This window comes from Pseudomonas syringae, from assembly GCF_021606685.1.
In the GTDB taxonomy this organism is placed as follows: domain Bacteria; phylum Pseudomonadota; class Gammaproteobacteria; order Pseudomonadales; family Pseudomonadaceae; genus Aquipseudomonas; species Aquipseudomonas syringae_R.
This window is the reverse complement of sequence record NZ_WKCB01000018.1, coordinates 1-57,671: the sequence shown is the minus strand read 5'-3', so window position 1 is coordinate 57,671 and position 57,671 is coordinate 1. Positions and strand designations below refer to the sequence as shown.

Here is a 57,671-nt window from a genome sequence, read left to right as displayed (position 1 = left end):
CGACACGTCGATCACCGAGCGCACGCCGTGCTGGTGCAGCAGCTGTTCAAAAAAGCCGCGCTCCCCCGCCTTTCTTTTTTCCCAATCGATCAACTCGTCCCAACGCTCGACAAAATCCGCCGAGTATTGCGCGGCATAACTGGCGACTTCGTCGCGCTTGCGCCCTGACATCTGATTCATCACACACCTACCAGGTTGAATTTTTCAAGGCCAAGTACCTGCTCGCCAATTCGCGGGCAAAATCGGCGGACTGCTCAAGGGACATGGTGTTTTTCGAATACCCCAACATCGCCTGCATCACCGCCATGCATTGCGGGTTGTAGGTGACCGACCCATCGCAATGGATTTCGTCGATGCCGTCCTGGCTTTGGCAAATAGTGTTGATGCGCACGGCCTCGTCCTGTGGGCAGGCCTCGCTGAACTGCACCTCGATCCGCCCATCCTGCAACAGCACCGGATACCCGCCCGGCAGCCCAAGGGGGCCGGGGGCATGCACCAGCACGGGTGTTGGAGAAAACAGCCCTTCGATGACGGTGACCGCCGAACAGGCCGTGAGAAACTGCCCATCGACCCCACCCAGGCGACGGAACTCGGACTGCACGGTAGAAAAAATCACCTCGGCGGGCAGGCGGTTTGCCCGCGGCCGGTCGCGCACCTCATACAACAAACGGTAACTCGCGCGCGGCGGCAAGCCGCCGCGTGGCACGTAGTGGCTGAAATAATGCTGGGAATACAGCTGCACCTGCACATCGGCGGGCGAGCACTCCAGCAGCCGCGCAATGGACAGCCGCGTGGCCGGGACCAGGTTGGCGACATTGCCGACACCGATATCCGGCGCCAGGCCGACCCGGGCCAGGATCGGGTTGACCGCATCCGGGAAGGCCGCATTGACGGTTTTGAGCGTGATACCGGACGCTTTTACCGCCTGCATCAAGCAGTGCATCAGCGTCAGGTGCATCGGCAACCAAGGGCCGAACTGCGCCTGGTCGAGTCGTTCGAAGGTCAGCTTGGGCAACCCGGTAATGACCCGCCATGACTGCAGTGACGCGCAGTTCACCAGCAGGTCCGGCGTCTCCTCGCGAAGCACCTGCGTCACCCGCTCGATATCCATCAGGTCGGCGAACACCGGCTTGATTGCAATGCATTGCCCCAACTGCGCACACGACAGCTCTACGAGGTTGCACAGTCGAATCGTTGCTTCCTGATTGCGGCCGAGCACCACGAACTCGAAGGCATTTTTTGGCCCGAGAATCTTGAGAATCTGCAGGCACAAGTTGCCGGCCCCCACCAGCAGCAGTTTTTTCTTGCGCGTTGAATGGCTCATCGTGGGTAGGCTCCGTTATCGACCGGGATCACCTTGCCGGTCATGTGCCGCATGCTCTCGCCGACCAGCAGCAGAATCACATCGGCGACGCCGCTGGGCAGGATCGGGTCCTTGAGGATTTCCTGGCGCGCGTACTCGGCGCGCCGGTATTCGGGGATGGTGTCGTAGATCGCGGTGTCGTGAATCAGCGCCGGCGACACGGCGTTTACCCGCACAAACGGCGCGAAGTTCCACGCGTTGGCCTTGGTCAGGCCGATGACGGCGGCCTTGGTGGCGCCGTAGAGGGCGTCGCAGCTGCCCACCTCCCCCGCCACCGACGCAATATTGACGATGCTGCGCGGCGCTTCATGGCGCATCTCGCGCTCGGCGAAATCCTTGGAGAGGTACACCAATGCCTTGAGGTTGACGTTGAGGATTTCGTCTATCTGTTCATCGGAATAGGCATAAACGCTTTTGCCGTGGTAAATACCCGCATTGTTAACCAAACCATAAATAGTTGAATGGCGCTCATACAACGTGGGAATAAAGCGTTTGATCACCGCCGTATCAGAAAAGTCAGCAAGGTGGGTTTCCAACACATCGGCGCTATAACGACGTTGCAGCGTATTTAAACCATCGGCGTCTTTATCGGCGGCAATAACGAAGTAACCTTGCGCAATTGCGTTTTCCACCGTCGCCCGACCAATGCCATTGGCCGCGCCGGTCACTATCAACTTTTTCATCCCAGCATCCTTATTGGCAAAATTCGTTCATGCGCGCATAAAACGTACGATGGTATTCGTACAACTCCCTTAACTTGGGGTGCTGATCGAGTACGTGCATATCCACCGGTTGTTTCTGCGGCCCAACAATACGTTCACTGTTCTCGGCATCAACATGCCAACTTCGCCAGGTTTTCCACTGCGGCGGACACTCGCGCTTCCAGGTCAGCGCGTGGGGTAGAAACTCGATACCCAAGTAATCACAGAGTTTACGAATGACACGTTCCGGTTCGGCGGCCAGGTCATCGGCGTTAATGACATAGGGCACGGTCCCGGTGAGTTTGGTCACCACACAAAAGATCTCATATAAGGCTTTATGCCCGATGGCCTGCATCGGCATATCCGGGTGCACTCGATGATGGGAAATAATGCTGCTGGCGGGTTCGCGAATAAGAAAGATATTGTCCTGCTGCGCAAGAAACGCCAGGTCCACTTTCAACTCATCCAGGCAGTGGTAACACATGTCTTTATGAAAAACATTCGCGCGTTCTTTGGCCGCGAGCAGGTGGGCTTTTATATCCGTATAGGTGGTTGGAAAACTGTGGTCCCACTCATCCGAAGGGATCGCCGAATCTGCAGAAAACGCCATATGGGCAAAGGGTTCGTGGAAGACCTCGAAATCCCCGCGCTCGATAAACACACGCTCCAACACGGTGGAACGCGAACGTGGGTGCGCCCACAACCCAACCATCCGGTTCATGCGACCACCCCGAATTCAGCCGCCAGGATCGCGTTGAGTGAGCGCTTGAAGGCCTTGGGCGCCGGGCAGAGTCGCACGCAGTAGTCCGCCAGGCGCCGGTGCGCGCTGTTGGCTTCGTTGCAGGCGTTGATGAAAGCCTCGTGATTGCCAAAGTCGTATGCTTCGATGCTGTCGATAAAGTAGGCGTCGCAGAAGTATGGGATGCGGATCAGCTTGGCGAAGGTCGAGGGCGGCGGCTGCAGTGGCTCGCTGGCCGGCAACACCGGCTTGCCGTGGCTTTCGCGCTCGATCAGAAACTCCACCACCTCCGGCGTCAGCGTGTAGCAAGTGGTGCTCAGGCCCGTCTTTTCGAGGTGCCAGCAGTGCTTGCTGCCACGCGCGTCGACGTCGATTTTGATACTGGACAGCAGGCACTTGACCGGCACGTTCGAGGCCGCAACCAGTGCTTTTATCTGTTCGTAAATCAGCAGCTCGGCCCAGCGCAGTTCCTCGGGGTCAAGCGCCAGGCCGCGCTCCGCCGCCTGCAAAGCAAACTCGGGCTGGCAGGCGAAACGCCCGATCATGAAGGTGATCACGTATTTGCAATGGCGGGTGTCGATACCGTTGCCACGCGCGGTGGCCATGCCCCGCTCTATCGCCTGGATACCGGCCTGGAATTGCGAGACGGTAAAGCAGAACGTGATATTCACCGATGCGCCCTGGGCCACCAGGCCTTCAACCGTTTCCATGCCCTCCAGGCTGCCCGGCACCTTGACCATGACGTTGGGCGCCAGCTGTCGCAGCTCCACCCCCCGTGCGGTCATGCGTTCGGTGCAGCGCACATCACCCGGGTCGACCTGGGCGCAGATCCACCCTTGGGCCTGGGCCGATTGCACCCACAGCGGCCTCAGCGCAGCCGCCCCTTGAGCGATGACCTCGTTGTACAACTGCTTGCGCAACTCGGCGGGCGACAGGCTCGCCAGGTTGAAACGCGACGCCCAGTACTCACGCTTTTCGAGGATCACCGCCGTCACCAGCCGCGGGTTGGTGGTCACGCTGCAAAAACCCCGGGCCTGCGAGAAGCTATCCGGCATCAGGTGTTCTATAGAGGCCGCCGCCGCCGGGTATTTCTCCAGCAAGTGGTTTTTGAAAGGCGCATAGACCGCGGTCGATGAGTCCCACCACACTTCTGAACAAGGGTCGTTAAGTTTGAGCCTTTCTCTATAACCGAGTGTGTTCACGGCGCCTCCTCCCTGAGTAAGTTCGCTAATTAATAAGGTTCAATAACTGACGCATATCGCTAAAAGGCAACGCGCCAGCGTCGGCCAACAAGCGATGCCGCTGCGGCGGACCAAAACCCAATACCCTGATATTGGCGGCCACCGCCGCCTGCACACCCGTGACACTGTCTTCAATAACCACGGCATCACGAACGTCAATGCCGTAAGTATCGCAGGCGGTTAAAAACACCAACGGGTCGGGTTTCCAACGGCCAAGTTCGTAACAACTGAACAGTCGCCCTTCAAAGTAGGAAAACAACCCTGCCAGACGTAAACAATGTTCTATCTTATTGCGCGGCGCGCTGGAGGCCACGCAATAAGGAATGTTCAGCGATTGCAGAACTTCAAGTATTCCGTCGGTAGCTTTCAATTCTCGCGTCAGCGCGGCGAGCGCGTGTTGACGAAAGTGCACCTCGAACTGGCTGTCCAGTTCAATGTTTAACAGCTGTTGCGCTTCGGCTAAACACTCCGCGATCTTTCGTCCACGAAAGTGTTCGATGTACTGTGCCTGATCAAGTTTAAAACCGCCCTGGCTGTGCGCGCGGGCATTGAGTAAATCAATAAGTACCGACAGGGTGATCTCTTCACTTTGGACAAGTACGCCATCGCAATCGAAGATCACTAACTTGGGTGGGCCACGATAGGCCACCGCTTTTGCCTGATCCGGTAGTTCCCTTATAACCGCCGAAAAGCACATAGACATCTCTTATCGAGGCCCCGCGATGACTTCCGAACTACCAACGGAGCGGGTTGAGGTGTGCCTATAAGACACGCGACAAAATAACCTGTCAAACGCTTTTGAGCGGTTTTTTAGTATCTTATGGTTATTTCTTATTATTCTTTTATTCCATTTATCACCATGGTTGTAGTCGCTAAAATCACACCGGTGAACTTCCGCCGCACGGCGTCAGTCAGCTGACTGAACTCACGAATTTAAGGCCGGGTGAGCAATGCGAATTTCGTTGGAACAACAAGTGGCCCTGGTGACGGGCGCCAGTTCCGGAATCGGAGCGGGTGCAGCCAAAGCCCTGGCGCAGGCCGGTGCGGCTGTGGTGCTCAATTACAACCGCCAGGGCGCACCGGCCCAGGCGTTGGCGGAGCAGATCAACGCCAGTGGCGGCCGTGCGATTGCCATCGGCGCCGACGTGTCGAAAGAGGCAGACGTCGAACGTCTGTTTGCGCAGACCCTCGACGCCTTCGGCCACCTCGACATTCTGGTGGCCAACTCCGGCCTGCAGAAGGACGCCGCGCTGGTCGACATGACCCTCGACGACTGGAACGCCGTGATCGGCGTCAACCTCACTGGTCAGTTCCTGTGCGCTCGCGAGGCGGTGCGCATTTTTACGCGCCAGGGCATCCGAGACGGCGTGTCCCGGGCTGCCGGCAAAATCATCCACATGAGTTCCGTGCATCAGTTGATCCCCTGGGCCGGGCACGTGAACTACGCGGCGTCCAAGGGCGGCGTGGAGATGCTGATGCGTAGCCTCGCCCAGGAGGTCAGCGAGCAGCGCATTCGTATCAACGGCATTGCGCCGGGGGCGATTCGTACCGCGATCAATCGCGCCGCCACCCAAGGGGCAGCGCAAGAGGAACTGCTGAAGTTGATCCCCTACGGCCGCATCGGCGATGTGGAAGACGTGGCCAACGCCGTGGTGTGGCTGGCCAGTGATGCCTCCGATTACGTAGTGGGCAGCACCTTGTTTATTGACGGCGGCATGAGCCTTTACCCGGAGTTTCGTGACAATGGTTGATTTGAATAACGAACAACAAAGCGCCATCGACGCCCACGGCATCATCGGCGATATGCGCAGTGCGGCACTGGTAAACGATAAAGGCAGCATCGATTTTTTCTGCTGGCCCGAGTTCGACAGCCCTTCAATCTTCTGCTCGCTGCTCGACACCCCGGGCGCCGGTATTTTCCAACTCACCCCGGACCTACCCAACGCGCGCCGCGAGCAGATCTACCTGCCCGACACCAATGTGCTGCAAACCCGCTGGCTGAGCGACGAAGCCGTGGTGGAGATCACCGACCTGCTGGTGATCAGCGAAGAGCCCGATGACCTGCCGCTGTTGATTCGCCGAGTCCGGGTGGTCAGCGGCACGGCCAACATTCAGCTGCGCTGCGCCGTGCGCCATGACTATGCACGCACGCCCACCGTCGCGGCCCTCGACAATGGCACGGTGTGCTTCACCGCCGAGGGTCAGCCCGGCATACGTTTGTCCGGCAGCCACCCGTTGCAGATCCACGAGCATGCCGCGACCGCCAGTTTCACCCTGACCCAGGAAGAAGGCGCCGAGTTCGTGCTCGGCGGCCAGGAGGATGAGCGGGTAGACAGCAGCTGCACCGACCTCGCGCTGGCCCATACCCTGAAGTTCTGGCGCGGCTGGATCGCACAGTCGAACTACCGCGGGCGCTGGCGCGAGATGGTCAACCGCTCGGCCCTGGCGCTCAAACTGCTGACCTCGCGCAAACACGGCGCAATCATCGCCGCGGCGACCTTCGGCCTGCCGGAAACCCCAGGAGGCGAGCGCAACTGGGACTACCGCTACACCTGGATCCGCGACGCTTCGTTTACCGTCTACGCGTTCATGCGTCTGGGCTTTATCGAAGAAGCTAACGCCTATATGCGCTGGCTCAAAGGCCGGGTCAGCGACTGCTGCGGCCAGGCGACCAAAATCAACATCCTGTACGGCGTCGATGGGCGTCAGGAACTGCCGGAAACCGAGCTCGACCACCTCAGCGGCCATGGCGGTGCCAAGCCTGTGCGCGTGGGCAATGAGGCCTTCGACCAGATCCAGCTGGACATCTATGGCGAGCTGATGGATGCGGTCTACCTGGTGAATAAATACGGCGAAGCCATCTCCCACGAAGGCTGGAAACACACGGTGGAAGTGGCTGACCAGGTCTGCGAGATCTGGAACCAGAAGGACGTAGGCATCTGGGAAATGCGCGGCGAACAGCATCACTTCCTGCATTCGCGGCTGATGTGCTGGGTGGCCCTGGACCGCGCGATCCGCCTCGCCTCCAAGCGTTCGTTGCCGGCGCCCTTTGCGCGCTGGGACCAGACGCGCCAGGCGATCTACGCCGACATCTGGAGCAACTTCTGGAACGAAGAACGCGGGCATTTTGTGCAGCATATCGGCAGCACCGCCCTCGACGGTTCCATGCTGCTGATGCCGTTGGTGCGCTTCGTCGCGGCGACCGACCCGCGCTGGCTCTCGACCCTGGAAGCCATCCAGAAAAGCCTGGTGCGCGACGGCATGGTCTACCGCTACCGCAACGACGACAGCCAGATCGACGGCCTGCAAGGCACCGAAGGCGCGTTCGCTGCGTGCTCCTTTTGGTACGTCGAATGCCTGGCCCGTGCCGGCCAAGTGGAGAAAGCCCACCTGGAATTCGAACAACTGCTGCGCTACGCCAACCCCTTGGGCCTGTACGCCGAAGAGTTCGACAGCCAGGCCCGCCACCTGGGCAACACGCCTCAGGCCCTGAGCCATTTGGCGCTGATCAGCGCAGCGACATTCCTGGACCGCAAGCTCAGCGGGGAGAAGACTACCTGGCAGCCGTGACCTTGAGCTAGACAAGTCAGCGCGTTGTCGTCAAAGACGGGGCGCTGCGTCACACCGTTCGGCTAGAGTTCCACCACCACTGGCCATCCGACAGGCGCCCACCATGACCGCACTGCTCTACGTACGCACCTCCATGCTCGACGTGGCCTATGAGGCCCACGGCCCCACCGACGGTACGCCGGTGATCCTGCTGCATGGCTTTCCCTATGACCCGCGCGCTTACGACGCCATCGCCCCGGTGCTGGCCGCGCGCGGTTGCCGAGTACTGCTGCCGTACTTGCGCGGGTATGGCCCTACGCGGTTTATCAATGAGCAGGTCATGCGCTCGGGCCAACAGGCGGCGCTGGCCAAGGATTTGCTGGACTTCATGGATGCCCTGTCGATCCCGCAGGCCACGCTGGCGGGGTACGACTGGGGCGGACGCGCCGCGTGCATCGTCGCGGCGCTGTGGCCGCAGCGGGTGCGCGGGCTGGTGACCGGGGATGGCTACAACATCCAGGACATCGCCAAATCCCTCAAGCCGCGCGCGCCGGAAACCGAGCATCGGCTGTGGTACCAGTTCTACTTCCACACCCAGCGTGGCGTGGACGGGCTCACAGCCAACCGCCGTGAGCTGTGCGAATTGCTCTGGTCACTGTGGTCACCAAGCTGGGCCGAGGGACCGAGCCTGTATGGGCAGACCGCGCCGTCGTTCGATAACCCGGACTTTGTCGAAGTGGTGATTCACTCCTATCGTCACCGCTTCATGTACGCCCTCGGCGAACCGGCGCTGGAAGCCATCGAGCAGGCCTTGGCGCAGCAACCGCCGATTTCGGTGCCGAGCATTTCGCTATGTGGCGCCGATGATGGCGTGGGCCCGCCACCGCAAGAGGATGACGATGTGGAACACTTCAGCGGCGTTTACCGGCGCCAGGTGTTGCCCGGCGTGGGCCACAATATTCCCCAGGAAGCGCCGCAGGTGACGACGACAGCGATCATCGAACTGCTCGAGCGGCCCTGACGCCAGTCACCTCGGTCGCATCAGGTGCCATCAGCAGGATCGTCAACCGGCTGCGCAGGTCGTGGCAGACGACGGCCACCCGCCCCGTTCAGGCCGGTTGGCAGAACCGCTCGCGGTAGGCCTGGGGGGTGACTTCCAAGGCACGCAGAAAACTGCGGCGCAGTGTCTCTTCAGAGCCAAAGCCGCATTGCACGGCGATGCGCTTGATCGAGGCACTGCTGTCGGCCAGTTGCCGGCGCGCGGTTTCAACACGGATCAGTTCGACCGCGCGTGCCGGGGTCTGGCCGGTTTCGGCGCGGTAGTGGCGCACGAAACTGCGTTCGCTCATACCGGCCTGGGCGGCCAGGGTTGCAATGTTGAGGTCCAGGGTGAGGTGCTCTGCGACCCAGGCGTGCAGTTCGGCAAAGCGGCTGCCGCCCTTTTGCAGGGCCAGGGTCACGCTGAATTGCGATTGGCCGCCGGGGCGCTTGAGGAACACCACCAGGTGCCGCGCCACTTCCAGGGCCACGGCGCGACCCAGGTCTTCTTCGACCAGGGCCAGGCACAGGTCGATACCGGCGGTGACACCGGCGGACGTCCACACCGCGCCTTGCTGGATAAAGATCGGGTTGGACTCCACGGTCAGCGCCGGAAATTTGCGCGCCAGTTCGTCGCAGCGGGTCCAGTGAGTAGCCACGCGACAACCATCGAGCAGGCCGCTGGCCGCCAATAAAAAGGCGCCGGTGCACACCGAGGTCATGCGCCGGGTGTGCCGGGCCTTTTCGCGCACCCAGTCCACCAACCCCAGGTCGTCGGCAGCGCCGTACACGCCCCAGCCACCGGCGATCACCAGGGTGTCGCACGGCGTGTCGGCAGCCGGCAACGGTTGCGCCACCAGCGCCAGCCCGGCGGAGGTCATCACCGGCGCCGTCTGGTCGGCGATCACATTGACAGCGTAGGGCAGCGGCTCACCGCGTTGGCGCGCCAGGTCATTGGCCGAGGCAAAGACCTGCAACGGGCCGGTCACGTCGAGCACCTGGGCATTGTCGAAAGCGAGTACGTGGATGATTCTCGGCATGATTGGCGTGATTCGTGGGTTCAATGGCGTATTCGCCAAAGCCTAGGCCTCTAGAGTGAAGTCGTCCACCCCTTTATCGGAGCTTCATTCATGACCTTGCAGATCGGCTTTCTGTTGTTCCCCGGCATTCAGCAACTGGACCTCACCGGCCCCTATGACGTGCTGGGCTCGCTGCCGGATGTGAAGCTGCACCTGGTGTGGAAAGACCTCGCGCCGGTCACCTCCAGCACGGGCCTGGTGTTCACCCCGACCATGACCTACGCCGACTGCCCGCCCCTGGATGTGGTCTGCGTGCCCGGCGGCGGTGGCGTCGGGGCGTTGATGGAAGACGTGCACACCCTCGACTTCCTCAAGGCCCAGGCGCAGACCGCGCGCTACGTGACCTCGGTGTGCACCGGCTCGCTGGTACTCGGTGCGGCGGGCTTGCTGCGCGGCCGCAAGGCCACCACCCACTGGGCCTACCACGACATGCTCGCCCCGCTCGGCGCCATCCCGGTGCAGGAACGCGTGGTGCGCGACGGCAACCTGCTGACCGGTGGCGGGATCACGGCGGGCATCGACTTCGCACTGACCCTGGCAGCCGAGTTGTACAGCGAAGCGGCGGCGCAGTTGGTGCAGTTGCAGATCGAATACGCGCCGGCCCCGCCGTTCGACTCGGGCCGCCCGGACACCGCGCCCAACGCAGTACTGGAGGAAGCCCGCAAGCGCACCGTCGAGTCGCGCAAAACCCGCGCTGAAATTGTCGCGCGCGCGGCTGCACGCCTGGGCTGATGCCGACGCCACGCTGTCGAAGTGCAGCGTGGCAGTCAACCGCAACAATTTGTTCGATAAAACTTACTACAGCACCGTCGAAACAGCCTCAAGAGGCAACTTTCAGGCCGCGCCGGGAAATTTTACGGTGCATTTGAAAGGCAACTTCTGATCCGGCGAAACCCTTGCTGGCAGGGCACTTAGTGCGCCCTGCCACACCCTGTTTGTCCCCCTTTCCCGCGCCCTTTCGAAAAAGGTTTTTCCTTTAAGCAGGAAAAATTTGGTATTTGTTCCTACACTCAAAAAACACACCCATTTACCCAGTGTCTGGACAAGGAAAGTCAATAAAATGTCAAAAAATAGTCCGATTAACCTGTCTAGCATGCCACTTCCGCACCATCGTCAATTCATTGACTAACACATAAAGGAAACACTCCTTTAGTCACTACCCCGCAAATTCCCTTCAACTGTATAGCCGGGTTTGAAGTCTGCAGTTGGATTGATAGTTGCGTATTACCCAGAGTAGTCGTGGTTCGACACCTGTTCTAAAGCGGCCTGCTGCTTTATTGAACAGCCCTTCGAACAACAGCGTCTGGAGTGCAATGAGGGATGTTTTATGCGAGAAAAGTCGTCCGTCGACAGCCTGTTTTTAACGCGCGCCGGTTTTGTTGAGTTCTTTGTTGTTTTCGTCAAGTTTATCCATGGCCTGAGCGCCATTCTGCCGCCACTGGTCCTGGTGATTTTCATCGACCCGATGGACCCTGAGCTGCGTGCCCATTTTCTAGGGCTGCTGGTGTTTTTTGCGGTCCTGACCATCATTCTGTTCCAGGCCCTGGGTATCTATTCCGAGGAGCTGTTCAGCAACCGCCTGCGCCTGAAAACCAAGATCAAGGCCTGGTCGGCGGCGTTTTGCATCCTGCTGTTCATGTACCAGATCCTGCAGTTTTTCCCGCAATTGACCCCACGCAACCTGGTGACCTGGTACTTCGCCAGCCTGCTGCTGTTCTGCCTTGAGCGCCTGATGATGCTGCGCCTGTACCGCAAGCTGATGCGCGCCGGCAAATACCTGCAGCGCACGGTGATCCTGGGCTTTACCGACACCGCCATGCACGTCGCCGACCACTTGCAACGCAATGGCGACATCCGCTCCGGCCTGATCGGTTTTATCGACGACCGCACCGAGCGTATCCCCAAGGAACTGAGCAACCTGCCCTTGCTGGGCAACACCCGCGACCTGGAGAAACTGATCCGCGCCGAGCAAGTCAACCAGGTGATGATCTGCCTGCCCTGGGCCGCCGAGCAGCGCATCCACGGCCTGGTAAACCGCCTGCGGCAGATGTCGGTGAACGTGATGCTTGTGCCCGACATGGCCGCCCTGCGCTACGGCCACAGCAAGATCACCGACGTGGGCGGCATCCTGATGTTCAACACCTCGCAACTGCCACTGCGCGGCTGGTCGCCGGTGATCAAGCGCTGCGAAGACTTGCTGCTCGCCAGCCTGGCGCTGGTGTGCCTGTCACCGGTGATGCTGATCACGGCGATTGCGATCAAGCTCGACTCCAAGGGCCCGATCCTGTTTCGTCAGAACCGCTTCGGCTACAACGACAACGAGATCCGCGTGTTCAAGTTCCGCTCGATGTACACCGACCAGAGCGACTTCACCGCCGAACGCCAGACCACCCGGGAGGACCCGCGCATCACCCGCGTGGGCCGCATCATCCGCAAGACCAGCATCGACGAGCTGCCACAGCTGTTCAACGTGCTGTTGGGCAACATGTCCATGGTCGGCCCGCGCCCGCATGCCACCGCGACCAAGGCCGCCGGCGTGCCGTTCGAAATGGCGGTGAGCGAGTACAGCTCACGCCACCGGGTGAAACCGGGCATCACCGGCTGGGCGCAAATCAATGGTTACCGGGGTGAAACCGACACCCTGTTCAAGATCCAGAAACGTGTCGAATACGACCTGGAATACATCTCCAAGTGGTCGGTGTGGTTTGACTTGTACATCGTCTTCATGACGGTCCCAGCCGTCCTTTCCACCAAGGAAGTCTATTGATGAATACCCTCAACGGATTGATTCCCTGCATCATTTCCGGTGGTTCGGGCACTCGGCTGTGGCCGGTGTCGCGGCAGAATATGCCCAAGCCGTTCATGCGCATGCGCGACGGCCAGAGCCTGCTGCAAAAGACCTTCCAGCGCGCCGCCAAGTTGCCCGGGGTGGAAAGCGTGTTGACGGTGACCAACCGTGACCTGTTGTTTCGCACCCTGGATGACTACCGCCTGGTCAACAAGGCCCACCTGCCCCTGGACCTGCTGCTGGAACCGTTCGGGCGCAACACCGCGGCGGCGATTGCCGTGGCGGCGCTGCACGTGCAGGAGCATTTCGGCGACGCCGCGCAACTGCTGGTGATGCCTGCCGACCATTTGATCCTCAATGAAGTGGCATTCGCCGAGGCCGTGACCCAGGCCCGCGACCTGGCCGAAGCCGGCTACCTGGTGACGTTCGGCATCCAGCCCGACCACCCGGAAACCGGCTTTGGCTATATCGAACAAGGCGAGCCGCTGAGCCACGGCAACCGGGTCAAACGCTTCGTCGAGAAACCCGACCTGGCGACTGCCCAAGCCTACCTAGACGGCGGCAAACACCTGTGGAACGCCGGCATGTTCTGCTTCAAGGCCAGCACCCTGGTGGAGGAACTCGGCGCCCACGCCCCCGACGTGCTGAGCGCCGCCCGCGCCGCGCTGGAGCACAGCCAGAGCCTGCAGAACAAAACCTCGCGCCAGCGAGAACTGGATTCGGAGGCATTCGGCAGTGCGCCGGACATTTCCATCGACGTGGCGCTGATGGAAAAGTCCAAACAAGTCGCCGTGGTGCCCTGCGACATCGGCTGGAGCGACATCGGTTCCTGGGAAGCCCTGCGCCAGCTCACGCCCAGCGATGCGCACGGCAACCAGGTCAACGGCGAAGCCATTCTGCATGACGTGCACAACTGCTACATCGACTCGCCCAAACGCGTGTTGGGCGCCGTGGGCGTGCGCGACCTGATCATCGTCGACACCCCTGACGCACTGCTGATCGCCGACGCCCACCGCAGCCAGGATGTGCGCTACATCGTTGCCGAACTCAAGCGCCAGAACCACCCGGCGTACAGCCTGCACCGCACCGTCACCCGGCCGTGGGGCACCTACACCGTGCTGGAGGAAAGCAGCCGTTTCAAAATCAAGCGCATCGTGGTCAAGCCCCAGGCATCGCTGTCGTTGCAGATGCACCACCACCGCAGCGAACACTGGGTGGTGGTCAGCGGCGCCGCGCAGATCACCAACGGCGAGCGCGAATTCCTGATCAACGCCAACGAGTCCACCTACATCCCGGCCGGGCACAAACACCGCCTGACCAACCCCGGCATCATCGACCTGGTGATGATCGAGGTGCAGAGCGGCGAGTACCTGGGCGAGGACGACATCGTGCGCTTTGACGATATCTACGGGCGCGCCCCGGCCGACGTGAAGAGGTGACATGCGTACGTCCCTGATCATCCCCACCCGTAACGCATCCAGCCACCTGGCACGCCTGCTGCCGGCGCTGAAGATGCAAACCCTGCAACCGGACGAGATGCTGGTGGTGGACAGCGCCTCCAGCGACGACACCGTGGCGCGCTTTCGTGAGTTCGGTGCGCGCGTCGAAGTGATCGACGCGCGTGACTTCAACCACGGCGGCACGCGGCGCTGGGCCAGCGAACAGGTGGGGGGCGACGCGCTCATCGTCATGACCCAGGACGCCATCCCCGCCACCCCCGACACCTTCGCCAACCTGCTCGATGAATTGCAGCAGGACCCGCTCAACGGCGTGGCCTACGGTCGCCAGCTGCCGCACCCGGATGCCGGTGTGCTGGGCGCGCAATCGCGGCACTTCAACTACCCGCCACACAGCCGCAGCAAGAGCCTGGCCGATGCGCCGGAACTGGGGATCAAGACGTGCTTCAGCTCCGATTCGTTTTCGGTGTACCGGCGCAGCGCGTTGCAGGCGGTGGGAGGCTTCCCGGCCGACGTGATCGGCAGCGAAGACGCCTACGTGGCCGCGCGCATGCTGCTGGACGGCTACAAGGTGCGCTACGCCGCCACGGCGCAGGTGCATCACTCCCACGATTACGCGCTTATGGATGAGTTTCACCGCTACTTCGACATCGGCGTGTTCTACGGTCGCGAGCCGTGGATCAAGCAGGCGTTTGGCGACGCAGGGGGCGAAGGCAAGCGCTATGTGCTGGCCGAACTCGCGGCCCTGCGCAAGGCCGGTGCCTTGCACCGGGTGCCCGAAGTGCTGGTGCGCAGTGCCTTCAAATTGCTCGGCTACCGGCTGGGCCATCTTGAGCGTCGTTTGCCGCTGTCCCTCAAGCGGCGCATCAGCATGTTTCCCGGTTATTGGAGGTGAGCAGCATGACCCACAGGAAATCCCACTTAATGAAAAAAACCGTGCTCGCTCTGGCCATGCTGGCCCTGGCCGCCTGCAATACCCCGGCACGCATCGTGTCACCGGACAGCCAGGCCGTCGAAGACGGCAAGCGCGCCCTCGAGCAGCTCGCCCAGTTGCCGCCGGCGGTGGAACGCATCCGCGTCGGCGACCAGTTGCGTATCGTGCGCGATGCGGGCGAGATGCCGACGCTGTCGGCGTTCAACGTCAGCACCATCTACGAGCTGACGCTGTACACGGTGCAAACCGACGGCAAGATCAACTACCCGTTCCTCGGCCCAATCCAGGTTGCCGGGCGCCAGCCCTCGGACCTGGCCACGGAGCTGACCGGCAAGCTCGCGCAGACGTACCGCGAGCCGCGCGTGACGGTGAACATCAACCAGGCACCGGCAAATTCGGTGATCGTCGGCGGCGCGGTGAACAACCCGACGGCGGTGCAGATCGCCACGGCCAACACCCTGGAACAGGCGATTCTCGGTGCCGGCGGGGTCAACCCGGCGGGCGATGCGAGCATGGTCGCGCTGCTGCGCGAAGACGCCCAGGGCGCCTATCACGCTTACTTCCTGGACTTCAGCCAACTCCTCAAGACCGGCGCCAACGGCCGCAAACCCGTGCGCCTGCAACGCGGCGATGTGGTGTTCGTGCCCAAATCCAACGTCGGCGAGCGCATCCAGGGAGTGGACACCTACATGAACCAACTGATCCCGTTTACCAAGTCCATTGGGGTTGGCTACAACTACACCCGAACCAGCGGCGGCAATAACTGAAGGAGCGACATCCATGATCGAGATCCGTTCTTTTCGTGATCTTCTGCGCTTGTTTTTCATCTTCCGGCATGAATTCAAACTGGCGGCCATTGCCGCGCTGGTGATCATTCTGCTGGGCGCCTTTCTGCTGCCGGCCAAGTACGAATCCACCGCGCGCCTGCTGGTGAAGCCGGGCCGCGACTCGACCCTGCCTATCGAGATCAGCAACCGCCAGGCGCTGGTGATGCCCAGCACCCAGCGCGACCCGATTGTCGACGAAGAGCGCTTGCTGACCGGTCGCCCGATCGTGCGGGCGGTGGCCGAGCATTACCTGGAGGTGATCAACAACGCGCCGCCGCCCGAAGGCTTCTTCAAACGCGTCAAGCACGCCGTCAAAAGCGGCGTGGGCGCGGTATTCGACGGCCTGCGCGTGGTACTGGAAACCGTTGGCGTGGTGGAAAAAACCACCCCGGTGGAGCGCCTGGCCGCGGCCCTGGAGAAGAGTTTTGAGGTGAGCCACGCCGCCGGCTCCACGGTCATGGACATCAGCTTTACCTGGGGCGACCCGGAAATTGCCCAGGCGGTGGTCAAAAATTGGGTCGAGACGTACATCAACGAACGCACCCAGGCCTTGGGGCGCAAGAGCCTGTATGCCTTCTATGAAGGCCAGGCGGCAAACAGCGCCACCGAGATCAAGAGCTACAAGGAACAGATCCTCACGCACTTGAACCAGATCGGCGCGGCGAGCATCACCGACCGCCTGGAAGATTTGTCCGAGCGCATCAACGTGCTGCGTGGCGAGGTGTTCAACACCACGCGGCTGATCGCCTCGTCCGACAGCGCGATCCAGAGCACCCGTAACCAACTCAAGGGCCAGCCCAAGGAAGTGACCACGGTGCGCCAGATCGCGCTGAACCCGCAGCAGCAGGATTTACGTCGCCTGCTCAACCAGAAGCTGCTGGAAAAAGCCGACATGATGCGCACCTACACCGACAACGCGCCGCCGGTCAAAGCCCTGGATGCGTCGATCCGCGCGATGCAGGGCATGGTCGCCAGCGAGGCCAACACCGTGCAGGCCTCGGAGAACCGTGCGCCGAACACCCTGGAAATCCACTTGCAGCGCGTGCTGCTGGATGAGACGAGCAATAACCTGGCGCTGCGCACCCAACTGGTTCAGCAGCAGAAGCAACTGGTGAACCTGGAGGACCAACGCAAGGAATCCCTGGAGATCGAACCGGAACTGGCGCGCCTTTCCCGCGAGTTGAACACCACCGAGCGCAACTACGCGCTGTACGTGGACAACCTGGAAAAATCGCGCATCGACCGTGAGCTGGATAACAGCCAGATCAGTAACATTGCGGTGATCGAAGAAGCCACCCTGAACCCGGGCCGCATCTTCCCCAAAACCCTGGTGATGCTGGTGTTGGCGATCCCGTTTGCGATCGTCGTCGGCCTGCTGGTGATCTACCTGTGCTACCTGCTCGACCAGCGTATCCACGACGGCGGCCTGGTGGAACGCAAGTTCGGCCTGCCGCTGTGGACCACCCTGCCGGAGCTGGACACCACCACCGCGCAAAGCACCAACGCTTTCCACGCGAGCATCTACCGGCTGTACAGCCTGTTGCAGCCGGCGCGAATCGCCGAACAGGGCCTGGTGCTGGGGCTGACTTCGGCGCGGCATGGCGAAGGCGTCACCTTTGTGGTGGAACAGCTGCGCCAGTTGTTGCGCGAAAACGGCATCAACGTGCGGGTCGGCGGGCTTGAAGCGGCAGCACCGGGCGAAGTGGTCCTGCTGGACGCCTCGGCCCTGCTGGATAACCGCGATGCGTTTATCACCCTGCGCCGCGCCGACCTGATCGGGCTGGTGGTGGAGGCGCGCAAAAGTACCGTGCCGGTGGTGGAGCATGCGCTGTCGATCCTCAACACCGCGTTCGGCAAGGTGGACGGCATCATCATCAACCGTCGCAAGTTCGAAGTGCCAGGCAAAGTGCTGCACACCATCGGTAAATACCGGGGGGCGTTCTGATGCGTATCGCCCTGCTCGCGCCTTTGCCGCCGGAAAAAAACGGCATCGCCGACTACGCGAACCATTTCCGTACGGCGCTGGAGCAACTGGGCGTGACAGTGGTAACGCCGTTGGCCGGTGTGGCGGGCAACAGCGAGGCAATCAAGCAGGCAATCGCCGGCTTCAACTGGCAGGCCGTGGACGTGGTCCACGCCGAGCTGGGCGGTGGGCGCCTGGGCGAGTTCCTGGCCCTGCGCGAACTGCGCAAGGCCTACTCGCACCTGCCGCTGACCGCCACCGTGCACGACCCCGAACGCATGGTGTGGCGACGTGAGCACCTGCCGTTCCCGCTGAACCTGCTGGAGCGTTTGCCCAGCCCCATGCCCCAAGCGGCGGTGGTGCTGGCCGACCCGCTGACCTTGCGGGAAGAGCGCCAAGTCGCGGCGGGTTTGACGCGCATGGTCACCCTCACCCGCCTCGGCGCCGATTGCCTGAGCCAGCGCATGCAGGTGCCGGCGGGCAAGGTCGCGGTGATCAACCACGCCAACCTGGCGATTCCGCAGGCCGACTTGCCGTCGCTGGAGACGCTGCGCCTGCTGTACTTCGGGTTTATCTACCGGGGCAAAGGCATCGAAGACCTGGTGCAGGCCCTGGCGCAGGTGTTCAAGCAAGCCCCGGAGTTGCGCGGCCGTGTCCGCCTGACCCTGGCCGGCGGCACCGCTGCGGAAATGGCCTTCGGTGCCGGCGGCAATTACCTGGAACAGTTGAACAGCCAGATCGCCGAACTCGGCCTGAGCGACGCCATCGACTGGCGCTTGAACCTGCCAGCCGACGAGATTGCCCAGACCATCCAGGCCCACCATGTGATGGTGCTGCCTTACCGTGAATCGAAAAAACTCGGCCTGCTCGGGCGCCAGCGTGGCACCAGTGGGGCGTTGTCCTGGGCCGCGGCGTGCGGGCGCGGGGCGATTACGTCGGATGCGCGCGCGTTTGCCGAAGAGGTTGCCAGCGGCAACGGCGCCATCTACCCCCAAGGCGATGTGGCCGCGCTCAGCGAACAACTGCTGCGCCTGGCGCGCAACCCTGTGCTAGCCCGGGACTGGGCCGAACGCGCCGGGGAAATCGGGCGCGAACGCCTGTGGCCGTTGACCGCGCAGAAATTCGCCGAGCTGTTCGGCGAGGCCATCGCAGGAGCCCGCCATGGCGCGTAAACGCACCTACCTGGCGACGCTCGCAGTGATTGCGATCGTGGGTCTTGGCGCCTTTATCTGGGGGCGCCAGGCCGACGCCGAGAACCACGTGCTCAAGGGCAGCAAGGTGGTGGTCTGGAAAGACTTCCTGGGGGTGAACGCGCAGTTCCTGTGGTTCAGCCCCCAGCGTTATCAACTGCAGATCGACCGCCTCAAGGCACTGGGCCTGGAGTGGGTACGCCTGGACCTGCATTGGGATCAACTGGAACCGGCGGAACACCAGTATCAGGTCGCAACGCTTGACCAGTTGGTCGGCAAGCTGCAAGACAATCAACTCAAGTCGGTGTTCTACCTGGTGGGTTCGGCGCCCTTCGCCACCACCGCGCCGGTGGGTGCGCCCTACCAGGACCAGTACCCACCCAAGGACCCGAACGTGTTTGCCAACCGCATGGCGCTGCTGGCCCAGCGTTACCCCAGTGTCGACGCCTGGCAGGTCTGGAACGAACCGAACCTGCTGGGCTTCTGGCGCCCGGTGGCAGACCCGGCCGGTTTTGCCGCGCTGCTCAGCGCCAGCGCCGGGGCCTTGCGTGCTGTGGCCCCGAGCAAACCAGTGGTCGCCGCCGGCATGGCGTTCTTCAGTGAAATGCCCAACGGCCAGACAATGTTCGACGCCCTCGGCGCGCTTGGCGTGGCCAGCCTGAACACGGTGATTGCCTATCACCCCTACACCCAACTGCCCGAAGGCAACGACCCGGCCAACCTGGACTTTATCGCCAAGACCAACGCCCTCAACCAGGCCCTGCGCAACGGCGGCGTGAACACCCTGTGGAGCACCGAATGGGGCTGGTCGACCTACCCCGGCCCCAAGGACGCCCAGGACCTCATCACCGAGCAAACCCAGGCCGATTACATTGTGCGGCGCGTGGCGCTGATGAGTGCGATGGATTTCGACCGGATCTTCCTGTTTACCCTGAGCGACCTGGACCAGCGCGCCAGCGTGCGTGACCAGTTCTATGGCCTGCTCGACATCGACGCCAACCCCAAGCCGGCCTACACCGCGCTGAAAAACTTCCTCGACGTCAGCGGGCCCCAACTGACCCCCGGCGACCCACCCGTCGCCGACCAGTTGCCCGATGGTTTGTTCAGCATCGGCTGGACCCGTGCCGATGGGCGCAAAGTCTGGTTTTTCTGGGCGGCCGAGGGCGGCAACGCACACCTGCCCGGCGTGGCCAGTGCCACCGTGTACGACCCGCTGCGCGGCACGCAAACCCCGGTAAGCGGTACCAACGGCCTGACCGTGACGGTCAAGCCGAACCTGCAAATTCTGTTATGGGACTGAGGCCTGCCATGCGCATTCTATGGATCCTGCCGTACTCGCCCTGGCCCGCCACCAGCGGCGGCAAGACGCGCCAGTTCCACCTGTTGCGCAGCCTGGCGGCGCGCGGGCACCGGATCACCCTACTGCTGCATGACAAGCACCCGGTGTCGCTCGCCGACCGCCAGGTGCTGGAGGCGGTTGTCGAGCAGTTGATCATCCTGCCGCGCCGCCCGCTGCGCAGCGTCACCACCCTGCTGGCCGGGCTGTTTGCGCCTTACCCGCTGCTGGCCAGTGTGAATGGCCTGTCGGGGCAGTTGCAGGACACGTTCAACTGGTTGCTGGGCGAGTACTGGGACGTGGTGCAGATCGAGCACAGCTACAGCTTCCAGCCCTACGAAGAGGCGCTGGCGCGCAAAGCCCAACCGTTCGTGCTGACCGAACACAATGTGGAATCGGCCCTCGGCGCCGCCACCTACGACCGTTTGCCGAACTGGTCATTGCCGTTTATCCGCTACGACCAATGGCGCTATGCGCGCTGGGAACAACGGGTGATGCGCAAGGCCAAGCAGGTGGTGGCGGTGACCGACAGCGACGCCAAGGTGTTGGCAAAAATTGCCGGCAAACCGGTGCACGTGGTGGTCAATGGGGTGGACTGCGACCACTTCGCCGCGGCCCGCCCCGACCCGTCGACCCGCCGCGTGCTGTTTCTGGGCAACTATGAATATGCGCCGAACGTGGATGCCATCGAGTGGGCCCTGGATGAAATCCTGCCCAAGGTCTGGGCGCGCTGCCCGGATGCGCGCATGAGCGTGTGCGGCTTCGGCATGCCGACCAGTTGGCGCGAACGCTGGCCGGACCCGCGTATCGAATGGCAAGGCTTTGTGCCCAACCTGTTGGACCTGCAGTCGAGCTGCTCGGTGTTTCTGGCGCCGTTGCGCCATGGCGGTGGTTCCAAGCTCAAGGTACTTGAAGCCCTGGCCGCCGGCCTGCCGTTGGCGAGTACCGAGCAAGGCGTCTCGGGGCTGGACCTGGTGGAAGGCCTGGACTACCTCGGCGGCCAGACCGCCGCCGAGCTGGCGGACGCGGTGATACGCCTGTTGCAGTTCCCCGACGCTGCCGCCCCCATGGGGGACGCGGGCCGCGCCTACGTGCGCCGCGCCCATGACTGGAGCGTCGCCGCCGGCCAGCTGGAGCAGGTGTACGCCAGCCTGGTGCCGCTCAACCAAAAGGAGCCCGCATGCGTATAGGCCTGGATTACCGCACCGTCGGCACCTCGCCGCAATCAGGCATCAGCCGCCAGGTGTATGCCCTGGAAAGCGCCCTGCAGACGTTGCCAGGCATCGAGCTTGAGCGCTTTACCGTGGCGCCCCTGGGTGATGAAACGCGCTTGCAGGCCCATTGCCCGGACTGGGGCTGTGCCAAGACGGCCATGCACCAGCCGCAGAACCGGCTGCGCTTCGAGGCCGGTTTTTTGCCACGGGCACTGCGTGAACAGCACATCGATCTGTACATCAGCACCTTCAATATGGGCCTGCCGTTGCCGCCCAAGCCCAAGGGCTTGCGCACGGTGGTGCTGCTGCATGACCTGTTCCAGATCACGTTGGACAACTACCACGCCAACCGCCTCAAAGCGCTGATCTACAAGACCAGCGATCGCTTGTCGATTGCCTACGCGGTGCACAGTGCCGACCGCGTGTGGACGCCGTCGCAGTACAGCGCCGATGAAACTGCGCGACTGTTTCCCAACGCCGCGGGCAAGGTTCGCGTGCTGCCCAACCAGGTCGACAGCTTTATCGAGCTGGCGGCAGACCTCTCCACACGCCAACTGCCGCCGCGTTACTGGCTGCTGGTGGGCACCCGCGAGCTGCGCAAGAACGTACCGTTTCTGGTGGACGCCTGGCAGCAGGCGCGCCGCCAATCGCCCCACGTGCCTGAACTGGTGCTGGTGGGCAGCCTGGACCATCTGCCGCCTGCTCAGCGCATCCTGCCGGGGATTCGCGCGCTGAGCGGTGTCTCGGATGCCGAGTTGCACGCGCTGTACCGTCACGCCGCGCGCCTGTGGCAGCCGTCCTACGCTGAAGGCTTCGGGTTGCCGGTGATTGAAGCGCTGAGCGTCGGTACACCGGTCGCCGTGGCCAGCGGCACCTCGCTGGATGAAATCACCCCGCCGTCGGCGCCACGCTTTTCGCCCACCGACGGCCCGGCGCTGGTGCAGTTGATGCTTAACCTGAGCGAGCGGCCCGATGAAGAATCCCCCGAGCAACGGCGCCAGTGGGCCGAACGTTTCAACCACCACGCCTATCGCCGGCGCCTCGCCGAACTGATCGAGGAACTCACGTGAGAGTGAACCTGGCAAGCCTCGTCCCGATCCTTCTTGGCCTGCTGTTTGGTGCGCTGGCCCTGCTGCTGTCACCGGCCAAGGCGTTCCTCGCCGTGGTTGGCCTGGCGGGTGCCGTGACCATCCTGCGTTTTCCGTTCTGGGGCCTGTTGCTGTTTGCCTTTGTGGCGACGTTCATGCCGTTTTCCACGGTCAACCTGGGCATCCGCAGTACGGTCAGTGAGGCAATCCTGGCGCTGACCTGGGGCGCGATTTTGTGGCGCAGCTTGCTGGCAAGCCTGCCTGACGCACCGCGCCTGGCGCAACGCCCCACCGACCAGATGCTGCTGTGGCTGATGCTGTTCAGCGTGTTCCCGTTCATTGTCGGCCAAGTGACCATTCACGCCGACACCAGCGGCGTGGCCAACTGGCTGCGCTGGCTGCTCAACCTCTCAGGGGTGTTCATCGCCGCGCGACTACTGGTCGACCAAAAGCACCGCGAAAGCCTGGTGATCGCCCTGCTGCTGGGCACCCTGGCAATGCTGGTGCTGTCGATCGGGGTGTTTGTGCGCACACGCTCCGGGGCCGGTATTGCGCCGATCCTGGGGATGTTCAACTACGCCAACTTCGACATGTTGAAATTCGGCCTGGAGGCCATGTCGTCGCGCATGGGCTCGCCCTGGACCCACCCGAATGCCATCGGCGGGATCATGGCACTGCTGCTGCCCCTGGCGTTCTGCTTCGGCATGACCGAGCAGGGCTGGAAGCGCGCCTTGGGCCTGGGCGTGGCCTGCCTGGGTGCGGCTGCACTGCTGCTGGCCAGCAGCCGCGGGGCGATGGTCAGCCTCGCACTGGTGCTGATGTGGATGGCCACGCGTCGCGTGCCCTACACCGGCCGCCTGTTGATGATCGGCGCCGCGCTGACGGTGGCCCTGGTGATCGCCTACCCACCGCTGCAGGAGCGCCTGGCGACGATTTTCTCCTCGAACAACGCCAGTACCGAGGTGCGGTTTGACGAATACCGCATGTTCCCCCAGGCCGTGGCGGCCTACCCGCTCGGCATCGGCTTCAAGGTCGACCCGCCGGTGCCGGGCACGCAATTGCTGGGGATCTCCAACCTGTGGCTGAACTACATCTACAAGATCGGCCTGGTCGGCATGCTGTTTTTTGTTGCGGTGACCGTGCGCTGGTGGCGCGAAGCCCGGCCGGAAAAAGGCCCGATCCGCCTGACCAAGGACAACGCTCTTTGGCTGGGCACCACCGGCGGGATTCTGTCGGCGCTGGTCAGTGGCCTGTTTGACCACTACTTCAGCTTTGCGGTGGTGATGGTGGCGCTGTTCTGGCTGATGGTCGGCATCAATGTGCTGGAGGCGCGCCGGTTGTTTCCGGCGCGCCTGCCGCAGGTAAAGCACGTGGCGTCTCACAAACCGCTGCTTGATGGCGCGAAACCCTGATGCTGGGCTCCGCCGCCTGGCTGACCCTGGCGACCCTGCTGGGCCTGTGCCTGGGGTTTGCCCGCGAATGGTTACTGGTGGCGGCCTGGGGCGCCGGGGAACGCAGTGATGCGTTCCTGATCGCGCTGTTTTTGCCTGAGGCGCTGCGCATGTCGCTCGCCGGCGGGGTCCTGAGCGCCGCCGCGCTGCCGCTGTACCTGGCCCGCAAGGACGGTGCGCGCCTGGACTGGCTGGCGGTGTTGTTTCCGGCATTGATGCTGATTGCGCTGGTCACCAGCCTGGTGCTGACGCTGTTGGCGCCCTGGCTGGTGCAACTGCTTGGCCCGGGGTTGGCGGACAGCGCCACGGCCCTGGCCGCCAGCAATTTGCAGATCGTCGCCTGGTGCGTGCCGGGCTTGATCCTGCATGCGCTGTTCAGTATTCCGTTGCAGGCCAGCGAGCGTTTTGTGCTGGCCGGGTTGGGCTCGCTGCTGTTCAACCTGCCGCCGGTGACCTACCTCGCCCTCGCTGGCACCGCGACCCAGCCTCACTCGCTGGCCCTGGCGTGCCTGACCGGTAGCCTGCTGATGCCGTTGGCGCTGTTGCCGTCGATCTGGCGCCAAGGCTGGCGGCCTTGGCGCTGGCAGCTGTCGTTGGCGCCGCTGCGCGAGTTGGGCCAGCGCATCGGCCCGTTGCTACTGAGCAATGGTGCCAGCCAGGGCTTGGCATTGATCGAGCGCCTGGTGGCGTCGCTGCTCGGTGAGGGTGCGGTGACCTGGGTGAACCTGGCGCGCAAGCTGATGAACCTGCCGCTGATTGCACTGATGAGCCTCAACCAGGTGCTGCTGGGCATGATGAGCCGGCGCCAGGGCGATGAGCGCCTGGCCTTGCTCAAGCGAGGCCTGGAAACCGCCAGCCTGCTGACCCTGCCCGCCGGGGTCGGCCTGGTGGCTGCGGCGCCGAGCCTGGTAGCGCTGTTGTTGCCCGCGCAGTCGGCGGATTCGCCTTTGCCGCTGTTGCTCGCGTGGTTCGCCGTGCCGTTGGTGTTCGGCGCCTGGAACGCCTTGCTCGCGCGTTACGCCTACGCCGCCGGTGACACGCGCCAACCGTTGCGCTGCGAATTGCTTGGCAGCCTGGTCAATGTGCTGCTGCTGGGCGCCCTGCCCTTTGTGTTCGGCCTGGCCGGCATCCCCCTGGCCGCACTGGCCGGGGTGATCTGCACCGCGCTGCTGTTGATGCAGCGCCAGGCGCTGCTCGGTGCGCTGCCCTGGGCCAGGCACTGGTTGCTCAGCGCCGGGGTGATGGGCGTGGCCGCGCTGCTGCTGTTTCGCATTGACGGCGTGTGGCTGCAACTGGGGCTGAGCACCCTGGCCGGCGCCGTGGTGTTGCTCGGGATGGGGCTGTGGCTCAAGCCGTGGCGCAAGGCATGAATGATCGGTCGGGGATACGCGGATGAAGCATCGTTGGATTCAAATGGATATCGCCAAGGGCATCGGCATCCTGGTGATCGTGTATGCCCATAGCTGGTTTGTCGCCACGTCCCCGGACCTGATGTACCCGATTCTGGCGTCGTTCATATTGCCGCTGTTTTTCTTCCTGTCCGGGGTGTTCTTCAAGCCCGAGCAGCCGTTCGTGGAAATGGCGGTGCGCAAGGCCGATGGCCTGCTCAAGCCGTTTTTTTTCACCATGCTGCTGTATGTGACTGTGCGTGCCGTGCTGCGCGGCCAACCGCTGCTGCCGGACATCGGTGGCGTGCTGTATGCCTCGGTGGACACCATCCCGTGGCAGGCGCTGTGGTTTCTGCCGCACTTCTGGGTGGCGATCCTGTTCAGTTGGGGGGGGCTGCGGTTGATCCAGCGCCTGCCGCTGCCGGTGAGCTGCCTGGTGATGGTGATACCGCTGCTGCTCGGCATCTGGATACTGCCGCTCTTCTGGCAATTGCCGGTCACCCTGGGAGGGCAAACCTGGGTGCTGCCGGGCTTGCCGTTCAGCCTCGATATCACCTTGATCAGCAGCACCTGTTTTATCTACGGCTACCTGCTGCGCGACTGGCTGCGCACTCATGCGGGCTCATGGCTGACCCTGCTGGTTTCAGTGGTGCTGTTCGCCGCGGTGTTTCTGTACCGGGGCGACACCATGGACCTCGCCCAGCGCCGGTACGACCACTGGTTGTGGACCAGCCTGCTGGCGGTGATCGGCGTGTACGCGTGCTGGGCCCTGGCAAAGGTGCTGATGGTATCGGCGCTGGTGACCCGGGCGATGACCTACATCGGGCAGTCGACGCTGATTCTGTTGATCTTTCACGGCGAGATCCAGCACAAGACCTTCGACCTGCTGGAGCACCTGGGCCTGCACGCATTTGCCGCGGCGTGCATTGGTTTTGTGGTGGCGGTGGTGGTGCCGTTGTTGATTGGTGAAGTGATCAAGCGGGTGGCGTTTTTGCGGTTTTTCTATTTTCCGTTTCCGGTGCGCAAGGCGCCTGAAGCGCGGCGCTCAACTAATGTGGATTAATGTGGGAGGGGGGTTGTACTCGATGGCGGTTTGTCGGGGTACATATCCGTTGCTGCGGTAACGGCGGCTATTGGTTCCGCTCTTACAGCGGGTCACTTTTGGAAAAGAGCCCCAAAAGTAACCAAAAGGGCTCTTGCCCCAACACTCGGCACCTCGCCTAGGCTCGGTGTGCCCTCACTCCGGCTTGAATCCGTGGGCCGCCGCGATGGGCCATCCTTGGCCCAGCGCGGCTAACCCGGCGTCCTGCCGGGTTACCCACGGATTCAAGCCTGCGTTCGGCCAGCGTGTTTAACGGGGCGCCTAAGATCAAGATCACGATCAACAGCGCAGATCAAAAGACCGCTGACTTCGTCAGCGAAAAGGATGTAAGGGCCAGATCAAAAACAAAGCAGAGCAGAACAAAGCAACAACGCTTTTGATCTAACCACTCAGGTCGGCTACTAGGCCGCCGTGCTCTGCTTTTGATCTGCTTTTGATTTTGATCTGAAATCGCCCCGTCAACCACGATGGCCGGAATTCGACAGGGATTTGGGGGGTAAACCGGCAGGGATGCCGGTTTAGCCGCCCCGCGCCATGGATGGCGCGTGGCGGCGGCCCCCCAAATCACTGTCGGATTGCGGGCATGCCGAGCCTAGGCGAGGCACCGAGTGGTGGGGCGAAGACCTTTTGGTTACTTTTGGGTCTTTCCAAAAGTGACCCGCTGTAAGAGCGGAACCATAAGCCGCCGTTACCGCAGCAACGGATCTGCCCCCAATCCCCCCACTCCCCGACTATTGCCATTTGGGCAACAGTCATTATCTTGTTACACTCTGTACCCCACCGCTCACCCGCGTTAATTTGACGCACCCCTGAGCGCCACGGCAAAGACAGCCCCCGCGCCCCCAATTTTCCCTCGACTTATTTCCAGGGCTCTACACTGGGAATCTGTCTTAAAGCCGCTGACTTCAGCGGCTTTTTTTTGCCGCAAAAAAAGGCCAGGCACACCCACGACATTGGCCGTTTACGATTGACCAAAGGAGCTTTACCGGTGAAGAACTCGCTGACGCTGACCCCGTTATTCCTCGCGATTGCAGCAACGATTGCCCCCCTTGCCCACGCGGCAGACACCACCCCCGCCGACGGCTTCGTCGAAGGCGCTCATCTCAATATCAACACCCGCAACTACTACATGAACCGCGACCGCCGCGACATCCCCACCGATGACAGCAAGGAGTGGGGCCAAGGCTTTCTCGGCACGTTCGAATCCGGCTACACCCAAGGCACCGTCGGTTTCGGCCTGGACGCTCACGCCATGCTCGGCCTCAAGCTCGACGGCGGTGGCGGCACCGACGGCTCCAGCATCCTTCCGTACGGCAGCGGCAACGGCAAGGCACCCGGCTCGTTCTCCACAGCGGGCGGCACCTTGAAAATGCGCGCCTTCGACACCGAACTCAAGGCTGGCGACCTGTTCCTCAATAACCCGGTGATCGCCGGTGGCATGACCCGCATGCTGCCGCAGACCTTCCGTGGCGTGAGCCTGACCAACCACAGCTTCGACGGCTGGATGTTCGAGGGCGGCCAGGCCAGCTTCACCAAGCTCTACAACCAGAGCGGCCATCGGCGCATCGGCACCAGCTACGGCGCATTGCCAACCCACACAGACAGCCAGCACATGAACTGGGCCGGTGTGTCGTTCAGCGGCATTGATGGCGTGACCAGCAACCTCTACGCCTCTGAACTCAAGGACGTGTGGCACCAGTACTACTACGACCTGGACTACACCTATGTCGTAAACGAGATGATCAGCCTCAACCCAGGCCTGCACTACTACCACACCCAGGACACCGGCCAGTCGTTGCTCGGCGATATCGACAACAACACCTACAGCCTGCATTTCACCGTGGACATCGGCCATCACAGCGTCACCGCCGCGTACCAGCGGGTCAACGGCAACACGCCGTTCGACTACATCGCCCAGGGCGACAGCGTGTACCTGGACAACTCCCAGCAGTACTCGGACTTCAACGGCCCCAACGAGCGTTCGTGGAAGCTCAAATACGCCTACGACTTTGGCGGCCTGGGCGTGCCCGGCCTAAGCTCGGCGGTGTCCTACATCAGCGGCAAGACCGACCTGACCAAGGTCGACCCGCAAAGCCGTGGCTACAGCGCCTGGTACAGCGCCGACGGCAAGGACGCCAAGCACTGGGAACGCGATATCGACCTGAAATACGTCGTACAAGGCGGTAAAGCCAAAGACCTGGCCGTGCGCCTGCAGTGGGCAACCAACCGTGGCAGCAACGGTTACTCGGCCGTAGACCGGGATGTGGATGAATACCGTGTAATCGTCGACTACCCGATCAACGTGTTCTGACAGACGTATCTTTCTTTTGAACCGGTGATTTAATTTTCATCGCGTAGAACTAAACTGCCAGCATCTTCCCTGCTGAAGTCTGCGCGATGAATCAACACCGTGTTCGTACCCCACCTGCACACCCGGAGCGGCTGCTGATTCTCGGCAGCGGCCTGACCGTCGTCCTGATTGTGATCATCGTCGCAGCGCTGTTGATCCGCGAACACAGCAGCACCCTGCAGGCAGCCAAACGCTCGACCACCAATATTGCCCAGTTGATCAATGCCGACGTACTGCGCAACGTCGAGCTGTACGACCTGGCCCTCAAAGGGCTGATCGCCGCCACACAACGCGAAGACCTGTCCCAGGTAGCCGCGAATATCCAGCATCAGGTGCAGTTCAACCTGTCCACGGCCGCGCCTTTCAAGGGCGAAGTGCTGTTGTTGGATGCCGAGGGCAATGTCATCGCGGATTCATCAACCTTGCACCCCACGCCGCGCAATTTTGCCAACCGCGATTATTTCCAGGCACATGCAAAGGACGCCCAGGTCGGCTTGTTTATCAGCCGACCGTTCAAGATCCACTGCAACTGTGACCAGGTCTGGCGTATGGCCTTCAGCCGACGCGTGTCGGGCCCCAATGGTGAGTTCGCCGGCGTGGCGGTGGCGACCATGCGCCTGGCGTATTTCGATCAACTGTTCAATACCCTGACCATCGGCAACGGCAGCACCGTCAACCTGCTCAACAACAAAGGCATCCTGCTGGCCCAGCAACCGCTGCTGGAACGCGACATGATCGACAAGGACCTGAGCGAACGGCCGAACTTCAAGCGCATGCTGCGTGAAGGCAGTGGCAGCTTTCAGGCCATCTCGGCGATCAGTGGCCAGGAGCGCCTGTACACCTTCACCAATGTTGGCGAACTGCCCCTGATTGTGGTGGTGGCGCTGTCCAGCCAGGATGTGTTCGCCCCCTGGAAGCGCGCCGCGCTGTTGACCAGCGGCGCCACCGGCATCCTCTGCATTGGCCTGTTATGGCTCACTTGGCTGCTGCGCCGGGAACTGCACCGCCGCCATCGCGCGGAACGGGTGCTGTCAGAACTGGCAGCCACCGACGCCCTGACCGGCCTGGCCAATCGGCGCATGCTTGACGAGCGCATGCGGCTGGAGTGGGACCGCGCGCAACGCTCGACCGAACCGCTGACGGTGCTGATGATCGATGTGGACCACTTCAAGGCCTTCAACGACCGCCACGGCCATCAAGGCGGCGATGAGGCGCTGCGCACAGTGGCGCAGGTAATCGGCACCAACATCCGCCGCCCGGCTGACCTGGCGGCACGCTACGGCGGTGAGGAGTTTGCGGTGGTGTTGCCGGTGACCGATGCCAAGGGCGCTATGGTTATCGCCGAGCATATTCGCAGCAGCGTCGAGCACTTGCCTCGAGTGGCGGGGAGCGAACGACCGATCACGGTGAGTATTGGTATGAGCACCTGGGATAAGCGCAGCCGTATGTCACTGGAGGCACTGCTGCTGAGTGCAGACCAAGCGTTGTATGAGGCCAAGCACACTGGGCGCAATCGGATTGTGGATGCTGCTGCCCTCTGATGTTGAATCAGATCCAACTGTGGGAGGGGGCTTGCTCCCGATAGCGGTGTGCCAGCCAGCGCATGGGTAGCTGACACATTGCTATCGGGAGCAAGCCCCCTCCCACAGTGGATCTTCATCGGCCTTATGTAATCGGGCAGATAAAAAAAGGCCACCCTGAGGTGGCCTTTTAAAACTAAAGAAAGAGAGTTGTTACTTACACCGCCGCAACGGGACGCATGTAAGAGATCGGTGCGGTGCTGGCATCTTCGAAGGTCACGACTTCCCAAGCGTCTGTCTGCTCAATCAACTTGCGCAGCAGCTGGTTGTTAAGGGCGTGGCCCGACTTGAAGCCTTTGAACTCGCCTATCAGGCTATTGCCCAGCAGGTAGAGGTCACCAATTGCATCGAGGATCTTGTGCTTCACGAACTCGTCTTCATAGCGAAGGCCGTCTTCGTTCAGTACACCATCCGCGTCGACCACGATGGCGTTTTCCACGCTGCCGCCGAGTGCGAGGTTGTGCTTGCGCAGGTACTCGATGTCACTCATGAAACCAAAGGTACGCGCGCGGCTGACTTCTTTTACGAACGAAGTGCTGGAAAAATCCACGCTTGCACTTTGGGTGCGGTCACGGAATACCGGGTGATCGAAATCGATCTCAAAGCTCACTTTAAAGCCTTCGAACGGGACGAAGGTGGCGCGCTTGTCGCCGTCTTCTACTGTCACTTCCCGCAGAATGCGAATGAACTTCTTGGCTGCGTCCTGTTCTTCCAGGCCGGCAGATTGAATCAAGAATACGAAGGGTCCAGCGCTGCCATCCATGATCGGGACTTCGGACGCGGAGAGCTCGACGTAGGCGTTATCGATGCCCAGGCCAGCCATGGCCGAGAGCAAGTGCTCCACCGTGTCCACTTTGACGTCACCGTTGACCAATGTGGTCGACATAGTGGTTTCGCCAACGTTTTCCGCGCGAGCAGGAATCTGCACCACAGGGTCCAGGTCGGCACGCACAAACACGATGCCGGTGTCGACAGGTGCAGGCTTGAGGGTCAGGTATACCTTCTCCCCGGAGTGCAGACCTACACCTGTGGCACGAATAATATTCTTCAGAGTGCGTTGTTTAATCATGGCTTGGACCGCTTCAGCGCAAATTGCGAACTGGTATCAACAAAGGCTGGCGATAATAGCAGACCAGACCTTTGCTGAACACCAATCACCTTCATAGCCCTGATACATTCCATTAATCGGCCTGACGACGCAGGAATGCCGGGATGTCCAGGTAGTCCAGATCATCTTGCGGATTCGGGCTACGGGACGCCGCAGCACCGGCCTGAGCCTGGTTGCGCATCACGGTCGGACGATCCAGGTCACGGTAGTTCACCGACGGCAGTTCCTGGCGCGAAGGCGCTGGAGCAGCAGCCGCTTGGCTGGCGTGGCTGGCTTGGCTGTTATGCAGGGTGTTGTCGATAACCTTCACAGGCTTCTCGATTTTCGCGCCCAGGCCGGTAGCAACCACGGTCACGTGCAGCTCGTCGCGCATGTCTGGATCGATAACGGTACCGACCTTGACCATGGCGTGCTCGGAAGCGAACGCTTCGATGATGCTACCCACGTCGGAGTACTCACCCAGGGACAGGTCAGGACCGGCGGTGATGTTCACCAGGATGCCGCGCGCGCCTTGCAGGTTCACGTCTTCCAGCAACGGGTTGCGGATGGCCGCTTCGGTGGCTTCGCGTGCACGGTTCGGACCGCTGGCGCAGCCAGTGCCCATCATCGCCATGCCCATTTCGCTCATCACGGTACGTACGTCGGCAAAGTCGACGTTGATCATGCCTGGGCGCTTGATGATGTCGGAGATACCGCGAACGGCACCGGCCAGTACATCGTCAGCCTTGGCGAATGCGGACAGCAGGCTGGCGTCCTTGCCCAGGATGGTCAGCAGTTTCTCGTTGGGGATGGTGATCAACGAGTCGACGCTTTCAGACAGCAGACGGATGCCTTCGTCGGCGATCTGCATGCGCTTGCGACCTTCGAACGGGAACGGACGCGTCACGACAGCAACTGTCAGAATGCCCATTTCCTTGGCCACTTCGGCAATGATCGGAGCTGCACCGGTACCGGTACCGCCGCCCATGCCGGTGGTGATGAACACCATGTTGGTGCCTTGCAGCACTTCAGCAATACGCTCGCGGTCTTCCAGGGCGGCTTGACGGCCGACTTCCGGATTGGCGCCAGCGCCGAGGCCCTTGGTCACGGCTGTGCCCAATTGCAGGATGGTCCGCGCGCCGATGCTTTTCAGCGCCTGGGCATCAGTGTTGGCGCAGATGAATTCAACGCCTTCAATGTTGCTCTTGACCATATGGTTGACAGCGTTGCCGCCGCCACCACCAACACCAATCACTTTGATGACCGGGCTGGCGGGGATGTTGTCTACGAGTTCGAACATGTTCCCTCTCCTTTCGTTATCTCTAGTTTTTTCGCCTACTGCTTCTTTCTGTGTTGCGGTGTAGCGGTAAATCTTTAGAAATTGCCTTTGACCCAAGCCTGCAAGCGCTCGAACAACGGCGCTTTCGCCTCGTCGTCGCTGCGGTAGCTGTCACGGTTGCTCGGGCCCGACAGGGAAATGCCGTCGGTCTGCTTTTGCAGCCCGTACAACAGCAAGCCCACACCGGTGGAATAAATCGGGTTACGCACCACGTCGCCCAGGCCTTTGACGCCATGGGGCACGCCCAGGCGGACCGGCATGTGGAAGATTTCCTCGGCCAGTTCGACCGCGCCTTCCATCTTCGAGGTGCCACCGGTCAGCACGATGCCGGCCGGGATCAAATCTTCGTAGCCGCTGCGGCGCAGTTCAGCCTGGATCAGGGTGAACAGCTCGTCGTAGCGTGGCTCGACCACTTCGGCCAGGGCCTGGCGCGACAGTTCGCGCGGTGGACGGTCGCCGACGCTTGGCACTTTGATGGTTTCACCGGCACCGGCCAGCTTGGCCAGGGCACAGGCGTAGCGGATCTTGATTTCTTCGGCGTACTGGGTCGGTGTACGCAGCGCCATGGCGATGTCGTTGGTGACCTGGTCGCCGGCAATCGGGATCACAGCGGTGTGACGGATCGCACCTTCGGTGAAAATCGCGATGTCGGTGGTGCCGCCGCCGATGTCGACCAGGCACACGCCCAGTTCTTTTTCGTCGTCGGTCAGTACCGAGTAGGCCGACGCCAACTGCTCAAGAATGATGTCGTCGATTTCGAGGCCGCAGCGGCGTACGCATTTTTCAATGTTCTGTGCAGCGTTGACGGCGCAGGTCACCACGTGGACCTTGGCTTCCAGACGCACGCCCGACATGCCCAGGGGCTCACGAACGCCTTCCTGGTTATCGATTACGTAGTCCTGCGGCAGGGTGTGCAGCACGCGCTGGTCAGCCGGGATCGCCACGGCCTGGGCGGCGTCGAGGACGCGCTCAAGGTCGGCCGAGCTGACTTCGCGGTCGCGGATCGCCACGATGCCGTGGGAGTTCAGGCTGCGGATATGGTTACCCGCCACGCCGACGAACGCCGAGTGGATCCGGCAACCGGCCATCAGCTGCGCTTCTTCAATAGCGCGCTGGATCGATTGCACGGTGGACTCGATGTTCACCACCACGCCCTTCTTGAGGCCCCGGGACGGATGCGTGCCAATACCGACGATTTCGATCGTGCCGTCTTCCCCGACCTCGCCCACCAGCGCCACCACCTTGGAGGTGCCGATATCGAGACCGACGATCATTTTGCCGCTTTGCACGTTTGCCATGGGTCCTGCCTCTTCTTAATTCTTCGCGACAGCGGGTTGCGCTGCCGTGGGCGCAGCCGGTTCACGCCAGCCGACGGCAAGGCCGTTGGCGTAACGCAGGTCGACGCTCGCAATGTTCGTAATCTGTTCTTTCAAGGTCTTGTCATAGATGGCGATAAAGCGGCGCATCTTTTCCACCAAGCGGTCGCGTCCCAGCAACAACTGGATGCCTGGGCCGGAACTGCCTGCCCCGGTCGTCAAAAACCAGCTACCCCGTTCACGCAGTTCCAGGCGTGCAATGGAGAAGCCCAGTGGCCGCAGCATCTGGCTCAAGGCCTGGTACTGCTGCATCACTTGCTGTTGCGCCCGCTGTGGCCCGAACAACTGCGGCAGGTGCTCGTAGTTGGCCAGTTCACGCGGGGTGAACGCCTGACCCTGGTTGTTCAACAGCGCCTCGTCACCCCATCGGGCCACAGGCAGTTGTTCTTCCAGGCGGATCGTCACCTGGTCCGGCCATACACGGCGGACTTCGGCGTGGGCGATCCACGGCATCTGTTCCAGCTCTGCGCGCATACCCGCCAGGTCGATGGTGAAGAAGCTCGCGGCCAGGAACGGGCCGATACGCTGCTGCACCGCTTGCTGGCTGATATAGCTCAGGTCGCCTTGCACGCTGATCTTGGTGATCGGCCGGTCGGCGTACGGCAATAGACGCTGTGCACCCTCGTAAGTGCCAAAGCCCAACACCACCAGCAGCACCGGCCAGAACAGCGCCTTGATAAAACCAAAATTGGCTTTCGGCAGGCGCGCTGACATCGGCTCTTTAGCCACCATTCGGCTGGCACCCCGTGGCACCGGCTTGCGGCCGGGTGCTTGTGGGGGCTGATGACGAAGCGATGCGCCTTTCATGTGCTTAGCCTCTAGGCTCAATGCTTGCGGCCAGGATCGCCAGCACCAACTGCTGGAAATCCAGGCCGGCGGCACGGGCGGCCATAGGTACAAGGCTGTGATCGGTCATGCCCGGTGCGGTGTTGACTTCCAGGAACCAGAAATTCCCTTGGTCGTCCTGCATCACGTCTGCCCGCGCCCAACCGGCGATACCCAGCGCCTCACAGGCTTTCGCCGTGAGGTCCATCAATTCCTGTTCCTTGGTTGCGTCGAGGCCGCACGGGATCCGGTACTGAGTATCGGAAGCCACGTACTTGGCGTCGTAGTCGTAAAAGGTATGGGGCGTGCCCAATGCGATAGGCGGCAATACCTGCCCACGCAGGGTGGCGATGGTGTACTCAGGGCCTTGAATCCACTGTTCCACCAACACTTGCGAATCGTAGGTACTTGCCGCTTTCCATGCGTCGATCAATTCGGCGGCCGAGTTCACTTTGGCCATGCCGATACTGGAGCCTTCATGGGCTGGTTTGACGATCAAAGGCAGGCCCAGTTCCTTGGCCGCAGAAATACAATCGTCTTCGCTGCACAACACAGCGTGACGCGGGGTTGGAATACCCAGGCTGTGCCACACCTGCTTGGTGCGCAGCTTATCCATCGCCAGTGCCGACGCGAGGATGCCGCTGCCGGTGTAAGGGATGCCAGCGCACTCCAGCAGGCCCTGCATGCTGCCGTCTTCACCGCCACGACCGTGAAGGATGATGAAGGCACGGTCGATCTTCTCGGCCTGCAAGCGCGCGAGGAAATCATCGCCCACGTCGATACCGAAAGCGTTCACACCCGCGCTTTGCAGCGCCTCGAGCACGGCATTGCCGGACTTGAGCGAGACTTCACGTTCAGCGCTCTTGCCGCCGAACAGCACAGCCACGCGGCCGAAGTCGGCGGGGGCGACAGTGGAAAACAGCGCATCGTAATTCGTGGTCATTTCGATTTCCCCTGCGCCGTTGCAAACAGCGGGCTGGCAAGCAACTTGGGCGCAAGACCACCGATATCACCGGCGCCCTGGCACAGCAGGATGTCACCGGCGCGCAGCAGCGGCTTGACGATCGGCGCCAGGTCGACACCGCGTTCGATGTAGATCGGGTCCAACTGGCCACGCTGACGGATGCTGTTGCACAGCTTGCGGCTGTCGGCGCCGGGGATCGGTTCTTCACCGGCCGGGTAGACTTCCATCAGCAGCAGCACGTTGGCATCGGCCAGTACATTGACGAAATCGTCGTACAGGTCGCGCGTACGGCTGTAGCGGTGCGGCTGGTAAACCATCACCAGACGGCGCTCCGGCCAGCCACCGCGCACGGCTTTGATCACGGCAGCGACTTCGGTCGGGTGGTGGCCGTAGTCGTCCACCAGCATCACGTCACCACCGTCTACCGGCAGTTGCCCGTAGACCTGGAAGCGACGGCCCACACCGGCAAAGCGCGACAGGCCTTCGACGATGGCTTCATCGCTGACGCCTTCATCGGACGCGATGCAGATGGTCGCCAGAGAATTAAGCACGTTGTGGTTGCCCGGCATGTTCACCGAGACGTCCAGCGGCTCGCGGTCCGGGCGCAGCACGGTGAAGAAGGTTTGCATGCCTTCCTGACGCACATTGATTGCGCGCACATCGGCGTCTTCGCTGAAGCCGTAGGTCACGGTGGGGCGCTTGACCAGCGGCAGGATTTCACGCACCACCGGGTCGTCCAGGCACACCACAGCCAACCCGTAGAACGGCAGGTTGTGCAGGAACTCGACGAAGGTTTTCTTCAACTTGTTGAAGTCACCGTCGTAGGTTGCCATGTGGTCTTCGTCGATGTTGGTGACCACGGCGACCAGCGGCTGCAAGTGCAGGAAGCTCGCATCACTTTCATCGGCTTCGGCGATCAGGTAGCGGCTGGTACCCAGCTGGGCATTGGTGCCAGCGGCATTCAGGCGGCCACCGATCACGAACGTCGGGTCCAGGCCACCGGCCGCGAACACCGAGGCGATCAGGCTGGTGGTGGTGGTTTTGCCATGCGTACCGGCGACGGCGATGCCGTGGCGATAGCGCATCAGCTCGGCCAGCATCTCGGCACGTGGCACGACTGGAATGCGTCGCTCAAGAGCGGTGGCCACTTCCGGGTTGGAGGTGTTCACAGCACTGGACACGACAAGCACGTCAGCCTCGGCGGCGTTCTCGGCACGGTGGCCGATAAAAATCTGCGCGCCAAAGGACTTGAGACGCTCGGTAACCGGCGAGTCTTTCAAGTCGGAGCCGGACACCTGGTAGCCGAGGTTGAGCAACACTTCAGCAATGCCGCACATGCCCACGCCGCCGATACCGACGAAGTGGATACGACGGATGCGGCGCATCTCGGGTTGTGGCATGGCTTTCTGATTCTCAACCATGGGCCACCTCCAGGCAGATATCGACCACGGTGCGGGTTGCGTCAGGTTTGGCCAGGCGGCTTGCGGTGCTCGCCATGCTGTTGAGTCGTTCCGGTTGCATCAAAACCTCGGTCAGGCGTGCGGCCAAATCGGCGGCGCCAGTCGTTCTTTGCGGCAGCAGGAAGGCAGCGCCCTCCCCGGCCAAATATTCGGCGTTGCGGGTCTGGTGATCGTCGATCGCATGGGGCAAAGGCACCAGCAAGGACGGCAGACCGGCGGCGGCCAGTTCACTGACGGTCAGCGCACCAGCGCGGCAGACCACCAGGTCGGCCCAGCCATAGGCATGGGCCATGTCTTTGATGAAGGGCTGCACATTCGCCTCGACCCCAGCCTCGCGGTAGCGTGTGGCGGTCACTTCATCGTGATTCTTGCCAGCCTGGTGGAAGATCTCCGGGCGCAACTCCACAGGCAGTTGCGCCACCGCTTCCGGCAGCAATTTGTTCAACGGCTCGGCGCCCAGGCTTCCGCCCAGGATCAGCAGGTGCGCCTTGCGCCCAGCCAGCGCTTGGCGTGCGATGTCCATAAACAGCTCGGTGCGCACCGGGTTGCCGGTGGTGCGGCGTTTGTCCGACGCACCGAAGGTATTCGGGAACGCCTCGCACACACGCGCCGCCAGGGGCACCAGCAAACGGTTGGCGGTACCGGCAACGGCGTTCTGCTCATGCACGATCACCGGCACACCGGCCAACCTGGCAGCAACGCCGCCTGGGCCGGTCACATAACCGCCAAAGCCGAGCACGCACACGGGCTTCAATTCACGGATCACCTTGCGCGCCTGCCACACGGCTTTAAGCAACACGAACGGCGCCTTGAGCAGGGACAATTTGCCCTTGCCGCGCAAGCCCGTGACGTTGATCAAATGCAACGGCAAACCGGCATTCGGCACCAACTCGTTTTCGATACCGCGCGGGGTACCCAACCAGTGCACGCTGTAGCCACGGTTCTGGAATTCGCGCGCACACGCCAGGGCCGGGAACACATGGCCCCCGGTGCCGCCCGCCATGATCAGCACATTAGCGCCCATGGGTCGGCTCCTCGGCAAAGTCGCTTTCGCTGAACTCCATCTCTTCGCTGCCCAAGTGGGTTCGACTCTCCCACTCGATGCGCAGCAACAAGCCCAGGCACGCGCAGCAAATCACCAACGAACTGCCGCCGTAACTGAGGAACGGCAAGGTCAGGCCCTTGGTCGGCAGCAGGCCGACGTTCACGCCGATATTGATCAGGAACTGGCCGATCCACAGGAACGACAAGCCGTACGCCACATAGGCGGCGAAATACTGTTTAGCCTTCTCGGCCCACAAGCCGATGTACATGCCGCGCACGCACACGAATACGAACAGTGCGACGGTGCACAGCGAGCCGACCACGCCCAGTTCTTCGGCGAGTACCGAGAACACGAAGTCGGTGTGCGCTTCCGGCAGGTAGAACTGTTTCTGCACGCTGTTGCCCAGGCCTACGCCCAGCCACTCACCGCGACCGAAGGCGATCAATGCCTGAGTCAGTTGGTAGCCGGAGCCGAACTGGTCGGACCACGGGTCGGTAAAGGTGATCAGACGCGCCATCCGGTAGGGTTGCGCCTGCACCAGGATGGTCACGGCAGCCACCGCCAGCACCACCATCAAGGTGAAGCGGAACAGGCCGACGCCGCCGAGGAACAGCATCGCCGCCGCCGCGCCCATCATCACCACGGTGGCACCGAAGTCCGGCTCCATCAGCAGCAGGCCGGCCATCGGCAGCAGCACGATGAAGGGTTTGAAGAAGCCCATCCAGCTTTCGCGCACTTCTTTCTGGCGGCGCACCAGGTAGCCCGCGAGGTAGATCACCACGAAGACCTTGGCGATTTCCGAAGGCTGCACGTTGAACGCGCCGAAGCCGATCCAGCGCATCGAACCGTTCACCTCGCGGCCGATGCCGGGCAGGATCACCATGATCAGCAAGCCAAAGGCCCCGATCAGCATCAGCCAACCCAGGCGTTGCCACGTGGCGATGGGGATCATCATGGTCACGATGCACGCGCCCAGGCCGATCACCAGGTACACCAGGTGGCGGATCATCATGTACAGGGTGTTGCCCGACTGCACGGCGGCCACTTCGGAGGACGCCGACGTGATCATCACCAGGCCCAGGCCCAGCAGCGCCAGGCAACCGGCGAGCATCGGGAAATCCAAATCGATACCGCGCCCGGTGATGATCGGCGACGGGTACGGCTTGATGATATTTCTCAAGTTGATGTTCATGCCAAGCCCTCCACGGCGCTGGCGAACAGCTGGCCGCGCTCCTCGTAGTGCTTGAACATGTCGAAGCTGGCGCACGCCGGCGACAGCAGCACGGCATCACCGGGCTGGGCCAGGGCTTTGCACTGGGCAATCGCATCGTCCAGGGACGTGGCACGTACTTGCGGCACGGCATCACCGAGGGCGGCGGCGATCAGGTCGGCGTCGCGGCCCATCAGCACCACGGCGCGACAATGCGCAGCCACTGGGCCTTTGAGGTCTTTGAAGTCGGCACCCTTGCCGTCGCCACCGGCGATCAGTACCAGCTTGCCGTCGATATCGGCGCCCAGGCCTTCGATGGCGGCCAGGGCGGCACCGACGTTGGTGGCCTTGGAATCGTTGTAATAGCTGACGCCGTTCAGGTCGCGCACCCATTGGCAGCGATGCTCAAGGCCGCCGAAGCTACGCAGGGCCGACAGCATGGCGTCGAACGGCAAGCCCACCGCGTGCCCGAGGGCCAGGGCCGCCAGGGCATTGGACTGGTTATGCGCGCCACGGATTTTCAGCTCGCGCACCGGCATCAGGTTCTGGAATTCGAAGGCCAGGTATTTCTCGCCGTTCTCTTCACGAATGCCGAAGCCTTTGAAGTCCGGTTTGCCCAGGCCAAAGGTCCAGCACGGCAGGCCCTCACCCATCAACGGACGGCTCAGGGCATCCTGACGGTTGACCACCACCTGCCGGGCGCCGCGGAAGATCCTGTGCTTGGCCAGGTGGTACGCCGGCAGGCCGCTGTAGCGGTCCATGTGGTCTTCACTGACGTTCAACACGGTGGCCACTTCGGCGCCGAGGTCGTGGGTGGTTTCCAGTTGGAAACTCGACAACTCCATCACGTACAGCTCGACGTCGTCGCTGAGCAGGTCCAGCGCCGGGGTGCCAAGGTTGCCGCCCACCGCCACGCGTTTGCCGGCCGCAGCCGCCATTTCGCCGACCAGGGTGGTCACGGTGCTTTTTGCGTTGGAACCGCTGATGGCCACGATCGGCGCCTGCGCGTTACGCGCGAACAGGTCGATATCGCCGGACAGCTTCACGCCACGGGCCGCCGCCGCTTGCAGGGCCGGTGTCGCCAGGGCCAGGCCTGGGCTCACGTAGAGCTCATCGGCACGGCACAGAAACTCGACATCCAGCTCGCCACAACGCACTTCCACGTGCGGGTAGTCACGGCGCAGCGTGACCAGCTCCGGTGGATTTTCCCGCGTATCGGCCACGGCAAGCGGCTTGCCCCGGTTCGCCAGGAAGCGAACCAGGGACATGCCGCTCTTGCCGAGGCCGACAACGATGCGGAAGTGGTCTGAAGCGATCAGGGACACTCGTTTCTACCTCAGTTTCAGGGTGGCAAGGCCGACCAGTACCAGAATCACGGTGATGATCCAGAAACGGACGATCACGCGTGGCTCAGGCCAGCCCTTGAGTTCAAAGTGGTGGTGAATCGGCGCCATGCGGAACACGCGGCGCCCGGTCAATTTGAAGGAAGCCACCTGGATGACCACCGACAGGGTTTCCATCACGAACACACCGCCCATGATGAACAGCACGATTTCCTGGCGAACGATCACCGCGATGGTGCCCAGGGCCGCGCCCAGCGCCAGTGCGCCGACGTCGCCCATGAAGACTTGTGCCGGGTAGGTGTTGAACCACAGGAACCCCAGGCCGGCACCGATCAATGCGCCGCAGAACACGATCAACTCGCCCGCGCCCGGTACGTACGGGATCAGCAGGTATTCGGCGAATTTCACGTTACCCGACAGGTAGCAGAAGATGCCGAGCGCGCCGCCCACCATCACCGTCGGCATGATCGCCAGGCCGTCGAGGCCGTCGGTCAGGTTCACCGCGTTGCTGGAGCCGACGATCACGAAGTAGGTCAGCACCACGAAACCAACGCCCAGTGGAATGCTGGCATCCTTGAGCATCGGGATGATTAGGGTGGTTTCAACCGCGCTTGGCGCCGTCATGAACAGGAAAATTGCAGCGCCGAGGCCGAACACCGACTGCCAGAAATACTTCCAGCGGCTTGGCAGCCCCTTGGAGTTCTTCTCGATCACTTTGCGGTAGTCATCGACCCAGCCGATGGCGCCGAACAGCAAGGTCACCAACAACACCACCCATACGTAGCGGTTGTGCAGGTCGGCCCACAACAAGGTGCTGATGCCGATGGACGACAGGATCAGCGCACCGCCCATGGTCGGAGTGCCGGATTTGGACAGGTGCGACTGCGGGCCGTCGTTACGGACCGATTGACCAATTTGCAGGTTCTGCAGGGTGCGGATCATCCACGGCCCCAAAAACAGCGACAGAGACAGCGCGGTCAGCACACCCAGGATCCCGCGCAGGGTCAGGTACTGAAAGACCGCGAAGCCTTTGTGGAACTGTTGCAGATACTCAGCCAGCAGCAGCAGCATTAATGTTTCTCCGTACTTGAGCCACACAAGGCCGCGACGACGTTTTCCATCACCGCGCTGCGCGATCCCTTGATCAAAATGGTTGTGTTTTTATCGTGTTCAGCCACGCCCAGCGCCTGGATCAGCTCGGCCTGGGTTGCAAAATGCCGCGCGCCGAGGCCAAAGGCATCGACGGCGTGAGCCATGTTCGGGCCAACGGCGTAAAGCGCGTCGACTTTGCCGCTGGCATAGGCGCCGACTTCGCGATGGCCTTGTTCAGCCCAGTCGCCCAGCTCGCCGATATCACCCAGTACCAGCACCTTGCGCCCGGCAAAGCTCTTGAGCAGGTCAACCGCCGCATTGATCGAGGACGGGTTGGCGTTGTAGGTGTCGTCGATCACCCGCATGCCGTTGCTCGCCAACTGCGCCACCGTGCGGCCCTTGACCGGCTGCACTGCGCCCAGCCCGGTGGCAATGCCGAACAGCGACACACCCAAGGCGTACGCGGCAGCGGCGGCGGCCAAGGCGTTGGCGACGTTATGGTTGCCCAACAGGTTCAGCTGCACATGCTCGCTGCCTTGCGGGGTATGCAAGGTAAAGGACGGGCAGCCTCGGGCGTCGACCGTGATGTCGGTCGCATGGAAATCCGCCGCCGCATTCAGCACGGCAAACGTCAGCACCTTGCGCCCGGCAGCGCGTACGCGCCAGGTTTCGAAAGCCTTGTCGTCCAGATTCAATACCGCAGTGCCCGAGGCATCGAGGCCTTCGAGGATTTCGCCCTTGGCTTCGACGATTTTCTCCGGGCCGCCGAACTCACCCACATGGGCAGTGCCGGCGTTGTTGATGATCGCGACGTGGGGCTTGGTCAGCGCCACGGTGTAGGCGATCTCGCCAATACGCGAAGCACCCAGTTCGATCACGGCGGCGGTGTGTTCCGGGGCCAGTTCGAGCAAGGTCAGCGGAGCGCCGAAATCATTGTTCAGGTTGCCACGGGTAGCCAGCACCGGCCCGCGCGTGCGCAGGATGCCGGCGAGCAGTTCCTTGACCGTGGTCTTGCCGCTGGAGCCGGTGATGGCCGCCACGGGCTTATCAAACGCGGCGCGGTTGAGCGCGCCGAGTTGGCCCAGGGCCAGACGCGTATCGGCGACCAGCAATTGCGGCAGGGTGGAGTCCGCGACTTCGCGCTGCACCAACGCACCTACGGCGCCTTTGGCGGCTACGTCATTCAGGTAGTCATGGCCGTCAAAACGCGGGCCGGCCAGCGCAACGAACAATTGACCTGTCTGGATGTTGCGGCTGTCGATACTGACGCCATCAAAGCTGCAATCGCTCGACAGTACGCGGGCCGACAGGGCCTGGGTCAGTTCGCTGAATTTCATCGTTTTAAGCATGCGCGACCTCCCAGGCGGTCAGGGCGTGATCGGCCTCGACCAGGTCGGAGAAGGCATGCCGTTCGCCGTTGATTTCCTGGTAGTCCTCGTGGCCTTTGCCGGCCAGCACCACCACGTCGTCAGCACTGGCGCTGGCGATCAGTTGCGCAATCGCAGCACCGCGACCGGTCACGAAGGTGGCCTTGGACACGTCTTTGAAGCCCGCGCGGATGTCGTCGAAAATCTGACTCGGGTCTTCGCTGCGCGGGTTGTCGTCGGTCACCAGCACACCATCGGCCAGCCGCTCGACAATCTCGGCCATCAGCGGGCGCTTGCCGCGATCGCGATCGCCGCCACAGCCGAACAGGCACAGCAGTTTGCCCTTGGCATGAGGGCGCAAGGCTTCGAGGACTTTTTCCAGGGCATCCGGCGTGTGGGCATAGTCGACCACCACCAGCGGTTGCGTGCCGCCACCCAGGCGCTGCATGCGCCCGGCCGGGCCTTCGAGCTTGGGCAGCACGCGCAGGATTTCATCGAGGGCGTAATCCAGGCCGAGCAAAGCGCCGATGGCCGCCAGCACGTTGCTCAGGTTGAAACGCCCCAGCAAGGTGCTGCGCACATGGTGTTCGCCCTGCGGCGTAACCAGCGTGGCGCGCACGCCCTCATCATTGAATTGGGCTTCGCGGCAATACAGGTAAGCGCTGGGATCCTTGAGGCTATAGCTGATCAGGCGCGCTTCGCTGTCCTGGGCAGCCAGTTCGCGGCCGAACTCATCGTCCAGGTTCACCACGCGGCACTTGAGGTCATTCCAGGCAAACAGCTTGGCCTTGGCGGCGGCGTACGCCTCCATAGTGCCGTGGTAGTCGAGATGGTCGCGGGACAGGTTGGTCATCACCGCCACATCAAACGCCAGCGCGCTCACGCGACCCTGGTCCAGGCCGTGGGACGAGACTTCCATGGCAACCGCCTTGGCACCGGCCTTTTTCAGGTCGGCCAGGGTCGCTTGCACGGCGATCGGGTTGGGCGTGGTGTGCAGGCCGCTTTGCAGCGCGCCATAAAAACCGGTGCCCAGGGTGCCGACGATGCCGCAGTGCTGGCCCAACAGGTCAAGCGCTTGCGCGACCAGTTGGGTCACGCTGGTTTTGCCGTTGGTGCCGGTGACGCCGACCAGGTTGAGGTGGCGGCTCGGGTCGCCGTAGAAGCGCCCGGCGATATCCGACAGCTGCTTGGCCAAGCCTTTGACCGGAATCAGCGGCACGTCGGTGATCGGCAACACGGTGGCGCATTCCACTTCATAGGCCACGGCGGCCGCACCGCGTTGCAGTGCATCGGCAATGTGCGCACGGCCGTCGTACTTACCGCCAGGCACCGCCAGGAACAGGTCACCGGCGCGTACAGCGCGGCTGTCCAGGCTCAACTCACGGATCAACAGATCGCGACCGGCATGGGCAAAAATCTTGTTCAGGCTCAGAGACATCAGCCGCGCCCTCCATTGGCTTTGACAGCAGCGACCGGTGGTCCGGCATTCGCCTGTTGAGTGGGCGGCAGGTTGTCCGGCGTGATGTTCATCAGGCGCAGGGTGCCGGACATCACTTTGCTGAACACCGGCGCGGATACCAGGCCGCCGAAGTAACCGGCTTTGCTTGGCTCGTCGATCACTACGACGATGGCGTAGCGAGGGTCGCTCATTGGGCCAAAACCGGCGAACAAAGAGCGATAGGAGTTTTCTGCATAGCCCTTGGTGCCTACCGATGTCTTACGCGCGGTACCGGACTTGCCGGCCACGTGATAGGCCGGCACCTGGGCACGGAACACGCCGCGTGGCGCTTCGATCACTTGTTGCAGCATGCCTTGCATGGTCTTGGCGACGTTTTCCGGGATCACCTGGGTGGCTTTAGGCGCTTCGTCGACGTGGATCAGGCTCAGCGGAACCATGCGGCCATTATTCGCCAATACAGAGAACGCATGGGCCAGTTGGATCGCGGTCACCGACAGGCCGTAACCGTAGGAAAGCGTGGCAGTCTCGGCTTTTTTCCAGTCGCGATAATTCGGCAGGTTGCCGACGCGCTCGCCCGGGAAGTCAAGGCCAGTGGGTTGGCCCAGGCCGATTTTTTGCGCGAGGTGGTAAATGGTTTCGCCGCCGATATCGAAGGCGACCTTACTCATGCCCACGTTACTGGAGTTGATCAGGATACCTGTCAAATCCAGCACCGGACCTTCGGTACGGGACACGTCACGGATGGTGTATTTGCCCAACTGCAACGTGCCTGGGTACACCTCGACCTTGTCGCTGGGTTTCCAGCGCCCGGTTTCGAGGGCGGCACTCATGGAGATGGCCTTCATGGTCGAGCCCGGCTCGAACACGTCGATCATGGCGCGGTTGCGCATCATCGCCGGCTGCAGGTTGCGACGGTTGTTCGGGTTGTAGGTCGGCTGGTTGACCATGGCGAGGATCTCGCCGGTCTTCACGTCCATGATCACCAGGCTGCCGGCCTTCGCGCCATTTTCGATGATCGCGTTACGCAGCTCGCGGTTGGCCAGGTACTGCAGGCGCAGGTCAATCGACAACGCCAAGGGCTTACCGGCCTTGGCGTTTTTAGTGACTTGGACATCCTTGATCAACCTGCCGCGCCGATCCTTGATGACTTGTCGTTTGCCGGGAACCCCGGCCAGCCATTCATCGTAGGCCAGCTCGACACCTTCGCGACCGTGGTCATCGATGTCGGTAAAGCCAACCATATGCGCGGTGGTTTCACCGGCCGGGTAGAAACGACGGAATTCCTCGATGCCATAGACACCGGGGACTTTAAGATCGAGTACTTGCTGGCCTTGCTCGGGGGTCAGGCCGCGAACCAGGTAGATGAATTCTTTATTGGCCTGGGCTTCCAGACGCTCGGACAAGGCTTTCGGGTCCTGGCCCAGCGCGGCGGCGAGTGCCGGCCAGCGGTCCTTGGCCACTTGCAGCTCTTTGGCGTTGGCCCACAGGGTGGTCACCGGGGTGCTGACGGCCAGAGGCTCGCCATTACGGTCGGTGATCAGGCCGCGGTGCGCCGGAATAGGAATATGACGCAGGCTGCGGGCATCGCCCTGGCCGATCAGGAAGTCACGATCGACCACTTGCAGGTCGATGATGCGCCAGGCAATCGCACCCACCATCAATGCCAGCAAGCCGAGCATCAGGCGGAAACGCCATGGGTAGAGTGCGCCTTCGAGTTTCATCATGGCGCCACCATGCGAACTTCGGCCGCGCCCGGGATGTGCATTTTCAGCTGTTCGGTGGCCAGCACTTCGATGCGACTGTGGGCGGTCCAGGTGCTTTGCTCGAGGATCAGCCGGCCCCATTCCGCTTGCGCCTTATCGCGCACGCTCAACTCCCCGTACAGGGTATTGAGCAACTGGCGGTTGTAGTGCGCGCTGTAGGACACCGCAATCGCGGAAATCAGCACGCCGACAAACAGCAGCAGCATAAAGAAGCTGCCGCCCGGCAGGGGCTTGGCGAAAAGCTTGCTCACCGCAACTTCTCCGCGACGCGCATGACGGCGCTGCGCGAACGTGGGTTGGCCTTGAGTTCGGCTTCGGAAGCGAACTGCGCCTTGCCATGAATTTTGATTTTCGGCACAAAGGCTTCGAAACGCACCGGCAGGTTGCGCGGCAGGTTGTCAGACTCACCCTTGACTAGGCGACGCATGAACAGTTTGACGATACGGTCTTCCAGGGAGTGGAAGCTGATCACCACCAGGCGACCGCCCACTTCCAGCGCCTCGAGGGCAGCCTCAAGGCCGGCCTCCAGGTCGCCCAATTCGTTGTTGACGTGAATACGCAGGCCCTGGAACGCGCGGGTCGCCGGGTTCTTGCCTTTTTCCCACGCGGGGTTGGCGACCTTCAGCACTTCGGCGAGATCAGCGGTGCGTTCGAACGGCTGGATTTCGCGGCGCTCGACCACGGCACGCGCCATGCGACCGGCGAAGCGTTCTTCACCGTATTCCTTGAACACGCGAGTGATTTCTTCGTGTGACGCGGTGGCGATGAACTCGGCCGCGCTGATGCCACGGGTCGGGTCCATGCGCATATCAAGCGGGCCGTCGTTCATGAAACTGAAACCGCGCTCCGGGTCATCGAGCTGCGGCGAGGAGACGCCGAGGTCGAGCAAAACCCCGGCCACCTTGCCCGCCATACCGCGCTCGGCGACTTCGGCACCCAGCTCGGCAAAGCTGCGCTGCACAACGACAAAGCGGCCGTCTTCGGCCGCTAGCGCTTGCCCGGTGGCAATCGCTTGGGGGTCTTTGTCGAACCCGAGGAGCTTACCGTCGGACCCGAGCTGGCTGAGTATCAACCGACTATGCCCGCCCCTGCCGAAGGTGCCATCCAAATAGCAGCCATCCGCGCGTACGGCGAGAGCCTCAACGGCTTCGTCAAGCAGTACGGTGATGTGGTTAAAGCCGCTATCAATAGTCACAGGATCAAATCACGCAGTTCATCAGGCATAGCGCCCGGTTGTTGAATAGCAGCCAGGTCAGCTGCAGACACAGCATCCCAGGCATCTTCGTCCCACAATTGGAACTTGTTCAGCTGGCCCACCAGCATTGCGCGCTTATCCAGCCTGGCGTACTCGCGCAAACGCGGTGGCACCAGGAAACGACCACTGCCATCGAGCTCGAGGTCGACGGCATTGCCAATCAGCAAACGCTGAAGGCGACGGTTCTCTTCACGCAATGAAGGCAGCGCGCGCAACTTGGTTTCGATCAACTCCCACTCATCGAGCGGGTAAACACATAAACAAGGGTCAACGGCATCAATGGTGATGATCAACTGCCCGGAACTTCGCGAAATCAGCTCGTCACGATACCGGCTCGGCATAGCGAGACGGCCTTTTGCATCGAGACTGATAGCGTTAGCTCCGCGAAACACAGATGCGTTTCTCCAAATTTTAGCGTTTTACGTTCAAAAAACCCACTTTGTGCCACTTTCCGCCACTTGCGCACACTATAGGAATGCGCCCACCACACCGTCAAGGCGCGGATTCAAGGAAAAGCCTTACAGAACGGAGATTTAGGAGCGTAAACGGAGGAGAAACCAGAGTTCGGCGATGTTTTTGGCTCATCAAGCGCAAATAGCTCAAAGAGCTATGGTTTAAAGTTAAAGTGATTTATTAAGAGTAAGATTTTTTTGGTATTACGAAGATGCATCTGCCAATGATTCGGCAGGGAGGGATTCTTGCGTTACTACCGGTTTTTTGCCCGAGATTCGGACAAAAGGAAAAAGGTGGAGAGTCGATCTGTAAGCCGGGTTCTGTCTTGAACAGTCATTCGTCTACGATGGCCATCACTGGACATCTTTAGCAACCTACCCGGTCCCAGCGCGGGCCACGCCTTGGGACCCTATTTGGTCTTGCTCCAAGTGGGGTTTACCTAGCCACGAACTGTTGCCAGTCGTGCGGTGCGCTCTTACCGCACCTTTTCACCCTTACCGGCACCGAAATGCTTAGGCGGTTATTTTCTGTGGCACTTTCCGTAGGCTCACGCCTCCCAGGCATTACCTGGCACTTCGCCCTATGGAGCCCGGACTTTCCTCCCCCCCCTAATTTTCATAGAGGGCAGCGACTGTCCAATCGACTCTCCGCCGCGCAGGTTAACGGCACGGCGGCTTGAGGACAAGTATTAAAAGCGCAGTATTGCCATCACGTTCGGACGAAATACCGGTTTACCCCGGAACTACTCGCCTTTCTGTTTATCCAGCGCAACTTGATACAACACGTTCTTGCGCACGCCGGTAATTTCCGCCGCCAGCGCCGCTGCACGCTTGAGCGGCATTTCCTTGAGCAGCAGGTCCAGGATGCGCATCGCCTCGCTGCCCACGGCATCTTCATTCTCCGGAGCGGTCCAGCCCGCGACCAGCACCACGCACTCACCGCGCTGTTGATTGCTGTCACCTTCGACAAAGGCGCGCAGCTCTTCAAGCGGAAGGCCTTTGAGGGTTTCGAAGGTCTTGGTCAGTTCGCGGGCCAACAGGGCCAGGCGCGCGCCGCCGAACACGAGCTCCATGTCCTGCAGGCATTCAAGGATGCGATGCGGGGCTTCGTAGAAGATCAACGTGCGCGGCTCTTCCTTCAAGGCCTGAAGACGCGCGCGGCGCCCCACGGCCTTGGCCGGCAGGAAACCTTCGAAAATAAACCGATCCGACGGCAGACCAGCCGCCGATAGTGCAGCAATCAGCGCGCACGCTCCCGGAACAGGCACTACATTGATACCAGCAGCCCGCGCCTGACGAACCAGGTGGTAACCCGGGTCGGAGATCAACGGCGTGCCTGCATCGGAGATCAGCGCCACATCATCACCCGCCAGCAAACGGACGATGAAACGGCTGCCTTCTTCACGCTCGTTGTGCTCATGGCAGGCCGCCAGTGGCGTACTGATACCAAAATGCTGCATCAATCGCTGGGAGTGCCGCGTGTCTTCAGCCGCGATCAGTTTAACGTCGCGCAACACTTTCAGCGCCCGGGCACTGATGTCGTCCAGGTTGCCAATGGGCGTCGCCACGACAAAAAGCGAGCCTGCAGTGGAATTCAAAGGACCTGGAGCAGTCAAAACGCACACCTCGATGGTTGGGAAAAATCGCATTGTAGCGCGTAGACGCCTTGATAATATGCCGCCCAAGTCGATGCCACCCCAACCGTCAACGGCCGTTTGCAGCACTTGCATGACCTAAATCGACGGTTTCACGCCAGTAACATCGCGCCTGGGCCAGTGCTTGGGTACAATTCCACGCTAATTTGATCGGTATCAGGAACACTTACATGATCGCTTGCCTGCGGCTGCTCTCCGCCCTCTGCCTCGCTGCCTTGTTGGCCGCGTGTGCCAGCTCGCCCTCGTCCAGCCTTGGCGACCTACCACGGACCCCGGACGCCAGTATCGAGCAACTGCTCGAACAGGCGACTACCGCCAATACGCCAGAAAAGGCCGCGCTACTGCGCCTGAGTGCGGCAGACATGGCCTACAAACAGAATAACCCTGGCCGCTCGGCGCAGATTCTGGCGCAAGTGCCCCTCGACACGCTGAAGCCGGCTGCGCAAGTGTTCGCCAGCACCCTGGCCGCCGAACTGGCCATGGCGCGCAACCAGCCCAAGGCCGCGCTGACTGCTTTGAGCCATCCAAGCTTGCAAAGCCTCAAGGAGCTGCCGGCTGAACAGCAGATCCGCACCGGCACCGTGCATGCCCGCGCGTACGAAGCAGACGGCCAGACCCTGGCCGCCGCCCGCGAACGTGTGGCCATGGCCCCGCTGCTGACCGGCGACGCCGCCAACAGCAACCACGAAGCCATCTGGGCATTGATTGCCGCCCTGCCCGCCGAACAGCTGCAAGCCAGCGGCAACCCGGTGCTCGACGGCTGGATCACCCTGGCCAAGTCGGTCAAAGGCGCCGGTACGCTTGAACAGCAACAGGCCGCCATCGACACTTGGCGCGCACAAAACCCGGGCCACCCGGCTGCCGTGCAACTGCCGACGCCGCTGACCAAGCTCAAGGAACTGGCCAGCCAGCCCCTGAGCAAGATCGCTCTGCTGCTGCCTCAGGATGGCCCGCTGGCCTCCGTTGGCAAGGCACTGCGTGAAGGCTTCATGGCCGCGCACTACCAGGCCGAACAAGCCGGGCAGAAGCCGCCGGTCATCGAGTTCTATGACAGCTCGCGCCTGACCTCCATCGACGACTTCTACGCCAAGGCCCAGGCCGCCGGTGTGCAACTGGTGGTCGGCCCGCTGGAAAAACCGTTGGTCAAGCAGCTCAGCGCACGCCCTCAGTTGCCGATCACCACCCTGGCCCTGAACTACAGCGAAACCGATCAAGGCCCTGCGCAACTGTTCCAGTTCGGCCTGGCCGCTGAAGACGAAGCCCGCGAAGTATCGCGCCGCGCCCGTGCCGACGGCCTGCACCGCGCCGCCGCGATGGTGCCGCGCGGTGAGTGGGGCGAGCGTGTCTACAAGGCCTTCCGCCAGGACTGGGAAGCCAACGGCGGGACCGTCGTGGGTGTCGAATATGTCGACCAGCCCGTGGCCCTGGCGCAGCAGATCGCTGACCTGTTCCAACTGCGTAAAAGCGAAGGTCGCGCCAAGAGCCTGCAAAACACCGTCGGCACCGACGTAGCGGCACAACCGTCGCGTCGCCAGGACATCGAGTTCATCTTCCTGGCCGTAACGCCGCAGTTGGCCCAGCAGATCAAGCCGACCCTGAACTTCCAGTACGCGGGTGATGTGCCGGTGTACGCGACGTCCCACGTGTTCAGTGCCAGCGGTGACAAGAACCAGTACCTGGACATGACCAACGTGATGTTCTGCGAAACCCCTTGGCTCTTGAACACCACCGACCCGCTGCGCAACCAGGTTGCCGCACAATGGCCGCAAGCCAATGGCAGCCTTGGCCGCCTGTACGCGATGGGCGTCGACGCCTACCGCCTGGCGCCACGCCTGGGCCAGCTCAAGGCCTTGCCGGACACTCGCGTTGATGGCCTGTCGGGCAACCTCGGCATCAGCGCAAACCAACGCGTCGACCGCCAGATGCCATGGGCCAAGTTCGTCGGCGGCGAGATCCAGCGCCTGCCGGACACCCCGCGCTGATGCCCGAGCGGTCCAGCGCACAAAGCGGCAAGGATGCCGAACTGCTTGCTCTGAAATACCTGCAACAACAGGGTCTGCGCCTTCTGGCGCAGAACTGGTTGTGTAAACGCGGCGAGCTTGATCTGGTCATGCTTGACGGCGATACAGTAGTATTCGTCGAAGTCCGCTACAGAAAACACGCACAATGGGGTGGCGCGCTCGCCAGTATCGACGGGCGCAAGCGTCAGAAGCTGATACTCGCCGCGCAGTTTTACCTGCAAAAAGAGCATCGCTGGGCCGATTCCCCCTGCCGTTTCGATGTGGTTGCCATAGAAAGCACACCGTCAGGCAAGGCTGATCTGAACTGGCTCAAAAGTGCCTTCGACAGCTGATTCGCCGGACACCTTCACCACACACTTTTGCTCTTTGCTTTGCGGGCTGCACATTTCTGTGCCAAACAGCCGCGCTAATTAAGGTCACACAGATGGACATGCAATCCCGAATTCGCCAGCTTTTCCAGGCCAGCATCGACACCAAGCAACAGGCGATGGACGTACTTGCACCGCACATCGAGCAAGCCAGTCAGGTCATGGTCAATGCCCTGCTCAACGAAGGCAAAATGCTTTCGTGCGGCAACGGCGGTTCGGCCGGTGATGCCCAGCATTTCTCGTCCGAGTTGCTCAACCGCTTCGAGCGTGAGCGCCCGAGCCTGCCAGCCATCGCGTTGACCACCGATTCGTCGACGATCACCTCGATTGCCAACGACTACAGCTACAACGAAATCTTCTCCAAGCAGATCCGCGCCCTGGGCCAACCGGGCGATGTGCTGCTGGCGATTTCCACCAGTGGCAACTCGGCGAACATTATTCAAGCGATCCAGGCCGCACATGATCGCGAAATGATTGTCGTAGCATTGACCGGACGCGATGGCGGCGGCATGGCCTCGCTGCTGCTGCCCGAAGACGTAGAGATTCGCGTCCCGGCCAATGTCACCGCACGTATTCAGGAAGTCCACCTGCTGGCGATCCACTGCCTGTGCGATCTGATCGACAGCCAACTGTTCGGGAGTGAAGAATGACCGTTAAAAGTCTCAGCCTATTGGCTATCGCGCTGTGCCTCGGCATCAGCGGATGCAGCACGGCCATTACCGCGACACGTGACACCCCCATCCAGGACGACAAGGGTACTCGCACCTTCGGCAGCAAGATCGATGACTCGCTGATCGAAACCAAGGTCGAGGTGAACGTCGCCAAAGCCGCCACCGACCTGGGCAATGGTGCATCGCGCATCATCGTGACCAGCTTCAACGGTGTTGTGCTGCTTGCCGGCCAGACGCCGCGCGCCGACCTCAAGGCCCAGGCCGAACAAGCCGCTGCGGCGGTGCAGCGGGTCAAGAAGGTGCACAACGAACTGCAGGTGATGGACCCGATCACCCTGCTGGCCATCAGTAACGATGCCCTGCTGACCACCAAGATCAAGGCGCAGATGCTGACTGACAATGCGATCCCGGGCTCACGGATCAAGGTCGTCACCGACAACGGTATCGTGTACCTGATGGGCCTGCTGACCCAGGCAGAAGCCACCCGCGCCGCGAACCTGGTACAGGGTGTGTCCGGCGTGCAGAAAATCGTAAAAGTGTTCGAATACATCGACTGATGTGAAGCCAAACGAAAAAGCCCCCTGCGCTTGAAGCGCCAGGGGGCTTTTTTTTGCGTCAATTAACGCCTCAGACTTCGCTCACCAACACATCGGCAATACGAATACTCAACGCCGCACCGGTCAGCGTGGGGTTCACGCAGGACGACGACGGCATCACGCTGGTGCCCGCAATAAACAGATTGGCGTGGTCATGGCTGCGGCAATCGCGGTCGACTACCGAGTCCTTGGGATCATCGCCCATGATGGTGGTGCCCATGATGTGTTGACGGTTCTGGAAGCCGACATCCGTACTGAGAATGTCGGCATCCAGCAGCGTGGCGAACTGCTTGAAGTCCTCCAGCGCCTTCTCCTTACCCGCATGCCAGTAGTCAGGCACGCTGTAGTAGATCTCCGGCACCGGCAGGCCAATGGCGTCGAACTTGGTCTTGCTCGGCGTTACGCGGTTTTCCGGCAACGGCAGGGTTTCGAAGTCCACCGCCCAGTTCAGCGAACGCGCCGACTGCAAGCGGATCTGCTCGTCCAGCTTGGAACCCAGCACCCCCTTGGCAATCAGGTTGGAGGTGATCTGCGACGCCGGGACCGTGTTGCGCACCTTGATCTTGTAGCCCGGGTAGTCCTTGCGGAACGCGCCGTCGCGGCTGTTCAGGTAGACCAGCAGCTGCGTAGGGCCTTCGCCCGGCCACATGTCTTCCTTGGTCATGACGTTCATGCTGATGCCCGTGTGGTCCATCAGGTTGCGACCGACCTGGTCCGACGAGTTGGCAATGCCGTTGGGGTATTTGTCGGACGTGGACATCAGCAGCAGCTTGGGCGACTCGATGCCATAGGCGGCCAGCACAAAATAGCGCGCGGTCAGCTTGTGGGTCGATTTGTCCGGGCGCATGTACCAGATCGCGGTGATCTTGCCGTCGTCCCCAGCCTCGATTTTGTACACCACCGAGTTTTCCAGGACCTTGGCGCCGTGGCGCTCCGCCTCGTCGATATGCATCGAGCCGTCGTACTTGGCGGCAATCGGGCACACCGGGTTGCAGTTGTTGTTACCGGCGCAGGGCGGCCGTTTGCCATACGGGCGAGTGGCGCGGCCGTTGGGCTCGAGGATCGGGTTATAGCCGCCCTTGCCGAGCATTTCCGAAAGCCGGGTGAACATGTAGCTGGGCTTGAGCCCCTCCATCGGGTACGGAATCGAGCGTGGCGGGAAAGCGTCGCCGCCCTGCCCGCTCTCATCCTGGCCATCGACGCCGGACACGCCCAGCTCGGTTTCGGCCCGCGCGTAGAACGGTTCAAGCTCGTCGTAGCTGATCGGCCAGTCGCGGCCACGACCATACAACGACTTCAGGCGGAAATCGTTCGGCAACATACGCCACAGCGATGAACCGAAGTGCCACGTGGTACCGCCCACCACCCGCAGGTAGGAGGTGTTGTATTTGACCGGCCCGACCTGCTGCAAGTAATCGCCATAGGTCGACGGCGCATGCGGCAGGCTTGGGTACGGTGAGCCCGCGCCCTGCAGCTTGGCGTTGGCCAGCGACAGCTTGACCGGAGCATTGCGGAAGGTTTCCACCACGTCCCGGCGATTGACCCGGGGGCCGGCTTCCAGAACGATCACCGACTTGTTGGCCTTGGCCAGGCCGGTTGCAATCAGCCCGCCCATCACACCGGAACCGATGATGACTACGTCGGCATCGAAATCAGCGTTGCTCATAGTTTGAAATCCTGTGGCGCTTTAGGTTTGGGGCCCCATGAATCCGGGCCGCCACCGTAAGTGGGGATGATGAGGGTGCCGTGGGTGGGCCGATACATCAGCGCTTCGCTGTAGCTGATCAGCTCGGCGTCGACCGGCTCGCCGACGATGCCCAGGTACCAGGCCGAAATAATGCTGGTGGCCGTGGCCTTCAATGAAGGGTCGGCATCGGCCAACGCCAGGTAGTCATCGACATGCGTGAGGCCGCGCTCGGCGACCAATTGCTTGAGCGCGATCACGTTGGTCGCGAAGTTCGGCGCACGCTTGTCCAGCGCCGCGTAGTAGCGCGCCGCCAGAACCGGGTTGACCGGGCGGCTGACCAGAAACTGCGACAAGGCCGCGAAATCCGCATCCGACTGGGCAGCAGCCATGGCCGATTGCCAAGGCATCAGCCCGCCAACCAGGGCGGTCAGGCCCAAGGTGACCGAACCGCGCAGCAGGCTACGACGTGAAAGCGCCAGTGCATTCAAAGATGAGTCCATGATTCAAACCTCCCGACGTCGGCGACGGACAATAACGATCGCCGCCAAGGCAATCAGGATGCAGGCGATGACGATGGCCGGGACCGTGAACCTGGCCATCACCGCCAACGGTGCCTTGGGCCCGCCCTCGCGAACCTGGGCCACATCGGCTGCGGTAACCGTCAGCGCGTCATTGCCGTATCGGGAGAGCACATAGTTGCTCACATCGGCGATCTGCTGGTCGTTGAGACGGTCGGTGAACAGCGCATCCGGGCCAAACGCCGGCATGTCGATGGCGACACCGTCGACTTCGCGGTGCACGCCGTAGACGATTGCAGCGATCAGGTTGTCGCTGCGGCTGGTGGCCGTGTTGTGAAACAGCGACGGATACTCACGCGTGCCCTGCCCGTTCGCCTGGTGGCAGTTGGCGCAGGTGCCGCTGAAGATATGCCAGCCCGGATTGTCCTCGGGCTTGCCGCCACGCAGGCTCAGCTCATCACTGGAGGCCTGGCCGAACTCATGGCGCGCCTTGGCCTCGCCGGTGTTGATCGGCTGGGTTTGCAGCAGGTAGGCCGCGATGGCCTTGAGGTCGACATCGTCCAGGTGTTGCAGGCTGTGTTCGACCGCTTCTGCCATCGGGCCGGCGGCCTGGGCTTTGCCTTCAACATGGCCCGTACGCAGGTACGCCACCAGCTCATCGCTGGACCAGGCGCCGATGCCACTGGTTTTGTCCGAGGTGATATTGGGTGCGTACCAACTGCCTAACGCGCCACCGGCGAGGGGCTTGCTGTTATCGGCAGCCATCAACACATTGCGCGGGGTGTGGCAGGTATCGCAGTGAGCCAGCGCATTGACGAGGTAGTCGCCCCGGTTCACCTGGGCGGATTTGGCAGGGTCTGGCGTGAAGCGTTTCTGGCTGTGAAACAACGCGTTCCAGCCGAGCATGGAGGCGCGGATGTTGAACGGGAAGTCGAGGTTGGTTTTCTGGGTCGTCGCGTCGACCGGCTGCACTTCGTGCATGAAGTACTGGTAGAGATCCGCCACATCAGCGTCGGTCATCTTCGCGTAGGAGGTGTACGGCATGGCCGGGTAGAGATGGGTGCCGTCCGGCGTCACTCCATCCCTCACCGCACGGGCAAATTGCTCGGCAGTGTAGCCACCGATACCGGCTGTTTTGGAAGGCGTGATGTTGGTCGAGTAAATCACCCCCATCGGCGAACTGAGCGGGTAGCCGCCAGCAAACGGCTGCCCACCTGGCGCGGTGTGGCACGCCACGCAATCCGCTGCTACCGCCAGGCGCTTGCCCGCCGATGCCGTGGCATCCAGTGCCTGGCCAGATGCACTCCCGGCCCCCCATACCACCAGCGTCAGTACGCCCGCCAAGGCACGTCTTAGGCCTTTTTCCCCAACCGTTTTACGCGGCATGTCTATTTACCCTACAGAACTGCACTCATGGCTTTCACGGATTCGTAAGCTCTGATGGCTTATCGAATAACTCATCTTGTTATCGGACGTCATACGACGAGACGGGGCGAATATTTCATGCCGAGCAATATTTGGCAACAGATTAAAAAGCCATTGGCCATCAATCCGTGGTTTTGAACGAAGCGTCTAGATCAGGTGTTTCGGCGTGACAGGCGAATGGGCCACGGCAACATTAATGAGTTTTTGACGAAAAAAGGGCGGCGCTCGGTAAATTTTCAGCATGCTTGAACGTATGTGCTGTTATCCGCGAATTTATGAAAAACCTGAAAAAGCCCTATATGACAATTATCTAAC

At 61.9% G+C, this 57,671-nt stretch carries 49 protein-coding genes and 1 other RNA gene (1 of these 50 running past the window's edge); 22 read left to right on the top strand and 28 right to left on the bottom strand.

Features of this window, described 5'->3' with window-relative positions; genetic code table 11:
- The 6 genes in view from GIW02_RS09920 to GIW02_RS09895 are tightly spaced (at most 25 nt apart) and all read right to left on the bottom strand, a layout consistent with a single transcriptional unit that may run on beyond the window.
- On the bottom strand, positions 1 to 180 hold the beginning of the coding sequence (locus GIW02_RS09920) for a class I SAM-dependent methyltransferase (protein WP_236411653.1). It extends 591 nt beyond the left edge of the window; the window shows 180 of its 771 coding nt (coding positions 1-180); it begins with the start codon at positions 178 to 180; its stop codon lies off the left edge, out of view.
- A 7-nt stretch (positions 181 to 187) separates the two neighbouring features.
- Positions 188 to 1,324: a nucleoside-diphosphate sugar epimerase/dehydratase gene (locus GIW02_RS09915; RefSeq protein WP_236411652.1), complete on the bottom strand. Its 1,137-nt coding sequence runs from the start codon at positions 1,322 to 1,324 to the stop codon at positions 188 to 190.
- Positions 1,321 to 2,046, bottom strand: a complete 726-nt coding sequence (locus tag GIW02_RS09910; protein ID WP_236411651.1) for an SDR family oxidoreductase — start codon at positions 2,044 to 2,046, stop codon at positions 1,321 to 1,323. Before GIW02_RS09910 ends, GIW02_RS09915 begins: the two co-directional genes overlap by 4 nt.
- Positions 2,047 to 2,056: 10 nt before the next feature.
- Positions 2,057 to 2,785, bottom strand: coding sequence for a sulfotransferase-like domain-containing protein (locus GIW02_RS09905; RefSeq protein WP_236411650.1), 729 nt, complete (start codon positions 2,783 to 2,785; stop codon positions 2,057 to 2,059).
- Positions 2,782 to 4,005 carry a transaldolase family protein gene (locus tag GIW02_RS09900; protein WP_236411649.1) on the bottom strand — a complete coding sequence of 408 codons (1,224 nt, stop codon included), beginning with the start codon at positions 4,003 to 4,005 and terminating at the stop codon, positions 2,782 to 2,784. The genes GIW02_RS09905 and GIW02_RS09900 overlap by 4 nt, the downstream gene beginning before the upstream one ends.
- Before the next feature lie 25 nt (positions 4,006 to 4,030).
- Complete coding sequence (locus tag GIW02_RS09895; protein WP_236411648.1) at positions 4,031 to 4,741, bottom strand: HAD-IA family hydrolase; 711 nt, start codon at positions 4,739 to 4,741, stop codon at positions 4,031 to 4,033.
- A gap of 253 nt (positions 4,742 to 4,994) precedes the next feature.
- On the opposite strand from GIW02_RS09895, the gene GIW02_RS09890 reads away from it, so the two are divergent.
- The 3 genes from GIW02_RS09890 to GIW02_RS09880 all read left to right on the top strand — a co-directional run bounded on the left by GIW02_RS09890 (position 4,995) and on the right by GIW02_RS09880 (position 8,614).
- Positions 4,995 to 5,795: a glucose 1-dehydrogenase gene (locus GIW02_RS09890; protein WP_236411647.1), complete on the top strand. Its 801-nt coding sequence runs from the start codon at positions 4,995 to 4,997 to the stop codon at positions 5,793 to 5,795.
- Positions 5,788 to 7,614 carry a glycoside hydrolase family 15 protein gene (locus tag GIW02_RS09885; protein ID WP_236411645.1) on the top strand — a complete coding sequence of 609 codons (1,827 nt, stop codon included), beginning with the start codon at positions 5,788 to 5,790 and terminating at the stop codon, positions 7,612 to 7,614. Before GIW02_RS09890 ends, GIW02_RS09885 begins: the two co-directional genes overlap by 8 nt.
- Positions 7,615 to 7,717: 103 nt before the next feature.
- Positions 7,718 to 8,614, top strand: a complete 897-nt coding sequence (locus GIW02_RS09880) for an alpha/beta fold hydrolase (RefSeq protein ID WP_236411643.1) — start codon at positions 7,718 to 7,720, stop codon at positions 8,612 to 8,614.
- Positions 8,615 to 8,702: 88 nt separating this feature from the next.
- Here GIW02_RS09880 and GIW02_RS09875 read toward each other — a convergent pair whose 3' ends face one another.
- The gene (locus GIW02_RS09875) at positions 8,703 to 9,671 is read right to left on the bottom strand and encodes a GlxA family transcriptional regulator (RefSeq protein WP_236411641.1); all 969 of its coding nucleotides are present in this window, start codon (positions 9,669 to 9,671) and stop codon (positions 8,703 to 8,705) included.
- 90 nt (positions 9,672 to 9,761) lie between these two features.
- Between GIW02_RS09875 and inhA the strand changes: the two genes are divergently transcribed.
- The 15 genes from inhA to GIW02_RS09800 all read left to right on the top strand — a co-directional run bounded on the left by inhA (position 9,762) and on the right by GIW02_RS09800 (position 30,339).
- The gene (gene inhA / locus GIW02_RS09870; protein WP_236411639.1) at positions 9,762 to 10,442 is read left to right on the top strand and encodes an isonitrile hydratase; all 681 of its coding nucleotides are present in this window, start codon (positions 9,762 to 9,764) and stop codon (positions 10,440 to 10,442) included.
- 595 nt (positions 10,443 to 11,037) lie between these two features.
- A complete protein-coding gene (locus GIW02_RS09865; RefSeq protein ID WP_236411637.1) occupies positions 11,038 to 12,477 on the top strand; it encodes an undecaprenyl-phosphate glucose phosphotransferase in 1,440 nt (479 codons plus the stop codon).
- Positions 12,477 to 13,937 (top strand): mannose-1-phosphate guanylyltransferase/mannose-6-phosphate isomerase, encoded by a 1,461-nt coding sequence (locus GIW02_RS09860; RefSeq protein ID WP_236411634.1) that lies wholly within the window; start codon positions 12,477 to 12,479, stop codon positions 13,935 to 13,937. The genes GIW02_RS09865 and GIW02_RS09860 overlap by 1 nt, the downstream gene beginning before the upstream one ends.
- A gap of 1 nt (position 13,938) precedes the next feature.
- Complete coding sequence (locus GIW02_RS09855) at positions 13,939 to 14,850, top strand: glycosyltransferase (RefSeq protein ID WP_236411632.1); 912 nt, start codon at positions 13,939 to 13,941, stop codon at positions 14,848 to 14,850.
- Between the two features lie 29 nt (positions 14,851 to 14,879).
- Entirely contained in the window at positions 14,880 to 15,656 is a 777-nt protein-coding gene (locus GIW02_RS09850; RefSeq protein ID WP_236411631.1) for a polysaccharide biosynthesis/export family protein, read from the top strand.
- Positions 15,657 to 15,669: 13 nt separating this feature from the next.
- Positions 15,670 to 17,661, top strand: coding sequence for an exopolysaccharide transport family protein (locus GIW02_RS09845; RefSeq protein WP_236411629.1), 1,992 nt, complete (start codon positions 15,670 to 15,672; stop codon positions 17,659 to 17,661).
- Positions 17,661 to 18,851, top strand: a complete 1,191-nt coding sequence (locus GIW02_RS09840; RefSeq protein ID WP_236411627.1) for a glycosyltransferase — start codon at positions 17,661 to 17,663, stop codon at positions 18,849 to 18,851. Before GIW02_RS09845 ends, GIW02_RS09840 begins: the two co-directional genes overlap by 1 nt.
- Entirely contained in the window at positions 18,841 to 20,169 is a 1,329-nt protein-coding gene (locus GIW02_RS09835) for a GH39 family glycosyl hydrolase (protein ID WP_236411625.1), read from the top strand. The genes GIW02_RS09840 and GIW02_RS09835 overlap by 11 nt, the downstream gene beginning before the upstream one ends.
- A gap of 8 nt (positions 20,170 to 20,177) precedes the next feature.
- A complete protein-coding gene (locus GIW02_RS09830) occupies positions 20,178 to 21,395 on the top strand; it encodes a glycosyltransferase family 4 protein (RefSeq protein WP_236411624.1) in 1,218 nt (405 codons plus the stop codon).
- Positions 21,386 to 22,489, top strand: a complete 1,104-nt coding sequence (locus GIW02_RS09825; RefSeq protein ID WP_236411622.1) for a glycosyltransferase family 4 protein — start codon at positions 21,386 to 21,388, stop codon at positions 22,487 to 22,489. The genes GIW02_RS09830 and GIW02_RS09825 overlap by 10 nt, the downstream gene beginning before the upstream one ends.
- A gap of 2 nt (positions 22,490 to 22,491) precedes the next feature.
- Complete coding sequence (locus GIW02_RS09820; RefSeq protein WP_236421844.1) at positions 22,492 to 23,919, top strand: O-antigen ligase family protein; 1,428 nt, start codon at positions 22,492 to 22,494, stop codon at positions 23,917 to 23,919.
- A complete protein-coding gene (murJ, locus tag GIW02_RS09815) occupies positions 23,919 to 25,328 on the top strand; it encodes a murein biosynthesis integral membrane protein MurJ (RefSeq protein ID WP_236419032.1) in 1,410 nt (469 codons plus the stop codon). Before GIW02_RS09820 ends, murJ begins: the two co-directional genes overlap by 1 nt.
- 22 nt (positions 25,329 to 25,350) lie before the next feature.
- Positions 25,351 to 26,409: an acyltransferase family protein gene (locus tag GIW02_RS09810; protein WP_236421842.1), complete on the top strand. Its 1,059-nt coding sequence runs from the start codon at positions 25,351 to 25,353 to the stop codon at positions 26,407 to 26,409.
- A 1,027-nt stretch (positions 26,410 to 27,436) separates the two neighbouring features.
- A complete protein-coding gene (locus tag GIW02_RS09805; RefSeq protein ID WP_236421841.1) occupies positions 27,437 to 28,759 on the top strand; it encodes an OprD family porin in 1,323 nt (440 codons plus the stop codon).
- Between the two features lie 86 nt (positions 28,760 to 28,845).
- A complete protein-coding gene (locus GIW02_RS09800) occupies positions 28,846 to 30,339 on the top strand; it encodes a sensor domain-containing diguanylate cyclase (RefSeq protein WP_236414574.1) in 1,494 nt (497 codons plus the stop codon).
- A 196-nt stretch (positions 30,340 to 30,535) separates the two neighbouring features.
- Here the strand turns inward: GIW02_RS09800 and lpxC are convergent, their stop codons facing one another.
- The 18 genes from lpxC to rsmI form a co-directional block, all read right to left on the bottom strand.
- The gene (gene lpxC, locus GIW02_RS09795) at positions 30,536 to 31,447 is read right to left on the bottom strand and encodes a UDP-3-O-acyl-N-acetylglucosamine deacetylase (RefSeq protein ID WP_003171886.1); all 912 of its coding nucleotides are present in this window, start codon (positions 31,445 to 31,447) and stop codon (positions 30,536 to 30,538) included.
- A 112-nt stretch (positions 31,448 to 31,559) separates the two neighbouring features.
- Positions 31,560 to 32,765, bottom strand: coding sequence for a cell division protein FtsZ (gene ftsZ, locus GIW02_RS09790; protein WP_017526184.1), 1,206 nt, complete (start codon positions 32,763 to 32,765; stop codon positions 31,560 to 31,562).
- A gap of 74 nt (positions 32,766 to 32,839) precedes the next feature.
- Positions 32,840 to 34,102: a cell division protein FtsA gene (ftsA, locus tag GIW02_RS09785; RefSeq protein ID WP_025855584.1), complete on the bottom strand. Its 1,263-nt coding sequence runs from the start codon at positions 34,100 to 34,102 to the stop codon at positions 32,840 to 32,842.
- Between the two features lie 15 nt (positions 34,103 to 34,117).
- A complete protein-coding gene (locus GIW02_RS09780; protein ID WP_236414572.1) occupies positions 34,118 to 34,987 on the bottom strand; it encodes a cell division protein FtsQ/DivIB in 870 nt (289 codons plus the stop codon).
- 4 nt (positions 34,988 to 34,991) lie between these two features.
- Positions 34,992 to 35,948, bottom strand: coding sequence for a D-alanine--D-alanine ligase (locus tag GIW02_RS09775; protein WP_236414570.1), 957 nt, complete (start codon positions 35,946 to 35,948; stop codon positions 34,992 to 34,994).
- The gene (gene murC, locus GIW02_RS09770; protein ID WP_236414568.1) at positions 35,945 to 37,390 is read right to left on the bottom strand and encodes a UDP-N-acetylmuramate--L-alanine ligase; all 1,446 of its coding nucleotides are present in this window, start codon (positions 37,388 to 37,390) and stop codon (positions 35,945 to 35,947) included. The genes GIW02_RS09775 and murC overlap by 4 nt, the downstream gene beginning before the upstream one ends.
- Positions 37,383 to 38,453 carry an undecaprenyldiphospho-muramoylpentapeptide beta-N-acetylglucosaminyltransferase gene (murG, locus tag GIW02_RS09765; RefSeq protein ID WP_236414566.1) on the bottom strand — a complete coding sequence of 357 codons (1,071 nt, stop codon included), beginning with the start codon at positions 38,451 to 38,453 and terminating at the stop codon, positions 37,383 to 37,385. Before murG ends, murC begins: the two co-directional genes overlap by 8 nt.
- The gene (gene ftsW, locus GIW02_RS09760) at positions 38,443 to 39,666 is read right to left on the bottom strand and encodes a putative lipid II flippase FtsW (RefSeq protein ID WP_456361596.1); all 1,224 of its coding nucleotides are present in this window, start codon (positions 39,664 to 39,666) and stop codon (positions 38,443 to 38,445) included. The genes murG and ftsW overlap by 11 nt, the downstream gene beginning before the upstream one ends.
- Positions 39,663 to 41,009: a UDP-N-acetylmuramoyl-L-alanine--D-glutamate ligase gene (murD, locus tag GIW02_RS09755; protein ID WP_236414564.1), complete on the bottom strand. Its 1,347-nt coding sequence runs from the start codon at positions 41,007 to 41,009 to the stop codon at positions 39,663 to 39,665. The genes ftsW and murD overlap by 4 nt, the downstream gene beginning before the upstream one ends.
- Before the next feature lie 6 nt (positions 41,010 to 41,015).
- Positions 41,016 to 42,098, bottom strand: coding sequence for a phospho-N-acetylmuramoyl-pentapeptide-transferase (mraY, locus tag GIW02_RS09750; RefSeq protein WP_236414559.1), 1,083 nt, complete (start codon positions 42,096 to 42,098; stop codon positions 41,016 to 41,018).
- On the bottom strand, positions 42,098 to 43,468 hold the full coding sequence (locus GIW02_RS09745; protein ID WP_236414557.1) for a UDP-N-acetylmuramoyl-tripeptide--D-alanyl-D-alanine ligase: 1,371 nt from the start codon (positions 43,466 to 43,468) through the stop codon (positions 42,098 to 42,100). Before GIW02_RS09745 ends, mraY begins: the two co-directional genes overlap by 1 nt.
- Positions 43,461 to 44,924 (bottom strand): UDP-N-acetylmuramoyl-L-alanyl-D-glutamate--2,6-diaminopimelate ligase, encoded by a 1,464-nt coding sequence (locus tag GIW02_RS09740; protein WP_236414555.1) that lies wholly within the window; start codon positions 44,922 to 44,924, stop codon positions 43,461 to 43,463. Before GIW02_RS09740 ends, GIW02_RS09745 begins: the two co-directional genes overlap by 8 nt.
- Entirely contained in the window at positions 44,924 to 46,666 is a 1,743-nt protein-coding gene (locus GIW02_RS09735) for a peptidoglycan D,D-transpeptidase FtsI family protein (protein ID WP_236414577.1), read from the bottom strand. The genes GIW02_RS09740 and GIW02_RS09735 overlap by 1 nt, the downstream gene beginning before the upstream one ends.
- Positions 46,666 to 46,959 (bottom strand): cell division protein FtsL, encoded by a 294-nt coding sequence (gene ftsL / locus GIW02_RS09730; RefSeq protein ID WP_010213047.1) that lies wholly within the window; start codon positions 46,957 to 46,959, stop codon positions 46,666 to 46,668. The genes GIW02_RS09735 and ftsL overlap by 1 nt, the downstream gene beginning before the upstream one ends.
- Positions 46,956 to 47,903: a 16S rRNA (cytosine(1402)-N(4))-methyltransferase RsmH gene (rsmH, locus tag GIW02_RS09725; protein WP_163003286.1), complete on the bottom strand. Its 948-nt coding sequence runs from the start codon at positions 47,901 to 47,903 to the stop codon at positions 46,956 to 46,958. Before rsmH ends, ftsL begins: the two co-directional genes overlap by 4 nt.
- Complete coding sequence (mraZ, locus tag GIW02_RS09720; protein WP_004371993.1) at positions 47,900 to 48,355, bottom strand: division/cell wall cluster transcriptional repressor MraZ; 456 nt, start codon at positions 48,353 to 48,355, stop codon at positions 47,900 to 47,902. The genes rsmH and mraZ overlap by 4 nt, the downstream gene beginning before the upstream one ends.
- Before the next feature lie 354 nt (positions 48,356 to 48,709).
- Positions 48,710 to 49,063, bottom strand: an RNA gene (gene rnpB, locus GIW02_RS09715) — RNase P RNA component class A.
- A gap of 95 nt (positions 49,064 to 49,158) precedes the next feature.
- Complete coding sequence (gene rsmI, locus GIW02_RS09710; RefSeq protein ID WP_236414553.1) at positions 49,159 to 50,064, bottom strand: 16S rRNA (cytidine(1402)-2'-O)-methyltransferase; 906 nt, start codon at positions 50,062 to 50,064, stop codon at positions 49,159 to 49,161.
- Positions 50,065 to 50,240: 176 nt separating this feature from the next.
- Here rsmI and GIW02_RS09705 point away from each other — a divergent pair, with 176 nt between their 5' ends.
- The 4 genes from GIW02_RS09705 (at position 50,241) to GIW02_RS09690 (ending at position 53,687) form a co-directional block, all read left to right on the top strand.
- Complete coding sequence (locus tag GIW02_RS09705; RefSeq protein ID WP_236414551.1) at positions 50,241 to 52,052, top strand: penicillin-binding protein activator; 1,812 nt, start codon at positions 50,241 to 50,243, stop codon at positions 52,050 to 52,052.
- Complete coding sequence (locus tag GIW02_RS09700) at positions 52,052 to 52,423, top strand: YraN family protein (RefSeq protein ID WP_236421840.1); 372 nt, start codon at positions 52,052 to 52,054, stop codon at positions 52,421 to 52,423. Before GIW02_RS09705 ends, GIW02_RS09700 begins: the two co-directional genes overlap by 1 nt.
- Positions 52,424 to 52,515: 92 nt before the next feature.
- Positions 52,516 to 53,109 carry a phosphoheptose isomerase gene (locus tag GIW02_RS09695; protein ID WP_007904374.1) on the top strand — a complete coding sequence of 198 codons (594 nt, stop codon included), beginning with the start codon at positions 52,516 to 52,518 and terminating at the stop codon, positions 53,107 to 53,109.
- Positions 53,106 to 53,687, top strand: a complete 582-nt coding sequence (locus tag GIW02_RS09690; protein ID WP_236411226.1) for a BON domain-containing protein — start codon at positions 53,106 to 53,108, stop codon at positions 53,685 to 53,687. Before GIW02_RS09695 ends, GIW02_RS09690 begins: the two co-directional genes overlap by 4 nt.
- A 70-nt stretch (positions 53,688 to 53,757) precedes the next feature.
- On the opposite strand, the gene GIW02_RS09685 is transcribed toward GIW02_RS09690, so the two are convergent.
- The 3 genes from GIW02_RS09685 to GIW02_RS09675 are packed head-to-tail and all read right to left on the bottom strand — an operon-like array spanning position 53,758 to position 57,317.
- Complete coding sequence (locus GIW02_RS09685; protein ID WP_236411225.1) at positions 53,758 to 55,392, bottom strand: GMC family oxidoreductase; 1,635 nt, start codon at positions 55,390 to 55,392, stop codon at positions 53,758 to 53,760.
- Complete coding sequence (locus GIW02_RS09680) at positions 55,389 to 55,913, bottom strand: sorbitol dehydrogenase family protein (protein WP_236411224.1); 525 nt, start codon at positions 55,911 to 55,913, stop codon at positions 55,389 to 55,391. The genes GIW02_RS09685 and GIW02_RS09680 overlap by 4 nt, the downstream gene beginning before the upstream one ends.
- Before the next feature lie 3 nt (positions 55,914 to 55,916).
- Positions 55,917 to 57,317, bottom strand: coding sequence for a cytochrome c (locus GIW02_RS09675; protein ID WP_236411223.1), 1,401 nt, complete (start codon positions 57,315 to 57,317; stop codon positions 55,917 to 55,919).
- Positions 57,318 to 57,671 lie beyond the last annotated feature (354 nt).

Coding starts and splice junctions, on each gene's coding strand:
- GIW02_RS09915 (WP_236411652.1), bottom strand. CDS start 1,324: ATGAGCCATTCAACGCGCAAGAAAAAACTGCTGCTGGTGGGGGCCGGC.
- GIW02_RS09910 (WP_236411651.1), bottom strand. CDS start 2,046: ATGAAAAAGTTGATAGTGACCGGCGCGGCCAATGGCATTGGTCGGGCG.
- GIW02_RS09905 (WP_236411650.1), bottom strand. CDS start 2,785: ATGAACCGGATGGTTGGGTTGTGGGCGCACCCACGTTCGCGTTCCACC.
- GIW02_RS09895 (WP_236411648.1), bottom strand. CDS start 4,741: ATGTGCTTTTCGGCGGTTATAAGGGAACTACCGGATCAGGCAAAAGCG.
- GIW02_RS09890 (WP_236411647.1), top strand. CDS start 4,995: ATGCGAATTTCGTTGGAACAACAAGTGGCCCTGGTGACGGGCGCCAGT.
- GIW02_RS09885 (WP_236411645.1), top strand. CDS start 5,788: ATGGTTGATTTGAATAACGAACAACAAAGCGCCATCGACGCCCACGGC.
- GIW02_RS09880 (WP_236411643.1), top strand. CDS start 7,718: ATGACCGCACTGCTCTACGTACGCACCTCCATGCTCGACGTGGCCTAT.
- GIW02_RS09875 (WP_236411641.1), bottom strand. CDS start 9,671: ATGCCGAGAATCATCCACGTACTCGCTTTCGACAATGCCCAGGTGCTC.
- inhA (WP_236411639.1), top strand. CDS start 9,762: ATGACCTTGCAGATCGGCTTTCTGTTGTTCCCCGGCATTCAGCAACTG.
- GIW02_RS09865 (WP_236411637.1), top strand. CDS start 11,038: ATGCGAGAAAAGTCGTCCGTCGACAGCCTGTTTTTAACGCGCGCCGGT.
- GIW02_RS09860 (WP_236411634.1), top strand. CDS start 12,477: ATGAATACCCTCAACGGATTGATTCCCTGCATCATTTCCGGTGGTTCG.
- GIW02_RS09855 (WP_236411632.1), top strand. CDS start 13,939: ATGCGTACGTCCCTGATCATCCCCACCCGTAACGCATCCAGCCACCTG.
- GIW02_RS09850 (WP_236411631.1), top strand. CDS start 14,880: ATGAAAAAAACCGTGCTCGCTCTGGCCATGCTGGCCCTGGCCGCCTGC.
- GIW02_RS09845 (WP_236411629.1), top strand. CDS start 15,670: ATGATCGAGATCCGTTCTTTTCGTGATCTTCTGCGCTTGTTTTTCATC.
- GIW02_RS09840 (WP_236411627.1), top strand. CDS start 17,661: ATGCGTATCGCCCTGCTCGCGCCTTTGCCGCCGGAAAAAAACGGCATC.
- GIW02_RS09835 (WP_236411625.1), top strand. CDS start 18,841: ATGGCGCGTAAACGCACCTACCTGGCGACGCTCGCAGTGATTGCGATC.
- GIW02_RS09830 (WP_236411624.1), top strand. CDS start 20,178: ATGCGCATTCTATGGATCCTGCCGTACTCGCCCTGGCCCGCCACCAGC.
- GIW02_RS09825 (WP_236411622.1), top strand. CDS start 21,386: ATGCGTATAGGCCTGGATTACCGCACCGTCGGCACCTCGCCGCAATCA.
- murJ (WP_236419032.1), top strand. CDS start 23,919: ATGCTGGGCTCCGCCGCCTGGCTGACCCTGGCGACCCTGCTGGGCCTG.
- GIW02_RS09810 (WP_236421842.1), top strand. CDS start 25,351: ATGAAGCATCGTTGGATTCAAATGGATATCGCCAAGGGCATCGGCATC.
- GIW02_RS09800 (WP_236414574.1), top strand. CDS start 28,846: ATGAATCAACACCGTGTTCGTACCCCACCTGCACACCCGGAGCGGCTG.
- lpxC (WP_003171886.1), bottom strand. CDS start 31,447: ATGATTAAACAACGCACTCTGAAGAATATTATTCGTGCCACAGGTGTA.
- ftsZ (WP_017526184.1), bottom strand. CDS start 32,765: ATGTTCGAACTCGTAGACAACATCCCCGCCAGCCCGGTCATCAAAGTG.
- ftsA (WP_025855584.1), bottom strand. CDS start 34,102: ATGGCAAACGTGCAAAGCGGCAAAATGATCGTCGGTCTCGATATCGGC.
- GIW02_RS09780 (WP_236414572.1), bottom strand. CDS start 34,987: ATGAAAGGCGCATCGCTTCGTCATCAGCCCCCACAAGCACCCGGCCGC.
- GIW02_RS09775 (WP_236414570.1), bottom strand. CDS start 35,948: ATGACCACGAATTACGATGCGCTGTTTTCCACTGTCGCCCCCGCCGAC.
- murC (WP_236414568.1), bottom strand. CDS start 37,390: ATGGTTGAGAATCAGAAAGCCATGCCACAACCCGAGATGCGCCGCATC.
- murG (WP_236414566.1), bottom strand. CDS start 38,453: ATGGGCGCTAATGTGCTGATCATGGCGGGCGGCACCGGGGGCCATGTG.
- ftsW (WP_456361596.1), bottom strand. CDS start 39,666: ATGAACATCAACTTGAGAAATATCATCAAGCCGTACCCGTCGCCGATC.
- mraY (WP_236414559.1), bottom strand. CDS start 42,098: ATGCTGCTGCTGCTGGCTGAGTATCTGCAACAGTTCCACAAAGGCTTC.
- GIW02_RS09745 (WP_236414557.1), bottom strand. CDS start 43,468: ATGCTTAAAACGATGAAATTCAGCGAACTGACCCAGGCCCTGTCGGCC.
- GIW02_RS09740 (WP_236414555.1), bottom strand. CDS start 44,924: ATGTCTCTGAGCCTGAACAAGATTTTTGCCCATGCCGGTCGCGATCTG.
- GIW02_RS09735 (WP_236414577.1), bottom strand. CDS start 46,666: ATGAAACTCGAAGGCGCACTCTACCCATGGCGTTTCCGCCTGATGCTC.
- rsmI (WP_236414553.1), bottom strand. CDS start 50,064: ATGCGATTTTTCCCAACCATCGAGGTGTGCGTTTTGACTGCTCCAGGT.
- GIW02_RS09705 (WP_236414551.1), top strand. CDS start 50,241: ATGATCGCTTGCCTGCGGCTGCTCTCCGCCCTCTGCCTCGCTGCCTTG.
- GIW02_RS09700 (WP_236421840.1), top strand. CDS start 52,052: ATGCCCGAGCGGTCCAGCGCACAAAGCGGCAAGGATGCCGAACTGCTT.
- GIW02_RS09695 (WP_007904374.1), top strand. CDS start 52,516: ATGGACATGCAATCCCGAATTCGCCAGCTTTTCCAGGCCAGCATCGAC.
- GIW02_RS09690 (WP_236411226.1), top strand. CDS start 53,106: ATGACCGTTAAAAGTCTCAGCCTATTGGCTATCGCGCTGTGCCTCGGC.
- GIW02_RS09685 (WP_236411225.1), bottom strand. CDS start 55,392: ATGAGCAACGCTGATTTCGATGCCGACGTAGTCATCATCGGTTCCGGT.
- GIW02_RS09680 (WP_236411224.1), bottom strand. CDS start 55,913: ATGGACTCATCTTTGAATGCACTGGCGCTTTCACGTCGTAGCCTGCTG.
- GIW02_RS09675 (WP_236411223.1), bottom strand. CDS start 57,317: ATGCCGCGTAAAACGGTTGGGGAAAAAGGCCTAAGACGTGCCTTGGCG.